Origin of the sequence: Streptomyces sp. NPDC058663, assembly GCF_042716745.1 — a bacterium.
Lineage (GTDB): Bacteria > Actinomycetota > Actinomycetes > Streptomycetales > Streptomycetaceae > Streptomyces.
Genome location: NZ_JBHXRV010000045.1, coordinates 1 through 57,671, shown reverse-complemented (window position 1 = coordinate 57,671; position 57,671 = coordinate 1). Strand labels below are relative to the sequence as shown.

The following is a 57,671-nucleotide window of genomic DNA, read 5'->3' as shown; positions in this document are numbered from 1 at the left end:
GTCCTCGTTCACCTCGTCGATGCCGTTCTGCATCGCGCTCGCGGTGCGCGACATGGGGATGACGCCCGACGAGGCGCTGTGGGCGGCGACGGCGGGCGGGGCCAGGGCGCTGCGCCGCACCGACGTGGGGCGGCTCACCGAGGGGGCGCGCGCCGACCTCGTGCTGCTGGACGCGCCCAGCCACGTACACCTGGCCTACCGGCCCGGGGTGCCGCTCGTTTCGGCGGTCTGGCGAAGCGGCGCGCTTGCCGGGTGAGGTGCGGGGTAGGCGGACCCCGCACCACCGGCACACCGTGCCGCACGAAAGAGCGTTGGACTGCCCCGGATTCGGCCTGGGGCAGCCCAACGCTCCGTGTTCTGCGACGCCGCCCTTCGAGGCGGCGGCGGGAGTCACTCCACGACGGTCAGGCCCTTGCGGAGCTTGCCCAGCGTGCGCGACAGCAGGCGCGAGACGTGCATCTGGGAGATGCCCAGCTCGTCGCCGATCTCCGACTGCGTCATGTTGGCGACGAAGCGCAGCGAGAGGATCTGGCGGTCGCGCGTCGGGAGCGACGCGATCAGGGGCTTGAGGGACTCGACGTACTCGATGCCCTCGATGCCGTGGTCCTCGTAGCCGATCCGGTCGGCCAGCGCACCCTCGGAGTCGTCCTCCTCGGGCTGGGCGTCCAGCGAGCTCGCCGTGTAGGCGTTGCTCGCGGCCATGCCCTCGACGACCTCTTCCTTGCTGAGGTCCAGGCGCTCGGCCAGCTCCGCGACGGTCGGGGAGCGGTCCAGCTGCTGGGCCAGCTCGTCGCCGGCCTTCGCCAGGTCCAGGCGGAGTTCCTGGAGGCGCCGCGGGACGCGCACCGACCACGACGTGTCGCGGAAGAAGCGCTTGATCTCGCCGATGATCGTCGGCATCGCGAAGGTGGGGAACTCCACACCACGGCTGAGCTCGAAGCGGTCGATCGCCTTGATCAGGCCGATCGTGCCGACCTGGATGATGTCCTCCATCGGTTCGCTGCGGGTGCGGAACCGGGAAGCGGCGAACTTGACCAGGGCGAGGTTCAGCTCGACCAGGGTGTTGCGGACGTACGCGTGCTCGTGCGTTCCCTCTTCGAGGGATTCCAGGCGCTTGAAGAGCGTCTTCGACAGGGCCCTGGCGTCCAGCGCCCCCACCTCGGCGTACGGCGGGATCTCGGGGAGGTCGGTGAGGCTCGCGGGCCGCTCGGAGTACTCAGCGGGCGGTGTGGCCTTCCGCTGCCGGGGTACGAGTCCCTCGACGGCGGGTGCGGTTCCGTTCTGCTCGGGCGGAAGTGATGTCGACGCCGCGTCCTGTTTGTCCTGGGTGCGCGTTTCGTCGAGCCGGGGTGACATGGTCTCCTCCATCGTTCTCGGCATATGGCTGCCGATGCCGATACGTGTTCCTGCGGTGAAGCGGCGCCTCCAAAGCCGGTGGTGGGCGGGCGGTGGTCGGATCTGTCCCTACTAGCCCTACCCGCTCGCCACAGGCGGTTGCAAGTGCCTTATGTCCGAATACGCCCAGTTCAGGACGTTGTTCGGCTACCCGTGCGTGTGAAGAAGGCGTAGTCTTCTGCTGCTGTCGGGGGGATACCTCGCAGCCTCGGTGTGCCCAGGGGGTGCGGCGGGGCGGCTGCCGGGCGTCCGGCGACAGTAAATGCGTACGCAGAACCACGACGGCGAAAAGGGACGGGCATGGACCGCGGGACGGTCGGCAGCGCGAACCGGGGCCGACTTCAGGTCGAAGTGCGGACCGAGGGCCCCAGTGAGATCGTGACGCCGGCGGGTGAACTGGATCACCACACGGCCGAGCTGCTCAGGGAACCCCTGGAGCAGGCACTCGACGACGGGCGCACGCGCCTCGTGATCGACTGCTCGCTGCTCGAATTCTGTGACTCCACCGGGCTGAACGTGCTGCTCGGCGCCCGCCTCAAGGCGGAGGCGGCCGGCGGTGCGGTGCATCTGGTGGGCATGCAGCCCGTCGTGGCGAGGGTCTTCGAGATCACCGGGGCGGAGGCGGTCTTCACCGTCCACGACTCGCTCGAAACCGCCCTCCGCGACTGATCCGCCCCTCCTTGTGAGCGCGGCGCACGCATGCGTGTTGCGGTCCGTATCGAATACGTGGGTGTTCTCACGGTTCGGTCGGGCAGGAGGACTCTCAGACCCTGCAAACGACGACTTGGTGAATCGGTGAGGTGAAGCGCTGATGAGCACCACCCGGCAGCATCCGCCGGGCGACCTCGGCCCCGAGCCGGACGGCATCGCGTCCGCCTCCGCCTCCGACGCGTCCGCGTCCGGGTCCGCCGTGCCCCAGACCCCCGTTGCCCGTGCCCCGGGCGGTGCCGCCCCCGGCCCGGGGGAGCCTGCCGCCAAAGCGGCACAGGCAGCCGCCGCCGAAGGTGCGGCGGTGCCGGGCGCGGCCCCCCTCCAGGTGCGCTCGCTGCCGTTGAACGGGGCCAGTGGCATCGTTCCGCTGGCCCGTGACTTCACCCGGCAGGCGCTGTACGACTGGGGCTGGCTCCCGGCGTCCACCGGTGCCCGGCGGGCAGCCGCCGAGGACGTCCTGCTGGTCGTCTCCGAACTGGTCACCAACGCGTGCCTGCACGCCGAGGGACCCGACGGCCTGCGCATCGCCTGCGACGGGAAGGTGCTCCGGCTGGAGGTCACCGACCGCAGCGTCGGCGAACCGACCCCCCGCGACCCGCACCAGGCGGGCCGGCCCGGCGGGCACGGCATGTTTATCGTGCAGCGGCTCTGCCTGGACTGGGGAGTGGCGAAGGTGACGGACGACGACGGGAAAAGCACCGGCAAGACCGTCTGGGCGGAACTGGCCGCCCCCGCCTAGCGGCGGGGCGGGAGCACCGTCCGCGAGAACTGTGGTGGCAGAGCACGCCGATACGGCGTGCTCTTTGTCTTCCCCTCCCAGGGTCCCCGGCGTACCTTGAGCGCCCAATCTGATGCGCCGTCAGTAACTTGGCCGGCTGGACCGGCCCGTTGCCACCGCGGCGCTCCGGCGCACGAGGGGATATCGAGGTGTCGTACCAGAAGCGGACAACTCTCGCACTGACGGCGGCGGTTGCGGGCTCGGTGGTGCTGATCGCCGCCCCCGCCGCACAGGCCGCCGTCGTGGACGTCAACTACCAGTGCAAGACCCCGATCGGGGACAAGGCCGCGGTCTCCCCGATCGACATCAAGGCGGTCAAGGGCGGCAGCGGCTACACCCTCACCATGACCTTCCAGAAGGGCGTCTCCTCCAGCCCCGTCGAACTCGGCAAGGGCGCCATGAAGCCGAGCGCGGTCATCAAGGTCGGCGGCGCGGACGGCGGCACCGTCGCGGTCGCGGGGCCCGCCAACTCCGAGGCGATACCCGCCAACACCCCCATCAGGATCAGCGACCTGTCGGGCACGTACACCCCGAAGAAGAGCGGCCAGGTCACCTTCACCGCGTCCGTGCTCACCATCAAGGCCCTGGGCACGACCACCACCTGCACCCCCTCCAACAGCCCGGGGCCCTCGCTGGAGCTCTCGGTCCAGGGCTCGGGCGGCAGCGGCGGCGACGACAGCTCCGGCGGCTCGCCGGGAGGCACGGGCGGCGGCGAGCTCCCGCGGACCGGACCGCTCGACTCCGCCGCCGCGCTCGGCGCACTCGGCGGCACCGTCCTGCTGTCCGGCGCGGCCGGAGTGCTCTGGCTGACCAGGCGCAACCCGCGCACCGGGCAGACCCAGCGGTCCGCGGGCTGACCCGCCCCGACACCGATGCGCGTCCACCGTGCTCGCCGTCCCCGCAGGCCGGACGGCCGTCCGGGCCGCCGCCTGCGACTCCGTACGGCAGCGTGCCTCGCGGGGTTGCTGCTGCTGTACGGAGCGGGCCCCGCGCCCGCCGCCACGGCCGCCGAGCCCTGGACGGCGGGACCGGTCTCCGGCGGTAGCAGTCGGCCCGCGCGGGGCGAACGGCCCTGCTTCTACCTCCAGGGCCCACCCGGCACGGTCTTCACCGACAAGCTGTCCGTCACCAACCCCGGCCGCGAGCCCCGCACCGTGGACCTGCGCGCCGAGGACGCCGAAGGGGCGTGGATCGCGCTGGCGACGGCACGGGTGAAGGTGCCGCCGCGCACCCGGGCGGACGTCCCGTTCACGGTGACCGTTCCGGCGGGCGCGCGGCCGGGCGACCATCCCGGAGCGATCGTGGCCTCGGCGCCCGACGGACGGCAGCAGCGCACCGCCGTCCGACTGCGGGTCAGCGGGCCGACGCTGGCGGCCCTCTCGGTGGAGGACGTGCGGATCGGCGCCGACGGTGTCCGGTACGCCCTGGTCAACCGGGGCAACACCACGCTCGCCCCGCGCGTCGCCGTACACGCCCAGGGGCTCTTCGGTGAACTGCTCGACCGCAGGCCGCATCCGGCACCGGAGCTGGCCCCCGGCCGCCGCGTCGAGGTCACCGAACCATGGGCGGACGGCGTCGCCCCGGCCCTCGACAGGGCCGAAGCGCGGCTGACCGTCACCGCGGGCGGCGGCATCCGCGAGGAGGCGACGGCCACGGCGCACTTCGTGCCCCGGGGTCCTGTGCTCGGCGGTGGAGCGGTGCTGCTGCTGGCCGGGGCGGGCGGCGCGCTGTGGACCGTACGGCGGAGAAGGGGCGGCGAGGAGGATGCGGCGCATGTGGGCTGACGGCAGGGTCGCGGCAGGGGTGACAGGTGTGCTGCTGGCGCTGCTTCTCGGCGCGGCGCCGTCCGGGCTCGCGGTGCCGTCCGCCGTACCGGGGGCAGCGGCGCCCTGGGCTGCCGTACCGGGAGCGGCGGCGCCCTGGGCTGCCGTACCGGGGGCCGCCGCCGCACCTGCTGCGGCCGCCGAGCCCGTGGTCACGCTCTCCAAGGGCGAGGCGGGCAAGGGCGGCGAGATCACCGTCAAGGGGAGCAGCTGGCGGCCGGGTGCGCTGCTGATGCTGCTGATCTGCGGGGAGTCCTCGCCCGACACCGGCGTCATCGGCGGCACCAACTCCTGTGCCAACGCCGAAGGCCGCGCCGTCACCACCGACGCCAAGGGCGCCTTCAGCCGGAAACTGCCGGTCGCCGAACCGCCCAAGCCGTGCCCCTGCGTCGTGCACGTCGCGACCGTGACCGGCCGACAGGCTTCCCGGGACGCCGCGTTCAAGGTGGCGGGCCACCCCGTGGCCCCGCTCCCCGAGCCGCCGCGCGACACCGGACGGCTCGCGGTCACCGGCCGTACGGTACGGCTCGACGGTTCCAGCACGCTGCTGACCTGGTTCGGCGCCCCCGAGGCCCGCAGGATCGTCCTGCGGCTGGGCAACCTCGGTTCGGCCCCGGTCACCGACCCCGTCTTCCAGGTGGGCACCTCCCACGGCGTGTTCGCCCCGGTCTGGGAGGAACGCCAGTGGCGCGGCACCCTCGCCCCCGGCAAGCAGGCCGAGGTCGCCCTCGACGTCCGGCTCCCGGCGGGTGCGCACGGCGACTACCTGGTCTCGGTGAAGTACGGGACCAAGGTGCTCGCCGCCCAGCCGTGGGGAGTGGACCGGCCGTGGGGCGTGGTCCTCTTCTGGGTGCTGCTGGGGATCGTGGTGCCCGCGGGGCTGTTCCGGATCGGCATGGCGGTGGTGGACCGGGTACGCCCGGGCGCGCTGCGCATACGGGGCCGCTCCGCGCCCGCGGGACCGGCCGGTGCCGCGGGTCCCGACGCGGGTCCCGGTGTCAGTCCCGACGCGGTTCCCGGCGCGGGCACCGGCGCCGGTCCCGACGAGGGCCCCGACGCATGCCCCGGCCCGGGCACCGGCGCCGGTCCCGACGAGGGCCCCGACGCAGGACCCGGCCCGGACACCGACGCCGGTCCCGACGAGGACGCCGCCGGGGCCCCGGCCGCCGCCCTGCCGCTGCCGTGGTTCACCCCGGACAGCACGCCGGCACCGCCGCCCGCCCCCGCGCCCCCGGCCCTCCCGCACAAGAACCCGCGCGCCGCGCACGCCCCGGTCTCCGCACCGGAACCGCACCGCGGCACCCGCCCCCCTGCGCCGGGAAGCACCGCGTGAACCACGTACGGCGCCCCCGAAACGCCGGAGGGCCCGCCGCACCTGTCGGTGCGGCGGGCCCTCACCCGCGTACAGCGGGAAACGGCGGCCGGATCAGTGGATCTCGCCCATCATCGTCTGGACCTTCTTGCGGTACATCCAGACCGCGAAGCCCGCGAGCACCGCGAGCGACGCCTCCGCGGCGATGACGCCGAGACCGTTCAGGCTCACGCCGCCCAGCGAGAGCAGACCGGTGATGCAGTCGCCCGCCGTGACGGCGAGGAACCAGACACCCATCATCTGCGAGGCGTACTTCTGCGGCGCCATCTTGGTGGTGACCGAGAGGCCGACCGGGGAGAGGCACAGCTCACCGATGGTCTGGATCATGTAGATCGAGACGAGCCACATCGGGGAGACCTTGTCGCCGCCGCCCGCCATGTTCATCGGGACGATGAAGACGAAGAACGAGGCGCCGACCAGGACGATGCCCATCGCGAACTTCACGATGGTGTTCGGCTCCTGGTTCTTGCGCGCCAGCCACAGCCACAGCCAGGCGAAGACCGGAGCGAGCGCCATCACGTAGAGCGGGTTCAGCGACTGGTACCAGGTGGCCGGGAAGCCCAGGCCGAAGACCGACGACGCGGTGTTCTTGGACGCGAACAGGGAGAGCGTGGAGCCGCCCTGGTCGTAGATCATCCAGAAGACGGCGGCCGCGACGAAGAACCAGATGTAGGCGCTCATCTTGGACTGCTCGGGGGCCGAGAGCTGCTTGTCGCGCTTGATGCGCGCCAGCACGGCGACCGGGATCAGCAGACCGGCGAGCGTGATCGGGACCAGTGCCCAGTTCAGCGTGAAGACGCCGATGGAGACGACGACCGCGTAGAAGACGGCGACGACGGCGGTGATGCCACCGGCCTTCAGCAGCAGGCCCTTGCGCTCCTCGGGGCTCAGCGGGTTCGGGACCACGCTGGACTTCGGGTTCATGTTCTTGCTGCCGAGCAGGAACTGGAGCAGACCCAGTCCCATGCCGGCCGCGGCGAGGATGAAGCCGAAGTGCCAGTTGACCTTCTCGCCGACCGTACCGACCACGAACGGAGCGACGAACGCACCGAGGTTGATGCCGATGTAGAAGATCGTGAAGCCGCCGTCACGACGCGGGTCGTTGGGCCCGTCGTAGAGGTGGCCGACCATCGTGGAGATGTTGGCCTTGAGGAGACCCGAGCCGACGGCGACCAGGATCAGACCCGCGAAGAACGCGATCTGACCGGGCAGCGCCAGACAGAGGTGACCGGCCATGATCACGCCGGCCGCGACGGTGACGGTCTTGCGAGCGCCCCAGACCCGGTCGCCGAACCAGCCGCCGGGCATGGCCATGAGGTAGACCATCGCGACGTAGACGGAGTAGATGGCGGTGGCCGTGGCCAGCGTCATCCCCAGGCCGCCGCCCTGGCTTCCGGTTGCGGCGTCGGCGCCGCCGGAGACCAGGTAGAGCACCAGAAGTGCGCGCATGCCGTAGTAGGAGAAACGCTCCCACATCTCGGTCATGAAGAGAGTGGCCAGGCCGCGGGGGTGGCCGAAGAAGGCCTTGTCCCCGGCGACTGCCCCGGGGGTTTCCTTCGTCAGGCTGGACGCCATGGTCGATCCTTGCTTGCTCGGGACGCGTCCGTGGAACACGGGGTACGCGCCCGGTGGGGGCGGCCGGCACCGGTGCGGGGTACCGCACCAGGATCCACGCCCCGCGGAACGCGTCGTCGCGCGCGGGGCCCGGCCCATAGGTCATTCACTGCCGTCCGGATCGGTGGACCCGATCAAGCACACAAAAGGACCCTTGGCAGTCATTGCCGCCAAAGGCCCCCGATTAGTGCAACAAACGTCCTCGCCACCTTACGACACGACAGTGCGGCATATGGAAGGACTTGAGACATGGATCACAGGTGCCAATGGAACTAACTCACCACATTCCAAGGTCCTCCCCAGGATCGGGCAGCTGACTCGCAGGGCCCTCCCCTTCCTTGTGGATCATGACCGGCCCGCCCGCCGCGCCGACTAACATTCCCTGCATGACCCGTGTACTGCTCGCCGAGGACGACGCATCCATTTCGGAGCCACTGGCCCGCGCACTGCGTCGGGAGGGTTACGAGGTCGAGGTCCGCGAGGACGGGCCGACCGCCCTGGACGCCGGACTTCAGGGGGGCGTCGACCTGGTCGTGCTCGACCTGGGGCTGCCCGGAATGGACGGCCTGGAGGTCGCCCGCAGGCTGCGCGCCGACGGCCACACCGTGCCGATCCTGGTGCTGACCGCGCGCGCCGACGAGGTGGACACCGTCGTCGGGCTCGACGCCGGCGCCGACGACTACGTCACCAAGCCCTTCCGCCTCGCCGAGCTGCTCGCCCGGGTCCGCGCCCTGCTCCGGCGCGGCTCCACCGAGCCCGTCCCCGCCCCCGCCACCCACGGCGTACGGATCGACGTCGAGTCGCACCGCGCCTGGATGGGCGAGGAGGAGCTCCAGCTCACCGCGAAGGAGTTCGACCTCCTGCGGGTGCTGGTGCGCGACGCGGGCCGGGTCGTCACCCGCGACCAGCTGATGCGCGAGGTCTGGGACACCACCTGGTGGTCCTCCACCAAAACCCTCGACATGCACATCTCCTGGCTGCGCAAGAAGCTCGGCGACGACGCGGCGAACCCCCGGTACATCGCCACCGTGCGCGGCGTCGGCTTCCGGTTCGAGAAGAGCTGAGAGGCCGGGAGCCGCGAGCGGCACCGGAGCCGTGCGGCTTCCCCGGACGGTTTCCGCGGCCGGTTTCCCCGGACGGCGTGCATTCTTGAGCCATGCGCCGCCGTCTGATCAATTCCACGCTCGCCGTGGTACTCGTCGTCATCGCCGTCTTCGGGGTCTCCCTCGTCATCGTCGAGACCCGCACCATCAGCAACAGCGCCCAGGAGTCCGTCGACTCCGAGGCGCTGCGGCTGGTGAGCGTCATCGAGGGCCGCCTCGGCATCGAGGGCACCATCGGCCGCGACGTCCTGGTCAAACAGATCGGCGGCCACCGCTACGCCCGCATCGACATCCCCGGCCGCGCCCCCCTCGAAATCGGCGCCCGCCCCGCAGGCGGTGTCATCGAGGGCACGGCCAGCGGCGAGCGCGGCGAGACCGTCACCGTCCAGGAGTCCCGCTCGACCGTCACCCGCGAGGTCGGCCGCACCCTGCTGATCATCGGCGCGGTGGCCCTCCTCGCCGTCGTCGCCGCCGTCCTGCTCGCGGTACGCCAGGCCAACCGGCTCGCCTCCCCCCTCACCGACCTCGCCGAGACCGCCGAACGCCTCGGCTCCGGCGACCCCCGCCCGCGCCACAAGAGGTACGGCGTCCCCGAACTCGACCGGGTCGCCGACGTCCTGGACTCCTCCGCCGAACGCATCGGCCGCATGCTCACCGCCGAGCGCCGGCTCGCCGCCGACGCCTCCCACCAGCTCCGCACCCCCCTCACCGCACTGTCCATGCGGCTGGAGGAGATCACGCTCACCGACGACCCCGAGACGGTCAAGGAAGAGGCGACCATCGCCCTCACCCAGGTGGAGCGGCTCACCGACGTCGTGGAACGGCTGCTCACCAACTCCCGCGACCCGCGCACCGGCTCGGCCGTCGCCTTCGACCTCGACGAAGTGATCAAGCAGCAGATCGAGGAGTGGCGGCCCGCCTACCGCAGCGGCGGACGGGCGATCGTACGGTCGGGAAAGAAGGACCTGCGGGCCGTCGGCACCCCCGGAGCCGTCGCCCAGGTGCTCGCCGCACTCATCGAGAACTCGCTCATGCACGGCGGCGGCACCGTCGCCCTGCGCTCCCGCGTCACCGGCAATCAGGCCGTCATCGAGGTCACCGACGAGGGCCCGGGCGTCCCCGCCGAACTCGGCGCGCGGATCTTCGAGCGCACCATCAGCGGCCGCAACTCCACCGGCATCGGCCTCGCCGTCGCCCGCGACCTCGCCGAGGCGGACGGCGGCAGGCTGGAACTGCTCCAGCAGAAACCCGCCGTCTTCGCCCTGTTCCTCAGCACCGTCGTACCCGACAGCAGGCGCGACGCGGAGACGGGCGGCAAAACGATCAGGTGAGCCGGCCCGGCGCCGACGAAGCGGCCGGCGCGGCGGCGGACGAGGAGTGCGCCGCAACCGGGACCTGCGTCGCCGCCTGCGTCAGGGACTCCGCCTGCCCGACGGCCCCCTTCGCCGGCGGCGTCCGGAACACCCACGTCCGGTAGGACCAGAAGCGGAACAGGGTCGCCACCCCGATCCCGAACACCTTGAAGAAGTTGCTCTGCAGCGGAGTGTTCCAGCCGAAGCCGTACGTCGCCGCGAACAGCAGCCCGTTCTCGATCACCGCGCCGACCACGCTGAACAGCAGGAAGAGCGACAGCTCCCTGGCCCGGCCGCTCTTGTCGCGGTCGCGGTAGGTGAAGTACCGGAAACCCAGATAGTTGAAGAGCACCGCGATCACGGTGGCCAGCAGGCTCGCCCGCACCACCTGCAGATCGGTGGTGTGCCGCAGCACATTGAAGGCAGCCATGTTGACCAGCAGGCCCAGACCGCCCACCGCACCGAACTTGACGACCTCGCGCGCGAGCTGCTCCAACCGCGTCCGCAGCGCCGTGCCGCCAGGCTCGCTCATGATGTCCGTCGACCCCGTTCGGTTGATGTCGTCAACCCAGCCATGCTAACCGTCACCCCGCATGCGGCGGGGAGACGTGTTCCTTCCGGTGGCCACGAACCTCCGGAACGACGACGGAAGCCCGACGCGACCACTCCCCGCCCTTGTGCGTTCCTACGAAGGACCACCCGTCCCGGGTGGTGGGTGCCTACGGATACCCTGTCCGGGTGACGTTCCCGGTAGTCGGCATGGTCGGTGGCGGTCAGCTCGCCCGTATGACCCACGAGGCGGGCATCCCCCTCGGCATCAAGTTCAAGATCCTCAGCGACACCCCCCAGGATTCGGCGGCCCAAGTGGTCGGCGACGTCGTCATCGGCGACTATCGCGACCTGGACACCCTGCGCGCCTTCGCGCGCGGCTGCGACGTGATCACCTTCGATCACGAGCACGTCCCCACCGAACACCTGCGGGCCCTGGAGGCGGACGGCATCCCCGTCCGCCCGGGACCCGACGCGCTGGTGCACGCCCAGGACAAGGGGGTGATGCGCGCCAAACTCACCGAGATCGGCGCGCCCTGCCCCCGCCACCGCATCGTCGGCGACCCCGCCGACGTGACGGCCTTCGCGGCGGAGGGAGCGGGTTATCCGGTCATCCTCAAGACCGTGCGCGGCGGGTACGACGGCAAGGGCGTGTGGTTCGTACGGTCCGAGGCGGACGCGCACGAGCCGTTCCGCGCCGGGGTCCCGGTCCTCGCCGAGGAGAAGGTCGACTTCGTCCGCGAACTCGCCGCCAACATCGTGCGCTCCCCGCACGGCCAGGCAGTCGCCTACCCGGTCGTCGAGTCCCAGCAGGTCGACGGCGTCTGCGACACCGTCATCGCCCCCGCACCCGGCCTCTCCGAAGCCCTCTCCGGCGAGGCCCAGCAGCTCGCCATCCGCATCGCCGTCGCCCTCGACGTGGTCGGCCACCTCGCGGTCGAACTCTTCGAGACGAAGGACGGCCGCATCCTCGTCAACGAACTCGCGATGCGCCCGCACAACTCCGGCCACTGGACCCAGGACGGCGCGATCACCTCGCAGTTCGCCAACCACATCCGTGCCGTCCTCGACCTCCCCCTCGGCGACCCGCGCCCGAGGTCGAAGTGGACCGTGATGTGCAACGTGCTCGGCGGCGACTACCCCGACATGTACAAGCCGTACCTGCACGTCATGGCCCGCGACCCGCAGGCGAGGATCCACATGTACGGCAAGGACGTGAAACCCGGCCGCAAGGTCGGCCACGTCAACACCTACGGCGACGACCTCGACGACGTGCTGGAACGCGCCCGTCACGCCGCCGGCTACCTCCGAGGAACGATCGTTGAGTAATCCACTGGTCGGCATCGTCATGGGCTCCGACTCGGACTGGCCCGTCATGGAGGCCGCCGCCACCGCGCTCGCCGAGTTCGAGATCCCCTACGAGGTCGACGTCGTCTCCGCCCACCGGATGCCGCACGAGATGATCGCGTACGGCGAGGAAGCGGCCGGCCGCGGCCTCAAGGCGATCATCGCGGGCGCGGGCGGCGCCGCCCACCTCCCCGGCATGCTCGCCTCGGTGACCCCGCTCCCCGTGATCGGCGTCCCCGTCCCCCTCAAGTACCTGGACGGCATGGACTCCCTGCTGTCCATCGTCCAGATGCCGGCCGGCGTGCCCGTCGCCACCGTCTCCGTCGCCGGCGCCCGCAACGCCGGCCTCCTCGCGGCCCGCATGCTCGCCGCCCACGACCCGGCACTGCTCACCCGCATGCAGGAGTTCCAGCAGGAGCTCAACGCCCAGGCCACCGAGAAGGGCAAGCGGCTGCGCACCAAGGCGATGGGCGCGGACTCCTTCGGCTTCGGGAAGTGAGCGCCGTGAGCAGCCTCTCCGAGGCCCGCGCGCTCCTCGCCGACTTCCCCGTCGTCGACGGCCACAACGACCTCCCCTGGGCGCTGCGCGAGCAGGCCGGCTACGACCTGGACCGCCTCGACATCGGCGCCGACCAGTCCGCCCACCTCCACACGGACCTGGCCCGGCTGAAGTCCGGCTGCGTCGGCGCCCAGTTCTGGTCGGTGTACGTCCGCACCGAGCTCACCGGCGACTCGGCGGTCAGCGCCACCCTCGAACAGATCGACGTCGTCGGCCAACTGCTCGCCCGTTACCCGGACCACCTGGTCCGCGCGCTGTCGGCCGACGACATGGAGTCCGCCCGCAGGGACGGCCGCATCGCCTCCCTGATGGGCGCCGAGGGCGGCCACTCGATCAACAACTCCCTCGCCACCCTGCGCGCCCTGCACACCCTCGGCGTCCGCTACATGACGCTCACCCACAACGACAACACGCCGTGGGCCGACAGCGCGACGGACACCCCCGTCGTCGGCGGCCTCTCCGCCTTCGGCCGTGAGGTCGTACGGGAGATGAACCGCGTCGGCATGCTGGTGGACCTGTCCCACGTGGCGGCCACGACCATGCGCGACGCGCTGGACACCTCCGAGGCCCCGGTCCTCTTCTCGCACTCCTCCGCGCGCGCGGTCTGCGACCACCCGCGCAACATCCCGGACGAGATCCTCTCCCGCCTGCCCGCCAACGGGGGCGTGGCGATGGCCACCTTCGTACCGAAGTTCATCCTGCCCGCCGCCGTCGAGTGGACGCTGCGCGCGGACGAGAACATGCGCGCCCACGGCCTGGACGCCCTCGACACCACCACAGAGGGCATGAAGGTCCAGCGCGCCTTCGAGGCCGGGAACCCCCGCCCGATGGCCAACGCGGCCACGGTCGCCGACCACCTCGACCACATGCGCGAGGTCGCCGGCATCGACCACATCGGCATCGGCGGCGACTTCGACGGCACGGCCTTCACCCCGGCGGGCCTGGAGGACGTCTCCGGCTACCCGAACCTGATCGCCGAGCTGCTCACCCGCGGCTGGTCCACCGCCGACCTCGCCCAGCTCACCTGGCAGAACGCGGTCCGCGTCCTGCGCGACGCGGAATCCGTGGCCCGCGACCTCCAGTCCCGCCGCACCCCGTCGAACGCGACGCTCGAACAGCTGGACGGCTGAGCCACCCGCTTCCCCCAGAGCCATACCGGACCGACGCCGCGCAGCCCACCCGCCCCTGCCTCGCACCGGTGCGAGGCAGGGGCGGAGGCGTTCAGACCACCGAACGAAGCCGGACCCTCTCACGGGCAGTGGCCGGTGCACCGAGCCCCAGCACCCCGTCGATCGCGAGCCGCGCCCGGTCCGGGGCATCTGGCATCAGGTCACTGTAATAGCGCTCCGTAAAGCTCACGGAAGAGTGCCCGAGCCAGGCCGAGACCTCTGTCACCGACACCCCCTGAGAAAAGAGGGACGCCGCGTAGAAGTGCCGGAAACTGTGCGGTTTGAAGTAGTCGACACCGGCCGTGATCAGAGCGGGCTTCCAGATTTTCTCGTACCAGTAGTACGGGTACAGCAGCCCGGTCCGGGTGACGTTGGCGAACAGCAGTCCGTCCGGGCTCCAGGTTCCGTGGTCCCTGAGCTGCCGCCGCAATGCCAGAGCCACGATGTCTGGCAGCGGTACCTCCCTGCCCCGGTCACCCTCCTCGCGCCACTTGATGTGGCGTAGCCGCATCCGGCCGTACTTGCCGGTGCCTGTGTCCCCGTCGCAGGCCACCTGCCGGTCGACCGTGATCACCTTGCGGTGCGGATGAATTCGGTCGGCCGCCATACCCATGGCCTCACCGAGCCGGAGCCCGCAACCGGCCATCAGCCAGAACATCCCGCGATAGCGCTCGGGCGCCGCGCTGGTGACGGCGTGTACGACCACCGTGGTAGGGACCTGGGCCTCTGCGCGCTGGTCGCGATAGACCTGAGCCCGGCTGTCGGGCAGCTGGATGCCGCGGCACGGGTTCGCTTCGATGAGCCCGCCTTCCACGGCCCATGCAAACACTGACATCACGATGTTGAAGCGAAACCGTGTAGTGGACGGCTTGTACGCACGGGTGTCGATGAGCCAGAGCACCCACTCCGTAATGTCCGACGGGCTCACCAACCCGACGGGGCGCGAGCCGAAGAAGGGTTCCACGCTCCTCGCCAGAATGGTCCGGTACTGCTTGACGCTGCTGTTCTCCACTCCCCGAGTGGTGGCCCAGCGCTCGAAGACCGAGACGAAGGGCTCAACCCCCGCCGACTCGTTCCCGGGACTGCTCATGTTCTTCGCCCTCCAGACACCGTCTGGCCTTTGCGGTCAGACGGTCCGCGGGTTTGCCTGGTGGCCCGGCGAGGAAGCCCATGGCGCGGGCCCGGCGGATACGTCCACTGATGGTGTTCCTGCTCATCCCCCACGCGGCTGCCAGCCGTGTGACCGGACTCCGGTACCCCTGCTCCACCAAAGAGACGTACTCACGGGCCATCAGGGCGTAGTCGTGGTCGGTCTCAACCCTGACGGGCACAGTCCCCCCGCCCGGGCCATCGGCCGAGCGGCTGAACCGTGCCCTGAGCTCCTTCGTCGTTCTGCGGATCTCCGACAGCGAGATGGACCGCATCAGCTCCGCTGTGATGCCGTCCGACTCCTTCGCGGCATCCAGATCCGCCGGCGGGTCGATACGGAGACTGGACGGACCGTCCCACGGCGCACTCAGCACACTCACCACAGTGAGCCGCCACCCGTACAACTCGGCTTCGTGGATGAGGTTTTCCCCCTCCACCCGCCAGCCCGCGGGAAGTTCGCCGTCCTTGTGCGCATCCGTCATCCGTTCAAACTAGCGCGGCACACAGTGGCCACCACGTGCCGGGAGGCCCCCGGTCACGAGAAGGAATCTAGAACACGCAACACGGTTCCTGCCGTGTTTCGTGTTCCATTGACCCATGCGGGTGGGCGGTCAAACAGGTGAACGAAGGAGAGAGAGCGCCCCGGTGGGGACGCCCTCTCTCCTCGTGTGTCTCTTTGCCGTACCGGTTACTTCGGCAGGTTCCGCGCCATCACGATGCGCTGGATCTGGTTCGTGCCCTCGTACAGCTGCGTGATCTTGGCGTCGCGCATCATCCGCTCCACCGGGTAGTCACGGGTGTAGCCGTAGCCGCCGAGGAGCTGGATGGCGTCCAGGGTGATCTCCATGGCGGCGTCCGAGGCGTAGCACTTGGCGGCGGCGCCGAAGAAGGTCAGGTCCTCCTTGTCGCCGCCGGCGGCGACGCGCTCGGACCTGGCGGCTGCCGCGTAGGTGAGCTGGCGGGCCGCCTCCAGCTTCATGGCCATGTCGGCCAGCATGAACTGGACGCCCTGGAAGTCGCCGATCGGCTTGCCGAACTGCTTGCGCTCCTGGACGTAGCCCTTGGCGTAGTCCAGTGCGCCCTGGGCGATGCCGAGGGCCTGGGCCGCGATGGTGATGCGGGTGTGGTCCAGGGTCTTCATCGCGGTCGCGAAGCCGGTGCCCTCCTCGCCGATCATGCGGTCGGCGGGGATGCGCACGTTGTCGAGGTAGACCTCGCGGGTGGGGGAGCCCTTGATGCCGAGCTTCTTTTCCGGGGCGCCGAAGGAGACGCCCTCGTCGGACTTCTCCACGACGAAGGCGGAGATGCCCTTGGAGCGCTTCTCGGGATCGGTGACGGCCATCACCGTGTAGTACTCGGACTCGCCCGCGTTGGTGATCCAGCGCTTCACGCCGTTGAGCACCCAGAAGTCGCCGTCGCGCACCGCGCGCGTCTTCATGCCGGCCGCGTCCGAACCGGCGTCCGGCTCGGAGAGGCAGTACGAGAACATCGCGTCGCCCTTGGCGAGCGGCGCCAGGTACTTCTTCTTGAGCTCCTCGGAGCCCGAGAGGATGACCGGGAGGGAGCCCAGCTTGTTGACGGCGGGGATGAGGGAGGAGGAGGCGCAGACCCGGGCGACCTCTTCGATCACGATGACCGTGGCGAGCGCGTCCGCACCGGCGCCGCCGTACGCCTCGGGGACGTGCACCGCCTGGAGGTCGGCGGCGACCAGCGCGTCCAGGGCCTCCTTCGGGAAGCGGGCGTTCTCGTCGACCTCGGCGGCGTGCGGAGCGATCTTCGCCTCGGCGAGCGCGCGCACCGTTTCACGGAGCATGTCGTGCTCTTCGGACGTGCGGTACAGGTCGAAATCGGGCGAACCTGCCAAGGTCTCTCACTCCCAAAGGTGCTAACTACCGTTAAGTAACCTGATCGGTAATCCTGATTTTAGGGGCTGCGGGCGATCCAGGGATACGTGAGTTTGCCGACAGCACCGCCGCGGGGCCGAATTTCCCCCTCCGGGCACCCGGATATGCTCGGGCGCGTTGTCCCGTCCGTATCGCTAGGAGCACGACATGGCCCTCAAGATCACCGTGATCGGCACCGGCTACCTCGGCGCCACGCACGCCGCGGCCATGGCGGAGCTCGGGTTCGAGGTGCTCGGGCTGGACATCGTGCCCGAGAAGATCGAGATGCTGTCGGCGGGACGGGTGCCGATCTACGAGCCGGGCCTCGAAGAGCTGCTCCAGCGCCACGTCCAGGGGCTCCCGGGGTCCAGCGGGCGGCTGCGCTTCACGACGGACTGGGCGGAGGTCGGTGCGTTCGGCGACGTGCACTTCGTCTGTACGAACACGCCGCAGAAGCACGGCGAGTACGCCTGCGACATGAGCTACGTGAACAGCGCCTTCGCCTCCCTCGCACCGCACCTGAAGAGCGACGCGCTGGTGGTGGGCAAGTCGACCGTGCCGGTGGGCTCGGCTGCACGGCTCAAGGAGCTGCTGGCCGCGCAGGCGCCCGAGGGCGTCGAGCTGGCCTGGAACCCGGAGTTCCTGCGCGAGGGCTTCGCCGTCGAGGACACCCTGCACCCGGACCGGATCGTGGTCGGCGTGGAGAGCGAGCGCGCCGAGAAGATCCTGCGCGAGGTGTACGCGACACCGCTGGGGGAGGGCTCGCCCTTCGTGGTCACCGACTTCCCGACGGCCGAGCTGGTGAAGACCGCGGCCAACTCCTTCCTGGCCACGAAGATCTCCTTCATCAACGCCATGGCCGAGGTCTGCGAGGCCGCCGATGGCGACGTGGCGAAGCTGGCCGAGGCCATCGGGCACGACGACCGGATCGGGAAGAAGTTCCTGCGGGCCGGGATCGGCTTCGGCGGCGGCTGCCTGCCCAAGGACATCCGGGCGTTCATGGCACGGGCCGGCGAGCTCGGCGCGGACCAGGCGCTGACCTTCCTGCGCGAGGTCGACTCCATCAATATGCGGCGCCGCGGGCACATGGTCGAGCTGGCCAGGGAGGCACTCGGTGACGTCGGCTTCCTGGGCAAGCGGGTCGCGGTGCTGGGCGCCACGTTCAAGCCCGACTCGGACGACGTACGGGACTCGCCCGCACTGAACGTCGCCGGGCAGATCCACCTCCAGGGCGGTCAGGTGACCGTGTACGACCCCAAGGGCATGGCCAACGCCCGCCGCGTCTTCCCGACCCTCGGGTACGCCGACTCCGCGCTCGACGCGGTGCGCGGCGCGGACGTGGTGCTGCACCTCACCGAGTGGAGCGAGTTCCGCGAGCTGGACCCGGAGGAGCTGGGCAGCGCCGTCGCGCACCGCCTCATCCTGGACGGGCGCAACGCCCTGGACGCGGCGAAGTGGCGCGAGGCCGGGTGGACGTACCGGGCGATGGGCCGCCCGAAGGCCTGACGCCGGCGGAGCCGTCGGCCGGCGGCCCGGTGCCTGCCCGGTGCCTGCGCGGCCGCCGCCTGCGCTCAGCCGTCCATCTCCTCGATCCGCGCGGTGGACGGACCGCGGCGCTCCTGCGCCGCCCGGGCGGCGAACTCCATGTCGCGCAGCACCCGCAGGAGATTGCCCCAGGTGAGCCTGGCCAGATCGGCCTCCGGCCAGCCGCGCTCCAGGAGTTCGGCGATCACGAGCGGGTAGCCGGCCGCGTCGGTCAGCCCGGCGGGGTGGCCGGAGCCCGTGTCGTACGTACCGGAGAGGCCGACGCAGTCCGGGCCCGCCAGCGAGCGGACGTGGTCGAGGTGGTCGGCGACGTCGTGCACCGAGGAGCCGGTGGCGTCGGCGGAGAACGGCACCATGCACAGGCCGCCGTTGGCGTGCACGGCGCGCAGCACGTCGTCGGGGACGTTCGCCGGGTGGCTGTTGAGGGCCGCGGCTCCGGAACGGGTGAAGACCACCGGTGCCTTGGTCACGGTGAGGGTCGCGCGGGCGGTCTCGGGCGTGGCACCGCTGAGGTCGACGAGCATGCCGATCCGGTTCATCTCCCGTACGACTTCCTGTCCGAACCTGGTCAGCCCGGTGGGCGGCGCCCAGGCGGTTCCGGTGAGGGTGAGGATGCGTACGCCCAGGGCGTGCAGGGAGCGCAGGGCGCCGAGCGAGTCGCCGATGGCGGTGGCCTGGGCCGGGCCGAGCAGGGAGGCGATCCTGCCGCAGGACCTGGCGGCGCCGATCTCGCCCGCGCTCAGTGCGAGGCGCAGGCCCTCGGGGTGGCTGCGGACGAGTGCCAGGACGCGGTCGATCTGCTCCAGCGTGAGGGCGGCCGTGCAGTCGCGTTCCCGGTCGCCGTGCGGTGCCGGGCCGGGGGAAGCCGGTCCCGCCGTGGAAGCCGGTCCCGCGGTGGGCGTCGGTCCGGCGCCCGGTGCGGCTCGGGCGTCCGGGGCCGGACCTGTGGGCTGCTGCGTCGTCCCTGCGCCCTGCCGGCCGTAGGTGTGCAGCGACCAGAACTGGGCGCCGATCCCGCCGGAGCGGAGCCGGGGAAGGTCGGTGTCGAGGGTGCTCTCGCCCAGTTCTATGTCGGACCAGGGGACGGAGCGCAGCGCCCAGGCGAGCCCGTTGTGGCCGTCGGCCACGGGGTGGGCGGCGAGCAGCGCGCGGGCCGGTTCCAGCGGTGGTTCGGGGGCGGGGGACGCGTCGGCCGGGGACGCGTCGGGCGCCGGGTCCGGGGCGGGGTCCGGGTCCCGGTCGGGCGCCGTGTCGTGGGCCGGAGTGTGCGGCCGCTCCGTCTGCTCCGTACGGGAGGTGGCGGTCGGCTCCCGGGCCGGCTGGCCCGCGGCGGGGGAGGCTTGCGGGTCGTCCTGTAGCAGTGCCATGAGAGGGCTCCGGTGTCGCGACGGCAATAGGGCAACCGTGGCACGGGAGCGCCGGGGGTTCGCGGCGGGTGAGCCGTTCGGGGGACGGAGGGAAGGGGCGGGGAGGCGAGCGGGACGAGGCAGCCCGCCCCTGGAGGGGCGGGCTGTTTCGTCCGGCCGGATCGCCTGGTGTGCGCTCCCGAGGGGACCGCCCTTCCCCGCGGTGGGGCGGGGAGGTGCCTCAGCCGCCCCTCCCCCGCGGGGGAGGGGCCTCAGCCGGCTTTCCCCACGCCGGGGAGGTGGCTCAGCCGCCCCCCCCCGCGCGGGGGGACGTGGCTCAGCGGTCCGCGGTGACGGTGACCGGCTCGTCGTTCTTGATCTGCTTGACCAGCTGCTGCATCTTCGCCTTGTCCCAGACGAGGTTGCTGCCGCGCATGCCGGAGATCGGCATGTTCATCGACTTGCCCTCGCCGCCCTGCACGCCCTTCATGGCGAAGAACATCTCGCCCAGGTCGAACAGCCCAATGTCCTTGTCGACGACGAGCGTGTCCAGGCCCGCGCCCAGCATCGGGTACAGGGAGAACGGGTTGAGGACCGTGCCCGGGGTGGCCGCCTGCGAGGCAAGGGCCGACAGGAACTTCTGCTGGTTCTTGGTGCGCTCCAGGTCGGAGGAGAAGGCGTACCGGGTGCGGACGAAGGCGAGCGCCTGTTCGCCGTTGAGGGTCTGCTTGCCGGCCTGGAAGTCGGCGCCCGACTTCTTGTCCTTGAACGCCTTCGGGATGTCGAGTTCGACGCCGCCCAGCGCGTCCACGATGTTCGCGAAGCCGGCGAAGCCGATCTCCGCGTAGTGGTCGATGCGCAGACCGGTGTTGTGCTCGACGGTACGGACCAGGAGCTGGGGGCCGTCCTCGGCGTACGCGGCGTTCAGCTTCACCCGGCGGCCCGTGCCCTCGCGGCGCTTGCCGGACTGGGAACCGACGAAGGACGGGATCTCCACGTCCGAGTCGCGGGGCAGCGAGACCATGGTGTTCCCGCTGGAACAGGACGCCAGGATCATCATCGAGTCGGTGCGCTTGCCGTCGGCGGAGCCGGTGTGCAGCCTCTTCTTGTCCTCGGCGGTCATGCCCTCGCGGCTGTCGGAGCCGACGATGAGGTACGTGGTGCAGTCGCCCTCCTCCGGCCGGTCGATCACCTTGGAGAGGTCGACCTCGCGGCGGACCTTGGAGTCGGCCCAGAAGTAGGTGCCGATCGAGGTGATCGCGAGGACCGCGGCGACGGTGATCGCGCCGACCTTGATCCGGCGGCCCCAGTTCGGGGCGGGGCGCGGGCCGCGGCCGCCGCCGGAGCGGTTGCCTCCGCCGCCGTAGACCTGGCCCGTGTTGTAGCCGTCGTCGCGGCTGCCGCGCTGGGCGCCGCCGTCCCACACGGGGTAGTCGTCGTCGTACCCCTGCGACTGCTGCGCCGGGACACCGGGCGGCGGAGCCGTGGGGCGCTGGGGAGCGGGCCGCGGGGCCTGGCCGCGCTGCACATGCCGCATCACCTGGGGGCCCTCGGGCTGCGCGCCTGCGCTGCCGCGGCCGTACCGGTCGTTGCGGTCGTCGTTTCGTGCACTGGGCCAGTCGCTCATGTGCTCAGTGTGCGGGCTATGTGGCGGTGGCCAGAAGTCCGGGTGGGAAATCGGGGCCTGGCTGTTGCAGAGCTGATGCAATGTGCACGCGCATAAAGTAGAGGGCATGACAGTTCAGGTCCAGACCCCGGAAGACCCCCTTCCGGGCAAGCCCACCTCCGCGTCCCGCACCACGCTGAGCCACATCATGACCGCTGCGGAAACGAATCTTCTCGGCACTGTGCACGGTGGCGTGATCATGAAGCTCGTGGACGACGCGGCGGGTGCGGTGGCCGGGCGGCACTCCGGCGGCCCGGCCGTCACGGCCTCGATGGACGAGATGGTGTTCCTGGAGCCGGTGCAGGTCGGCGATCTCGTCCACGTGAAGGCCCAGTGCAACTGGACCGGCCGCTCCTCGATGGAGATCGGCGTGCGGGTGCTGGCCGAGCGGTGGAACGAGTCGACGCCCGCCCAGCAGGTCGGCTCCGCCTACCTGGTCTTTGCCGCCGTCGACGCGGACGGCAAGACGCGCCCCGTACCGCCGGTGATCCCGGAGACGGAGCGCGACCAGCGGCGTTACCAGGAGGCCCAGATCCGCCGCACCCACAGGCTGGCGCGCCGCCGCGCCATCAAGGAACTGCGCGACCGCCGCGCCGCCGACGGCCTCAACGACTAGCCGTCGCCCTCAACGGCTAGCCGTCGCCCTCAACGACCAGCCGTCGCCCTCGACGACTAGCCGTCGCCCTCAACGACCAGCCGTCGGCCTCGGCACACAGCCGTCGCACAGTCGACACACAGCCGGCCGACGGCCGCGACGACCACCCGCACCGCACGTTCCCGCACGCTAGGGGCAGACCACCTGGTCGCCCGTCGTCACGCCGAACTCGCCCCGGTAGGGGTCCTCCGCCCGGACCCGTGTCACGGCCCGGAAGTCCGCGCCCGCCGTGACCCGCATGAGGCTGCCCTGGCCCTTGACCGCCTTCAGTTCGCAGCCCGGCAGTGCCGTCGCCAGGGACTTGGCGGACCGGTCCCAGCGGGGGTCGTAGCTGAGGAGGGTGCGAGTGAGGTCCCGGCGGGCCCCGTTGCCCGGGACGCCGGTGGTGCGGAAGCCGGTGCCGCGCAGCGCGGCGTCGACCCGCTTGCCCAGGCCCGGCGTACGCGTCCCGTTGTCGACCTGCACGCGGACCTGCTGGGGGGAGACGTCGACGGTCGTCGCCGGGGGCTGCTTGGGCCGGGGTGCGGCCAGCGGCCGGTCGTCGCGCAGGGCCTGGAAGAGCTTCTTCGACTTGGCGGCGTCCCACTTCAGGGTGGAGCCGATGCCCTTGACGTGGTGGCCCATCTCGCCGATCGGCACCGAGGCGAACTCCGAGGACGCCGGGGAGAAGCCCCGCATCGCCCGGGCGAGGGCGAACATCTCCGCCGTACCGAACCCGCTGTCGGCCCGTACCGAGCCGAGCAGGGTCTGGGCCACCTCACGGAACTTCACCGGGTTGACGAGGGCGCCGCCGTCCGTGGCCCTGGCGATGAAGGCCGCGAGGAAGCGCTGCTGGCGCTGCATCCGGCCCAGGTCGGACGCCCCGTCGATGTGCCGGGAACGTACGTACTGGAGGGCTTCGCCGCCGCCGAGCCGGTGCGTGCCGGGGGCCAGGTCCAGGCCGGTGTTGGCGTCCTTCAGCGGGGTCGAGGTGCAGATCTCCACGCCGCCGAGCACGTCCACCGTCTTCATGAAGCTGGTGAAGTCGACCTCCAGATAGTGGTCGATCTTGACGCCCGTCATCTGTTCGACGGTGCGGGTGGTGAGGGCCGGGCCGCCCTCCGCGTACGCCGCGTTCAGTTTGACCGGGTGGGCCTTGTGATGGTCGCCGGTCGTCTCGTCGGTGTGCTCGGGCAGCTCGGCGTAACTGTCGCGGGGGAGGCTGACGACGCTGGCGCGCTCCCGGTCCTGCGAGACGTGCACGACCATGACCGTGTCGGTGCAGTGGCAGGGGGCGCCGCCCAGCCGGTACTTCTGCCGCTCCTCGGGGGTGATCCGGTCGCGGCCGTCGGTGCCGACCAGCAGGAAGTTCATGCCGTACCCGGACTCGGGTCTGTTCTTCATGTCCTTGAACGGGTCGACCCGGCTGATCTGCGTGTTCATGCTGGTCATCAGCGCGTGCCCGATGCCGCCCGCGCCCAGGACCAGCACCGACAGGGTGGTCGCCGCCCGCATGCCCCAGCGCGGCCTCTCGTCCTGCCGACGGCGGCGCTCCCTGGCCGGCCGCTCCTGGGACAGGGGCGTGCGCCGGCGGCGCTCTCGCGGACGCGGAGCTGGCGGACGGGGCGGAACGGGCACGGGGGACACCTCCGCGGGGCACAGGACGGGGATCGCGTGCACCGTATGCCGATACGATCTCCAGCCCGGTGCACCGGCACGGCCGCCGCGCGAGGCTGTCCCCCGTTCGCGGTAACGTGAGCCGATGTGAACGCCATCCCCGCCGCCGCCCCCGCGGTCTCCGTGATCATGCCGGTCCTCAACGAGGAGCGGCACCTGCGCAACTCGGTCCGCCACATCCTGGAGCAGGAGTACGACGGCGAGATGGAGGTGGTGATCGCGCTCGGCCCCTCCACGGACCGCACCGACGAGATCGCCGCCGAGCTGGTACGGGGAGACCCGCGCGTGCACACCGTGCCGAATCCCACGGGCCGCACCCCCGCCGCCCTCAACGCCGCCATCAAGGCCTCCCGGCACCCCGTCGTCGTCCGCGTCGACGGCCACGGCATGCTCTCCGCCGACTACATCGCCACCGCCGTCCGCCTCCTGGAGGAGACCGGCGCGCAGAACGTCGGCGGCATCATGCACGCCGAGGGCGAGAACGCCTGGGAAGAGGCCGTCGCCGCGGCCATGACCTCGAAGATCGGCGTCGGCAACGCCGCCTTCCACACCGGCGGCGCCGCCCAGCAGGCCGAGACCGTCTACCTGGGCGTCTTCCGCCGCGAGGCCCTGGAGCAGCAGGGCGGCTACAACGAGGAGTTCATCCGCGCCCAGGACTGGGAGCTGAACTTCCGTATCCGTGAGGCCGGCGGGCTGATCTGGTTCTCGCCCGAGCTGAAGGTGCAGTACCGCCCGCGCCCGAGCATCAAGGCGCTCGCCAAGCAGTACAAGGACTACGGCCGCTGGCGGCACGTCGTCGCCCGCTACCACTCCGGCTCCATCAACCTGCGCTACCTCGCCCCGCCGACCGCCGTGTGCGCGATCGCGGCGGGCGCCGTGGTGGGTGCGCTCGTCACCCCGTGGGGCTTCGTGGTTCCGGCCGGCTACCTGGCCGCGATCACCGCGGGCTCCCTGCCGGCCGGCAAGGGCCTGTCGCTGAAGGCCCGCGCGCAGATCCCCGTCGCACTCGCCACCATGCACATGTCGTGGGGGTACGGCTTCCTGACCTCGCCGAAGTCCCTCGCCAAGCGCGTCATCGCGAGCCGCCGCCCGGCCGTCCAGGGGCAGGGCGCCGGCGTCTGACCGTACGTATGCGAAGGGGGCCAGGTCCGCACGGACCCGGCCCCCTTCGCATCCCCGCGGACCCTAGTCCTTGCCGTTCCAGCGGTACGGGGCGTAGACGTCCATGCACGCCTTGGTGTCGTCGCCGGTGACGGCTTCCGCGCTCTCGGGGACGTCGCCCGCGGTGGGTGCCGCGGCCTTCGGGAAGACGTCGCCGGTGCGCCAGTCCGAGCCGACGACCAGGGTGACGCCGGAGGACGCCGAGGACTTCTTCACGGCGGTGGCCGGGATGCCCAGCGACTTGGCGACGGCCTGGGCGTCGCCCTCCAGCTCGGCGCTGGGGTAGGTGACCGTGGTGTGCTCGGAGGCCGGGCGCTCCCGGCTGGCCGTCGCACGGGAGTAACCCTTGCCGGTGAGGAGGCCGGCGACGGTGGAGGCGCGGCCCCGGGCGGCCGCGCGGGTGTCGGTGCCGGTGCCGTTCTGCACGGAGACCGCGAGCTCGCCGGGGGCGGTCATCGGCGTCTTGGGCGCCGGGCCCGCAGGCTTGTTGCCCGGCTGCTTGCCGTCGGCCGTGCCGCCGTTCCGGTCACCGTTCCTGTCGAAGGGGATGTCGTCGCGGAGCATCGTCAGGACCTTCGAGGCGTCCTTCTCGGAGACGATGTAGTGGTTCCTGTCCTGCGGGTCGATGATCGTCGGCAGCGACGTCATGGTGATGCTGTCGGACGGTACGTCCTTGAGCTGCATCGCCAGGTCGAAGAGCTTGCCTACCGACTTGATCTCGTCGGACACCACGAGGGCCTTGGTGGCCGCTTCCGCGAGCCCGGTCAGCCGGCCCGCGTCGGTGAACGCGTTCTGCGACTTGAGCTCCCGCAGCATCGAGTTCATGTACATGTGCTGCGCCTTGGCGCGGCCCTTGTCGCTCTCGAACGCATGCCGGGTGCGCAGCCACTTCAGCGCGTCCTCGCCCTGGATCCGGTGGGTGCCCGCCGGGAGCTTCAGGTGCGAGCCGCCCTTGACGCCCGGCTTGGAGCGGTCCCAGACGCCCTGCTTGAGGCAGACCTCGACACCGCCGACCGCGTCCGACATCTTCACCACACCGGAGAAGTCGATCATCATCCAGTGGTCGATGTAGACGTTCGTGAGCTGCTGCCAGGTGTCCAGGACGCAGCTCGGACCGCCGCGGGCCAGGGCCTGGTTGATGATCTTGTTGGTCTTGGGGAACGTCTCGCCGGTCTTCTCGTCCTTGCACTCGGGGATGTTCACCCGGGTGTCGCGGGGGATGCTCACCACGGAGGCGTGCTTGCGGTCGGCGGAGACGTGCAGCAGCTTCTGCACGTCGGCCAGGGGCTTGTTGCCCACCGACTCCTTGCTGCCGCCGAGTTCCAGGTTCCCCTTGGTGTTACGGCTGTCGGAGCCGATGAGGAGGATGTTGAGCGGGGTCTGCCCGGCGGCATTCGCCTCGGGCTTGGGCGGGCCGTCGTTGTTGCTGCGGTTGCCGCCGCGCAGGTTGGAGTCGAGGTGGCGGACGTAGAGGTAGCCGGCGGCGGCCGTGCCGAGGATCAGCACGGCCACGGTTATCGCGGTCCAGCGCAGGATGCGCTTCTTCCTGCTCCTGCCCTCGCCGCCGTTGCCGCCGCCGGGGCGCCTGCGCCTGCCGGCACCGCCCCCGCGGCGGCCGCCGTCGTCGGGGCCCGCCGGGTCCCGGCCCGCCGCTGCGTCCGGCGGACCGCTCTCCCCGTGCGCCGCGCCCTCGTAGAGACTCTCGTCCCAGCCGAGGCTGCGCGCGCGGGTCCCCTCCCCGTGCACCCTGCTGCTGCCCACCGGGCCCCCACCCACTCCCATTCGGATTCTTCTCAAGCCCGGTGACCGGCGGTCACTTGGCGCACAGCGGCTTGTCCGCACTCACTTGGCGCACACCGACGTGCCGGTACTCACTTGGCGCACACCGACTTGTCAGCGCTGGCCCGCTGGATTCCCGCCGGTGCCTTGGCCGGGGCGCCGACCGGCTGCCCGGCCTTCGTGAAGTCGCCGCCCAGCGTGAGCGTCATCGGCTCGCGCGCGCCCGCCTGCTGCCCGGTCGGCTTCATCGCCGAGGAGGGCAGTCCCATCATCGCCGCGAGCGCACGGGCCTGGTCGGCCTGGTCGGTGCCGTACTCCAGCGTGGTCTTCGGGACGTCGGGCTTCGACGAGTTGCCGCCGTTGGTCGCGAGCTTGGCGCCCTTGTTCAACTGGAGCCAGGACAGCGTCTCCTGGGCGGCGCCGCTGGGGCCGCCGCCGTTGAAAATGGTGACCCGTACCTCGTCGGCGGCGGCCTTGGTGCCCTTCAGCAGGGCGTCCTGCTTGGCACTGGCCTGTGCCTTCTGTTCCTTCTCCTGTTTCTTCACCTCGGTCAGCGAAGTGTCCGACTGCATCATCGCGAAGAGTGGATCGGCCTTCTCGTGGTTGACGACCACGGTGGCCTTCTTCTTCGGCGGCTCGTCCGGGTTGTCGAGGACCGGCAGGGTGGTGAAGGTGATGTTCTTGGGATCGACCTTGGCGACTTCCTCGGCCAGCGACTTGAGCCTGGAGATGCTGCCGATGCCGGAGTCGACGGTCATCGCCTTGGTCGCCGCGTCCGCCAGGCCGTAGAGCTTGGACGGGTTGGTCAGTGTCTCGCTGGACTTCATCTTGCGGATCATCGAGCTGAGGAACTGCTGCTGGGTCTCGATCCGGCTGAGGTCGGAGCCGCTGCCGAAACTGTGCCTGGTACGGACGAAGGCCAGCGCCTGTTCGCCCTGAAGGGTGTGGTTTCCCTTGGTGAGCTTGAGCTTGGAGTCCACGTCGTTGACGTCCCTGGCGACACAGACGTCCACGCCGCCGACCGCGGTGCTCAGCGTCTTCACCGCGTTGAAGTCGACCATCATGAAGTGGTCGACGGTCAGCCCGGTGATCTCCTTGACCGTGCGCATGGTGCAGCCGGGGTCGCGCCCCGACTGGCCGAGGCTGGTGTTGAAGCGGTCCTTCGGGCTGCCGGGGATGACCTTCTCCGAGCCGTCCGGCTGCTTGGTGGGGCAGTCGGGGATCGGGATCTTCAGGTCACGCGGGATCGACAGCGCCGTGGCGTTGGTGCGGTCCTTGGAGACGTGGAAGAGGATCGTGGTGTCGGCGTGGCCGGGGCTGTCCTTGTCGCCGTAGCCCTCGTTGCCGTCGCCGATCCGCTTGTCGGTGCCGATGACCAGGATGTTGACGGCCTGGTCCTTCTTGAAGCCGCCCGAGCCGCCGGAGACGTCCACCGACTTCAGATTGCCGTTGAAGTGCTCGTACAGCGCCCATGCGCCGACCGACCCGGCCACCAGGGTGACGCCCAGCACGATGCCGGTCGTCTTCAGGGCCCGCTTGGGCTTGACCTGCTTGCGCTTGCGGCGCCCCGCCTGCTGCGTGCCGCCGCTGCTGGTGCCTCCCGGAGTGCCGCCCGGAGGAGAGGGGCGGCGGCTGCGCTGCGGCGGCACCTCGCGGCGCGGCGCAGCAGTTTCGCGGGCCCGCTGCTCGCGGGCCCCACGGCTCCGTCCACGCGCGGCGCCCTGGGACTGCCCCGCTCCTGCGGACCCTGCGGATTGATCCAGTCGCAGTTCGTAGTTGCCGGTGTGCGGGTTGAGAACCCACTGGTCAGCGGGGTCGATCTCGTCCGCCCCACGGCTTTGCGCGTCCACGGTTGCCTGAGTCCTCCGTCGGTCCCACGCGAGGCGCCTCCCCCCAGGCGCTCGGTCATTCGGTCCATTCGTGCGCGACCCATGAGGGCTCGTCGCACTGGATCGCGTCACACTATCTGCCCAGATCAGGCCCTAGCGACGGCAGTGACAAATTCCACGCCCCTTACAACCGGGCAATCCGTCCAAAACGCAACGGGGATCGCCCCGGGTTTGGGAATTGCTTTACCCGCACATGCCGGTCGCGGCGTTTGTACCTGCGAAAGTCGGGGTCGGGGTCGGGGTGGCGGGGCCCTGGTCGTCGGGCTTCGGGTCCTCACGCACGGTGTCGGTCCCGGGCTTCGCCGGCTTGACGGGCGTCACCGTTACGGGGGTGTCGTCCCGCAGCTGCCGGAAGAGATCAGCCGCCTGCGGCTGGACGAGCTCGTCCCGGTTGCGGTCGTAGGTGTAGGGCCGCCGGGGCACCGTCATGAACTGGATCTTCTCCGACGGCACGTCCCGCGCACTGCTCACCAGGTCGTACAGATCGCGCAGCGAGTCCAGCCCGGGGTCCGTGGTCAGCGACTTGGTCGCGGCGTCCAGCACCGGGTAGAGCTTCGTCGGGTTCAGCAGGACGCCGTTGCTCTGCATCTTGTTGACGAGCGAGGCGAGGAACTGCTGCTGGCGGTCCATCCGTTCGGTGTCGCTGCCGCCCCCGATGCTCTTGCGGGCGCGTACGTAGCCCAGCGCCTGCTCGCCGTTGAGGGTCTGCGGTCCTGCCGGGAGCTTCAGGTGCGCGTCCCGGTCGTTGATCGGCTCCTTGAGGCAGATGGCGACGCCGTCGACCGCGTCCACCATGTCCTTGAAGCCCTGGAAGTCGACCACCATGTGGTGGTCGAGCCGGATCCCGGTCATCTTCTCGACGGTCCGGATCGTGCAGGCCGTACCGCCCATCTGGAACGCCCAGTTGAACTGCGCGAACATCGCCCGGGTGCGGGTGCCGTCCGGCTTCGTGCAGCTGGGGATGTCCGTCATCAGATCGCGCGGGATGGACACGGCGGTGGTGCTGGAGCGGTCGGCGGCCAGATGCAGCAGGATCGTGGTGTCCGAGCGCTGGGTGCCCTCGTCGCGGCCGTACTTGGCGTTGCCGCCCGCGCGGGTGTCGGAGCCGATCAGCAGGATGTTCTGCGCGTTCAGCGCCGCCTTGGCCTGCTGGGGGCGGTCCTTCTCCCAGGCGCGGAGCTCGGCGGCGGCACCGGTGTCGGTGGTGATGTTGCCGTCCAGCTTCTGGTAGAACCACCAGCCCGCCCCGGCGGCCCCCAGCACCACCACCGCCGCCCCCGCGGCGGCCCGGCGGACCCAGCGGCGACGGCGGGCCGGGGCGTCGGGGGAGGGATCCGGGGAGGGGCCGGGTGACTGGCCGGGCGTGGCGGGGGAGTCCTCGGCCCTGCCGCTCGGCTTGTCCTCGCCGTCCGGCTCGGCCGCACCCCCCGGCTTGTCCTCGCCGTCCGGCTCGGCCGCACCCCCCGGCTTGTCTGCCCCGCCCGGCTTCTCCTTGCTGTCCGGGCCGGCCCCACCGCCCGGCTTGTCCTTGCCGTCCGGCGTGTTCCCGTCGTCCGCGCCCGCAGCTGCCCCGGCCGCCCCGCCGGGTTCCGTGGGGCCCTCGGGTGGGCCGTCCGCCGTTGCCGACTCGTCCGGTTCGTGGGGCGTGCCAGCACTGTCGGTCACGTCTGCGTCCATCCTCGTACGGAGTCGGCGGCACGCTGGGCCGTCGATCGCAGGAGTAGACGGCTGAAACCAGCGCTTGGTTGTGCGTGCAACCGATCATGTACCGAGGTCGCTCCCCGGTCCGCGAGGCCGGGCCCCGGTTCACCGGATGAGCGGTCCCCGGCGGCGTACCCGCGCTACGACCCGGCGGGAGTCCTCACCGTGTGCGTGACGCGCTCGCTCGCGACGCGCCCCGCGAGGTCCTCGGCGGACAGCCGGCCGAGGTTCCGGCACAGCACGATCGAGCCACCGGCGGCCAGCGGCGCGTACAGACCGGAGGAGAGCCCCTCCCACGTGTCGTACGAGAGTCCCGACAGCACCCGGGACCCCGGAGCGAGCCCGAGCGCCGCCGCGTCCGCCCGCGCCCGCTCCACCAGGGCGGCCGCCGTCAGCTCCGTACCGCCGACGCTCAGGGCGGTGTCCTCGGGGTCGACCGGGGCGAAGGGGGCGAATTGGTCGCCCTGGGAGGGGACTTCGACCGCGTAGTCCGCGAAGCCCTCCGGCGGCTGCGGGAACCGGCCACCCAGCGGACGCAGTGCCAGCGCGATCCGCTCGCCCCGGCCGGCCCGCGCCGCCTCCAGCGAGTCGGGCCCGCTGACCACCACGTCCGCCGCCTCCGGCTTCCCCCGTACGTCGGCCTCGACGCCCACCGAGGAGCAGGCGAGCAGCCAGACGGCGGTCTGCCAGTGCGCGGGCAGATGCAGCGCGAGCCGGTCGCCGGGGCCCGCGGACAGGTCGCCCTGCAGCAGATTGGCGGTCTTGGCCACCCAATTGGCGAAGGTGGCCACGGACAGTTCGACGCGCTCGCCCGTCGCGTCGTCGTAGAAGGTGACGAGGGGGCGGCCCGGGTCCGTGGCGAGTGCGGAACGCAGCAGGTCGGCAGGGGTGCGGTCGGTGGTGTTCATCCGAGGAGCGTACGCCCGGGGCCCCTCGCCCGCGGGCCGTCGTCGGGGCGCGGAAGACACCCGTCCGGCAGACAGGGCGTCAATTCACCGATGGACAGATTTATATGACTATGTCCAAGATTTGGTGCATGCGTGCACTCGTTGGTTCTTCGATCGCACTCGCCTGTGCGTCCGTACTCGCGCTCACCCTCGCCCTGCCCGACGGCGTGCCGGCCCCGGCGGGTTCCGACAACGCGGGCCCGGGCGGGACGCGGGCCGCGGACCTGCCCGGCACCACCCGCTCGCTCCCGCTCCTGCCGCTGGGCGGACGGAGCACGGACCGGTCGCTGCGGTCGGTGCCCGCCATTGCGGCGATGGGGGCCGACTCCCGTGACGTACCGCCGTTCTCGCTTCTCGGAGTGGTCTGGGACGACCCGGGTGCCGTACTGGAAGGGCGGGTCCAGGTCCGTACGAGACCGGTCGGCAGCCGGGTCTGGTCCGGCTGGCAGGACCTGATCGCCGGTCACGCGGACCACGGAGCCGACCCCGCGTCGGCGGAGGCCCGCACCGGGCGCACCCGCGGCTCGACGGCCCCGCTCTGGGTCGGCCCCTCCGACGGCGTCGAGGCACGCGTCCAGCCCCGCACCGAAGCGGGCGCACGGACGGCGGCGGGCTCCGGCGCGACCCCGCCGCTGCCCGAGGGGCTGCGCCTCGACCTCGTCGACCCGGGCGCCGACCCGGTCGGCGGCAGAATGCGCGCGCCCGCCGCCGGCCTGGTGCTCCCGGCGCTCACCGACCGCCAGACCAGGGCCGAAGCGGAAGCGGAATGGGGTACTTCGCGGCGGCACATCGGGCCCCGGCCGCGGATCGTCACGCGCAAGGGCTGGGGCGCGGACGAGCGGCTGAAGGAGAAGGGATACGTGTACACGAAGACGATCAAGGCGGCCTTCGTGCACCACAGCGCGTCCGGCAATGGGTACAGCTGTTCGCAGTCCGGCTCCGTACTTCGCAGTATCTACCGCTACCACGTCAAGAGCAGTGGATGGCGTGACTTCGGCTACAACTTCGCCGTCGACAAGTGCGGCAACGTCTACGAAGGACGTGCCGGAGGTGTGGCCAAGCCGGTGCTCGGGGCGCACACTCTCGGTTTCAACACCAACAGCATGGGCATCGCCGTCCTCGGGACGTACACCTCGTCCGCTCCGTCCAAGGCTGCGGTGAACGCCGTGGCGAAACTCGCCGCCTGGAAGCTCGGACTGCACGGCGCCAACCCGAAGGGCACCACCCACCTCACCTCAGGGGGCAGCAACCTCTACAAGAAGGGCAGGAACGTCCGGCTCAACGTCATCTCGGGACACCGGGACGGCTTTGCCACCGAGTGCCCCGGCGGACGCCTGTACCGGAAGCTCGGGACCGCCAGGTCGTCGGCCGCCCGGCTCCAGGGCCGCTGACCGGAGCGCGACGTACACGGCGTGCCCCGTCGTCGCCGCGAGGGGCACCGATCGGGACGCATCGGTCGGGACGCACCGATCAGGACGCACCGATCGGGACGCACCGATCGGGACGTACCGATCGGGACGTACCGATGAGGACGCATCGACAGGACGCATCGACAGGACGTATCGAACAGTCTGCATACACTGGCCGCCCACTGTCCGGCCGGCCCCAGCAGGAAGCAGAGACGACAAGGTGACTGAAGCGATCCTCCTGGTCGGAGGCAAGGGAACCCGGCTGCGGCCCCTCACGGTCAACACCCCCAAGCCCATGGTTCCCGCCGCCGGGGTGCCCTTCCTGACCCACCAGCTGGCCCGCGCGAGGGCGGCCGGAGTCGAACACATCGTGCTCGCCACCTCCTACCTCGCCGAGGTCTTCGAGCCCCACTTCGGCGACGGCTCCGCCCTCGGCCTGCACCTGGAGTACGTCACCGAGGACGAGCCGCTGGGTACCGGCGGCGCCATCCGCAACGTCGCCTCCCGCCTGCGGTCGGGCCCCGACGAGCCGGTCCTCATCTTCAACGGCGACATCCTCACCGGCCTCGACATCGCGGCCCTGGTCACCACCCACGAGACCTCCGGCGCCGATGTCTCGCTGCACCTCACCCGGGTCGAGGACCCGCGCGCCTTCGGCCTGGTCCCCACGGACGCCACCGGCCGGGTCACCGCCTTCCTGGAGAAGCCGCAGACCCCCGAGGAAATCGTCACCGACCAGATCAACGCGGGCGCCTACGTCTTCCGCCGCTCGGTCATCGACACCATCCCGGCCGGCCGCCCGGTCTCCGTCGAGCGCGAGACCTTCCCCGGTCTCCTCGCCTCCGGCGCCCACCTCCAGGGCATGGTCGACTCCACGTACTGGCTGGACCTGGGCACCCCGCAGGCCTTCGTCCGCGGCTCCGCGGACCTGGTGCAGGGCCGCGCACCCTCCCCGGCGGTCCCCGGCCGCTGCGGCGACCGGCTGATCATGCCGGGCGCGGACGTCGCCCAGGACGCGAAGCTCACCGGCGGCACGGCGGTGGGCGCCGACGCCGTGATCGGCGCGGGAGCACGCATCGAGGGCAGCACGATCCTCGCGGGAGCGGTGGTCGAAGCAGGCGCGGTGATCACCGACTCCCTGGTCGGCGCGGGAGCCAGGATCGGCGCCCGTACGACACTCCACGGCGCGGTCATCGGCGACGGCGCGGTGATCGGAGCCGACAACGAACTCCGCGAAGGCATCCGCGTGTGGTGCGACGCGCACCTCCCGGCGGCCTCGGTCCGCTTCTCCTCCGACCAGTAGCCCGCTTCTCCTCCGGCCGGTAGCCGGCTTCTCCTCCGGCCGGTAGCCGGCGCGGGTCTCCCCCGGCCGGGTAGGGCGACCGCCGCCTCAGAGGTGGGAGATCCGCCCCGGGGCGAGACGCGGGGCACGCCGGGGCGGGGTCAGTCCGGTGAGCAGGATCAGCCGGACGGCCCGGTGCCGCTGCCCCGCGTAGGGGGCCAGCAGCTCCAGCATGTCGGCGTCGGTGGCTCCGCGCCGCCCGGTCAGGGCGTACCCGACGATCCCCGGCAGGTGCAGGTCGCCCACGGTCAGCGCGTCGGGTGCGCCGTTGCTGCGCTGGAGGGTCTCGGCGGAGGTCCAGGGGCCGATGCCGGGAACGGCCTCCAGCCGCGCCTTCGCCTGCTCGTACGGCATGCCCGCCGCCTCCTCCAGCCGGGCGGCCACGCGGGCCGCGCGCACGACGGTGGCGGAGCGTTTGCCGTCCACGTTCGCCAGGTGCCACTCCCAGGAGGGGATGAGCGCCCAGGTCCGGGCGTCCGGCATGACGTAGAGGCCGTCCGGCACCCCGGGACCGCACGGTACCGGGGCGGGCTCCCCGAACTTCCGCACCAGATGCCGCCACGAGGCGTACGCCTCGGTGGTGGTGACCTTCTGTTCGAGCACCGACGGAATCAGCGACTCCAGTACGAGGCCGGTACGGCACAGCCGCAGCCACGGGTGCTGGCGTTCGGCACGCGCGACCACCTGGTGGCGCGCCACGAAGGGGGCCGGGTCGTCCAGCTCCCCGAGCAGCGCGGGAAGCCGTGCCATCAGCCACTCGGCGCCGGGGCCCCAGGCCTCCGCCTTCGCCGACGCCGCGAGCGGCTCGGCTGCGGGGCCCGCCGGTCCGGCCGCCACCCGCAGGGTCGCCGGCCCCTCGGGGGTACGGCTCACCCGCCATACGGCACCGTCGTCCGCCACCCGGTAGGCGGGGTCCGCACCCCCGCGCCGCAGCGGCCCCAGCACCCCCCGCACCTTAAATCTCCCAGCCACCCCTAAACCCTACGCGCCCCCTGCACACCCCAGCGGCCCCCTTGGCCGACGGGACCGCCCCCTCAGCCCTCCCGCCCCCTTGGGCGGCAGGGCCGCCCTGACCCCTACCCCTTACCCCCAGCCCCCTTGGGCGGCGGGGCCGCCCCCCAGCCCCTCGCCCCCCAGCCCCCTTGGGCGTCGGGGCCGCCCACACCCTTGCACCCCAGCCCCCTTGGGCGACGGGGCCGCCCCCGGGGGCGGAACGGGCGGGCAAGGGGGGCGGCCCCCGGCGGAGCCGAACCTCTCGCCCCCGCCCCACCCCGACGGAGCCGCCCACCCGGCCCGGCAACCCCACCCACCCCCGCCCCACCTCACCGCACCACAACAAACCCCTCCACACCCCGCGCCCCCCGCACCCCCGGCTCCCCCGCCGGATGCCCCACCGCCACCGCCCCCATCGGATCCCACCCCTCGGGCAACCCCAGCACCTCCCGCACCACAGGACGGCAGAACATCGTCGACGACACCCACGCCGAGCCCAGCCGCTCCCCGGCCAGCGCCACGAGGAAGTTCTGCACCCCGGCGCCCATCGCCACCACGAACATCTCCCGCTCTGCGGCATCCCGCCGCGCGTGCCCGTAGTCGTGCGCCCCGTCCATCACCAGACACGGCACCACCAGATACGGCGCCCGCCGCAGCACGTCCCCGCGCTTCACCCGCTTGGCGATCGACTCCTCCGACTTCCCGTCGCTGCGCAGATCGGCCACCCAGGCGTCCCGCATGGCGTCCAGCAGCCGGACCCGCGACTCCTCGCTCTCCAGCAGCACGAACCGCCACGGTGTCGTGTGGTGCGGCGCCGGTGCCGTCACCGCCGCCGCGACCGCCCGCCGCACCGCGCCGGGATCGACGGGCGCGTCGGTGAAGTCCCGTACCGTGCGGCGCTGCGTGACGGCTTCCCGTACCGCCTCCGACGTTCCCAGCCGGAACATGTCGTCGGCCGCACCACGCACCAGCGCCCGCGCGCCCGTGTCCTCCGCGTCCGCATGCACCACGTGCGGCAGCCCGCGCACCACCGCCACCGGCAGCCCCGCCGCCTTGCCCTTCACCAGGTCACCGGCGGCCGCCAGCTCGTCGGCGGTGGCCACGATCGTGGCGCTCAGCGGATTGCCGTACGCGTCGGTGCCGCCCCGCAGGTCGTCCAGCACCCGCACCCCGGCGGCCCCGATCGCCACATCGGTCAGCCCGCTGCGCCAGGGCCGCCCGAAGGTGTCGGTGACGACGACCCCGACCTCGACGCCCAGCGCGTCCCGTACGCCGTCCCGGATCGCCCGCGCCGAGGCGTCCGCGTCCTCGGGCAGCAGCAGTACGGTGCCGGCCGGGGTGTTGGAGGCGTCGACACCGGCGGCGGCCATGACCAGGCCCTGCCGGTTCTCGACGATCCGCAGCGTGCCGCGCCGGGCGACGACCCGTACCGTCTCCGCGTCGATCGCCTCCTCGCGGGAGTCGGCGGCGACGATCCGGCCCTCCGCCTTGCTCACGATCTTCGACGTGACGAGGAGTACGTCCCCGTCGGCCAGTGCGGGCTCCGCACCCGCGATCAGCTTGGCGAGGTCGTCCCCCTCGCGGACCTCGGGCAGCCCGGGCACCGCCCACACCCGGTATCCGTCGCGCCCGTCCCGTGCGCCGCTCACGCCCGTACCTCCGAGGCCAGCTCCAGCGCGGCCCGCGCCATGCCGGCGGTCGCCGCCAGGCCCGTCATCATCAGCGGTACGGCACGGCAGCGGATCCCGGCCTCCTCGACCGCCCGTACGGTGCCCGCGTCGACGGTGTCGACCAGCCAGCCGTCCAGCAGCCCCGAGCCGTAGTGCTGGGCCACGGCGGCCGCGGTCGACTCCACGCCGATGGCGGCGAGCACCTTGTCGGCCATGCCCCGCACGGGGGCGTCGCCCACGATGGGGGAGAGACCGACGACCGGTACCCCGGCGTTCGCGATCGCCTCGCGGATGCCGGGCACGGCGAGGATGGTGCCGACGCTCACCACCGGGTTCGACGGCGGGAAGAGGATGACGTCGGCCTCCGCGATCGCCTCAAGAACGCCAGGGGCGGGCTTGGCCTGGTCGGCACCGACCGGCACGATCGCCTGTGCTTCCACCGAGGCGCGCAGCTTCACCCAGTACTCCTGGAAGTGCACGGCCTTCCGCTCGCCGTCCACGTCGACCGCCACGTGCGTCTCCACGCGGTCGTCGGACATCGGGATGAGCCGCACGCCAGGCTCCCACCGCTTGCACAGCGCTTCGGTGACCGCGCTCAGCGGATATCCCGCGCCGAGCATCTGGGTCCGCACGATGTGCGTCGCGAAGTCGCGGTCGCCGAGCCCGAACCATTCGGGCCCGACGCCGTACGCCGCGAGCTCGGACTTGACCTGGAAGGTCTCCTCCGCCCGGCCCCAGCCCTGTTCCTCGTTGATGCCCCCGCCGAGGGTGTACATCACCGTGTCGAGGTCGGGACAGACCTTCAGCCCGAACAGATGAATGTCGTCACCGGTATTGCCGATGACCGTGATGTCCGCCTCCGGTGCGGCCTCCTTCAGCCCACGAAGAAAACGAGCACCACCGATACCGCCTGCCAAGACCACAATGCGCATGCCGAAGAGTCTGTCAGGCGCAGCCTGAATCCTTGAGGGGGATGGGGTATCCCCTGCTCCTCAAGAGCTTGGGGAAGGTCGGGTGACGGGTAGGACTGTCAGGCGGAGCCTGAATCCTTGAGGGGTGGTGGCCGGGTGACGGGTGGGACTGTCAGGCGCAGCCTGAATCCTTGAGGGGTGGTGGTCCCCGGCCGTCAGGCGGCGCCGACATCCTGCCGGGCGGCGGTGGAAGCACGGACGCTTCCGTACATCGGCATCTCGGTCAGCCCGGGGAAGTAGACGTGCAGACTCACGGCGGGCTCCAGGGAGTCGTTGACCACCTCGTGGACGTGGCCGGATACGGACACGTACTGCGCGCCCGTGCCGAGCGTGCGCGCTCCCTTGTCGTTACGCTCCGTGAGCTCGCCCTGGAGGACGGTGAGGACGCCGGTGGACGTGCCGTGGTCGTGCGCCCCGCTGCCCTGGCCCGGCACCCAGCTCAGCAGCCAGACCTCGTAACCGGGCCCGGTGCGCAGCCGGTGGTACCAGCGCGTGGTGGCGTCGTACTCGACGAGGTGGGCCCACTGGGTGCGGTCGGCCGCGATGGAGCGGGCGAGGCCGGCGAATTCGGCCACGGTGGTGGGGTGTTCACGGGCGGGGGCCAGAAGGTGCAGGACCTCAAGGATGTCGCCGGCGATCTGCAGGTCGCTGTCGCTGTTCATGATGCGGGGGTTCCTCGGCAGGAGAGTGCTGGGGTGTCGCAGAACGGTTCGCGGAGTGAGCCGCGGAGGTCGCGGGGTGAGCCGCGGAAAACAGCACGCGGGGTGCGGCGTGCGGAGGGTCAGAGCTGGAGCGCGGGTGGCTTCAACAGCTGTGACAGCGGCAGCTGGGACAACAGCCGGCAGACATGCAGCGGATCGGGGCAGCGCTGCGGACCACACGAGTGTGGGTCCGGGTGCGCACTGCGGTCGCTGGCATAAGGACAAAGGTGACGGGCATCGTCACCCGCTGTCAACTCGATGACCGATTTGGCCCCCATGTTTCACCTCTTCCGGTTGCGTCGGCCGGAGAAAGGTTTGTGCAGCCGCTGACGAGGAGAGACCGCGCTTCATCAGTGCTGCGGCGGCGCGCATGCGCGCCGCCGCCGTCTCGTGATCCGACTGTGATCCGAGTCGCTTCGCCGCCCCCGGGCGCAACAAGATCAATCCAAACCGCGTCTTCCTCCGCGTGCGGGGTACCCGCACAGACAGCGGAGTCATGTGTCATGGTTTTTGGCGATTTGAACACTTTCTGCATAGCCTTGGTTCCGCAGAGTGAATAACGGGCCCAATAGCAGATCTCGGCTTGACTGCCACGGAGCTACACACTTGTAATTTCACTCGTGTCGTTCGGCCGGATTCGGTAACGGCAACATCACGGGGAAAGCAAAAGACAGACGAGGGGCGCACATGACCGAGCTGTTCCAGCAACTGCTGGTCGAGGACGCGGACGAGGAACTCGGCTGGCAGGAGCGCGCCTTGTGCGCCCAGACCGATCCCGAGTCCTTCTTTCCCGAGAAGGGCGGTTCCACCCGCGAGGCGAAGAAGGTCTGCCTCGCGTGCGAAGTCCGCTCCGAATGCCTTGAATACGCGCTGTCGAAGGACGAACGCTTCGGAATCTGGGGCGGACTGTCGGAACGTGAACGCCGGAGACTGAAGAAGGCCGCCGTCTGAGCGACACCGGGACCGCCCGGCGAGCGCCCTCCCCCGAGGGGAGCTCGGGCCACCACCCCAGCAAAACAGCACAAGGTTGTACACAAGTGACGGTCCGCCGCCTGCCCCTTCCCCGCAGGCGGCGGACCGTCCGCAGGTGCAGCCGTTAGTGTGGGCCGCTGTCCAGCGATCGCATCCGACGCCCCCAAGGGCACGCGCGTGCGCCGCAGTCAGCAACACCAGCCTTCCGGGGGGCGACCCCCGGACCCAGGCCGGAGGGCCCGTACGTCGATGTCCGTCAGCCAATCAACGGCCCCGTACGCGGCCGCCGCCACCCCGCCCGAGTTCCCCCGGCACGTCGTCACCGCCGTACTCGTCTCCCACGACGGTGCGCGCTGGCTGCCCGACGTACTGCAGGGGCTGCTCGGCCAGGAACGCCCCGTGCAGAACGCCGTCGCCGCCGACACCGGCAGCGCCGACGACTCCGCCCGCCTCGTCACCGAGGCCCTGGGCGACGAACGGGTCCTGCACCTCGCCCGCCGTACCGGCTTCGGCACCGCCGTCGAGGAAGCCGTCCGTACGGCAGGGGTCCTCACCCCCGAAGAGCTCCCGTACCTGAAGAAGCCCAGCGGCTGGGACCCCGTCAGCAGGCAGTGGCGCGACGACGCCTACGACCTGCCCGACCTGCCGCACGGCGAGCCCGTCCAGTGGCTGTGGCTGCTGCACGACGACAGCGCGCCCGCCCCCGACGCCCTCGCCGAACTGCTCCGCGTCGCCGACTCCGACCAGTACGCCGCGATCGTCGGCCCCAAACTCCGCGGCTGGTACGACAGGAAGCAGCTCCTCGAAGTCGGCGTCTCCATCGCCAACAGCGGACGCCGCTGGACCGGCCTCGACCGCCGCGAACAGGACCAGGGCCAGCACGACCAGGTCCGCTCCGTACTCTCCGTCTCCAGCGCCGGCATGCTGATCCGCCGCGACGTCTGGGAACAGCTCGGCGGCTTCGACCGGCGGCTGCCGCTGATGCGCGACGACGTCGACCTCTGCTGGCGCGCGCACGCGGCAGGACATCACGTCCTGGTGGCCCCCGACGCCGTCCTGCGGCACGCGGAGGCCGCCGCCCGCGAGCGCCGCACCGTCGACTGCGCCGGGCGCAGCGTCGCCAACCCGCACCGCGTCGACAAGGCGGGCGCCGTCTACACGATGCTCGCCAACGCGCGGGGCGCGGTACTGCCCTACGTGCTGCTGCGGCTCGTCGTCGGCACCGTCCTGCGCACCCTCGCCTACCTCGTCGGCAAGGTGCCCGGGCAGGCGGTCGACGAGGTCACCGGACTGATGGGCGTACTGCTGCGGCCCGGACGGGTCCTGGCCGCCCGCAAGGCACGCGGCAGGGGCACCGTCGAGGCGAGCGAACTGCGCCCGCTGTTCCCGCCGCCCGGCGCCACCCTGCGCGCCACCGTCGAACAGGTCGCCGGCTCCTTCGGCGGCAGCACCGACGCCGACTCCGGCGGCTCCCGCCACGGCGCCGTCGAGAGCGGCCCCGGCGGCGACGACGCGGACTTCCTGGAGGTCGAGCAGTTCGCCCGGGTCAAGAAGGTCGCCCGCAAGCCGGGCCCGGTCCTCTTCGCGCTGCTGCTCGTCGCCTCCCTGATCGCCTGCCGCGGCCTCCTCGGCAGCGGCTCCCTCGCGGGCGGCGCACTCCTGCCGGCCCCCGAAGCGGCATCCGAGCTGTGGGCACGCTTCGCCCACGCCTGGCACCCCACCGGCATCGGCGGCACCCAGACCGCCCCGCCCTACCTCGCCCTGCTCGCCGGCCTCGCCACCCTGCTCCTCGGCTCCACCAACGCCGCCCTCACCGTGCTGCTGGTCTGCTCCGTACCGCTGGCCGGGCTGAGCGCGTACTTCGCCTCCCGCCCGCTGGTCGAGTCCCGGCTGCTGCGCGCCTGGGCGTCCGTCGCCTACGCCTTCCTGCCCGCCGTCACCGGCGCGCTGGCGGGCGGGCGCATCGGCACCGCCGTGCTCGCCGTGCTGCTGCCCCTGATCGCGCGCTGCGCGGTCTCCGCGAGCGGTGCGCGCGGCACGGGCGGCGCCCGCTCCAGCTGGCGCTCGGTGTGGTCGTACGCCCTGCTGCTGAGCGTCGCGACGGCCTTCACCCCCGTCGTGTGGCCGCTCGCCGTACTGCTCGGCCTCGGCGTCCTGGTGCTGCGGCGCGGCGACCTGGTGCCGTACGCCCTGCGCTTCGCCGCGGCCGTCGGCACCCCGCTGCTGGTGCTCGCGCCCTGGTCGCTGTCCCTGCTGACCGACCCGGCGGCGCTGCTGCGCGAGGCGGGGCTGCCCTTCGGGGCGGGCTCGGCCACCGCGCTCGACCTGCTGGGCATCAGCCCCGGCGGCCCCAGGACGGCCGGCGGCCTGCTGCTCATCGGCATCGTCCTGGCCGCCCTGGCCGCCCTGCTGCGCGGTGAGCGGCAGTTCGCCATCCGTGCCGCCTGGGTCGTCGCCCTGCTCGCCCTCGTCCTCGCCGTGGTGACCAACCGGGACGGCTGGGCCGGGCCCGCGACGCTCGTCTACGGCCTCGCGCTGATCGCCGCCACCGTGCTGGGCGCGGACGGCGCGCGCGAGCGGGTCGCCGCGCAGAGCTTCGGCTGGCGCCAGCCGGTCGCCGTACTCATCGCCTTCGCGGCGGCCGTCGGTCCGGCACTGGCCGCCGTCGGCTGGGTGATCACCGGCGCCAGCGGGCCGCTGGACCGGCGCGACCCGGTCCAGGTACCCGCCTTCGTCGCCGAGGAGAGCGCCACCCGCGACCAGCCCCGCACCCTGGTCCTCGGCGGCAGCGCGGCCGACCGCGTCTCGTACTCGCTGGTACGGGGCTCCGGCGGACGGCTCGGCGACGCCGAACTGACCGCGGCGGCCGGGGACACCCCCCAGCTCGACCGCATCGTCTCCAACCTGGTGGCGGGCTCCGGCGCCGACCAGGCAGGCCAGCTCGGCGGATTCGCCGTCCGCTACGTCCTCGCGCGCAGCGACGCACCGCGCGAGATGAGCCGGGTCCTCGACTCCACGCCCGGCCTCAGCAGGCTCAGCCAGCTCGACGGCAGCTCCCTGTGGCGGGTCGACCGCCAGGTCGCCCGGCTGATGGTCGTGCCGCGGGGGGAGGGCGCCGAAGCGGTGCCCGTCGCCTCCCAGGCAATCGAGGCGCACACCACCGTTCCCGAGGGCGGGGAGGGCCGCGTACTGCGCCTCGCGGACGCCGCCGCACCGGGCTGGAAGGCCGTGCTCGACGGCCGCGAACTCACGAAGAAGACCGTCGACGGCTGGGCGCAGGGCTTCGACCTGCCCGCGGGCGGCGGCAAGCTGGACCTGACCTACGAGGCCCCGGTCGCCCGCACCGCCTGGCTCTGGGTCCAGGGCGCGCTCGCCGTCCTCCTGGTGATCCTCGCGCTGCCCGGCCGTCGCCGGCAGATCGACGACGACCTGCCCGAGCAGGCCGCGCCGGACTTCCCCGCCGAGGCGATGGAGGGCGAGGGCCGCAGGGCGCGCAGGCTGCGCGCGGCCGCCGAGGCGCAGGCCGAGCAGCAGGAGCCCGCGGCCCCGGTCGCCGACCCCTACGCCGCCCCGTACCCGTCTCCCGGCTTCGAGGCCGAGTACCCCCGGGAGACGGACGACCGCCAGAACACGTACGCGGCGGTGCCCCCGCAGGCGTCGTACGGAGAATGGGACGGCACCGCCAACGCCAACGCCACCGCCTACGCGGGAGCTGACGCGGAAGCGGAGTACGGACAGCGGGAGCAGGGGCGGCAGGAGTACGACCGGCAGGAGTACGGGCAACCGGAGTACGACCGGCAGGACTACGGCCGGCAGGAGCACGACAGTCAGGACTACGGTCGGCCGTACGGCGAGCAGCCGGCGGGCCACGGCACCGGACAGTCCTACGGCGAGCAGCAGGGCTACGGCGAAGGCCAGTACGACCCCTACGGCTACACCGCCCAGCCGCAGGGCCCCGCGCAGGGCCGGCAGGCCTACGTCCCCTACCCGACGGGCGGCTACGACGGACAGCCCGCACAGCCGGGTGACGACTCCGCACCGCAAGGACAGCCGGGTCACGCCTCCGAGTGGCCGCAGCAGCCGGGCCACGCCCCCGCGCGCCCCGCCCACGACCCCGCGCGGCAGCCCGAGTACGACCAGGAAACCGGCAGGCCGCGCCCCGACGGGAGCAACAACCGATGAACCGCCCCGCCCTCTCCCTGCTCGCGGCCGCCACCGCACTCGCCGCCGTCACCGGTTTCGCCGTCCTCACGACGCCGGATGCCGGGACCGGCGCGGCCGGCACCGCGACGGCCGGCGCCCGGGCCGCCCGGCAGCCCGTGGAACGTTCCAGCCTGCTGTGCCCCGCGCCCAGCACCTCGGACCTCGCGGAGACGACGTACACCTCGTTCACGCCGAAGACCGAGGGCGGCGGGACCGGTGGCCAGGACGGTGCGAAGCCCGGCCGGGCCCAGCTGCTGCCCGCCGGCATCGCAGCCGGGAAGCCGGTCGTCTCCCTCACGGAGCCGGGGAAGCCCGTCACGGCCACCGCGGACGGCGCCGAGTCCCCGGCCCTCGTCGGCACCGCCGACGGTGCGCTCGCGCCCGGCTGGGCCGCACAGCAGACCACCAAGGTCTCCGCCGGAGGAGCCCGCGGAGTGCTCGGGCTGAGCTGCTCCGCGCCGGACACCGACTTCTGGTTCCCCGGGGCGAGCACCGCCACGGCGCGCCAGGACTACGTCCACCTCACCAACCCCGACGACTCCGCCGCCGTCGCCGACGTCCGGCTGTACGGCCCGCAGGGACTCCTGAAGTCCGACGCGGGGGAGAACATCACCATTCCGCCGCACGCCAGCGTTCCGGTGCTGCTGTCCACCCTCTCGGCCACCCGCGTGGCCGACGCGACCGTGCACGTCACCACGCGCTCGGGCCGGGTCGCCGCCGCCGTGCAGGCCATGGAGGACAAGTCGGGCAGCGACTGGCTGGCCGCCTCTGCGGACCCCTCGGGCAGCGTGGTGATCCCGGGCATCCCGGCCGACGCGACGAACGTGCGGCTGGTGCTGTTCGCCACCGGCGACGACGACGCGGACCTGAAGGTGAAGCTGGCCGGCGCCAACGGTTCGCTCACCCCCTCCGGAGCGGAGTCGGTGCACGTCAAGTCCGGCATGACCACCTCCGTCGACCTGCGGGACGTCAGCCAGGGCGAGGCCGGCGCCCTGGTGCTCAGCCCGTCCCAGGGCGGCAAGGGCGCCCCCGTGGTCGCCGCGGTGCGCATCGCGCGCGGCAAGAACGCCGACCAGGAGATCGCCTTCGTCCCGGCGGCCGCCCCGGTGGGCGCGCGCTCCACCGCGGCGGACAACCGCGCCCAGGGCGCGGTCCTCTCACTGACCGCGCCGGGCGCGGCGGGCGAGGTGAAGGTGACCGCGTCGCCGGGCAGCGGTGGCGGTGCGAGCGTCGTCAAGACGTACCAGGTCAAGGCGGGCACGACACAGTCGGTGACGGCTCCCGTGCCCACCGGCCTCAAGGGGAGTTACGCCCTGACCGTCGAGACGGTGTCGGGAGGGCCCGTGCACGCGTCACGGATGCTCCAGTTCCAGCAGGGCCGCATCCCGATGTTCACCATCCAGACGCTGCCCGACGACAAGGGAACGGTCGTCGTGCCCCGCGCCCAGAGCGACCTGTCGGTCCTGGACGACTGAGGCACACAGTGCGGAAGTGCCCTCACGCGTGCGTGGGGGCGCTTCCCGCGGCGCTCGCCGGGATGCAGCGCTCGCCGACATGCGGCACTCGTCCTGTCGTGAGGGACCCGGTCCGGTGGTGACAGGGCCCTCGTCCTGCCGTGACGGGGCCTTGGCCCGGCCGTGACGGTGCGCCCGGCGTTACGGCGTGCTAGTCCTGCCCGTACCGCGGATCGACCGACTCGGGGGCCAGCCCGAGCAGCTCCGCGACCTGCTCCACCACGATCTCGTGCACCAGCAGCGCCCGCTCGTCGCGGCTCTTGGTACGGATCTCCACGGGACGCCGGTAGACCACCACGCGCGCGGGGTGGCCCTCGTCGGACGCGATCACCCCACCGAGCGGCACCGGCTCGTCCGACCACTCGTCGGCCTCGTCGGGCCCCTTCGTTCGGGGCACGTCGAGCACCACGAAATCGACCTCCGCCAACTGCGGCCAGCGCCGCTCCAGCCGTTCGACGGAGTCCTGTACGAGATCGCCGAACATCTCCGCCCTGCTGGCCGAGAGCGGCACCTGGGGCGGAGCCACCGGGCCGCGCATGCCGCGGCCGTGGCGGTCACGCCTGCGCGGCCGGGGGCCCGCCTGGGGCTGGTCGGCGGGCTGGGGGCCCGCGGGGGGCGGGCCGGGGGATCGGTGCGGTCCGGAACTGTCCATCACTGACGCAGCGTAGCCCTCCCGGGAGCGCGACGAACCCGCTCCCGCCAGGGCCCTCCGCCCTTCGGCCACCTGTCGCCGAATGATCTTTTCAGCCAAGTCGGGGCTCAATATCGCATCGTTAACGACCCTCGCGCCTGCGCAAGTTGCTCGTTTTGTCGCCCTTCGTGACCAGGGTGCCCAGGGCGTGGCCGCGCCCGCCCGCGCCTCCCCGCAGGTCGGACCGGTCCCTCCGGGGGCGGCCGCGTAACCGGTCGAGGGGCGACACGGAGGGGTGACGTCGGGGGCGAGTCGTCGCGGCCCGTTCAAGAGTGCGGTACCGTCCAACGTCGTGAGCCCTGTACGTCGCTGTTCGCGCACCGCGTGCGGCCGCCCTGCTGTCGCGACACTGACGTACGTCTACGCGGACTCGACCGCAGTCCTCGGTCCGCTCGCCACCTACGCCGAGCCCCACTGCTACGACCTGTGCGCCGAGCACTCGGATCGGCTGACCGCCCCCCGTGGCTGGGACGTGGTCCGCCTCACCGACGGCTCCGCCCCGGCCCGCCCCAGCGGCGACGACCTCGAAGCCCTCGCCAACGCCGTGCGCGAGGCCGCCAGGCCGCACGACGCAACGGCCGGCCCCGACACCCCCGGCCCCACCGGCGGGCGCACGGGCAATCCCGCCTCCACCGCCCGCCGCGGACACCTGCGGGTGCTCCGCTCGCCCGAGTAACGACGCCGCCCCGGCCCCCCGCGGCGGGCGCCCCGCGCACCGGCAGCGCACCTCCCGCAGTCCGGCAGCGACAGGCTCCACCCACCTGCGTACGGTCCGCAGGGTCCGAAGAACCCCCGTACGGGTAGTTTGAAGGGCCCAACAGGACTTTCAGGAGGGGTGGCCGTGGCTGCTGATCTGTCGCAGATCGTCAAGGCGTACGACGTCCGTGGAGTGGTACCCGACCAGTGGGACGAGTCCCTCGCGGAGCTGTTCGGAGCCGCCTTCGTACGGGTCACGGGCGCCGACGCGATCGCCGTCGGTCACGACATGCGCCCCTCTTCGCCGGGGCTCAGCCGCGCCTTCGCCCGTGGTGCCGCGGCCCTCGGCGCGGACGTCACCGAGATCGGCCTCTGCTCGACGGACCAGCTCTACTACGCGTCGGGCGCGCTGGACCTCCCCGGCGCCATGTTCACCGCCTCGCACAACCCGGCCCAGTACAACGGCATCAAGATGTGCCGTGCGGGCGCGGCCCCGATCGGCCAGGACACCGGCCTCGTCGAGATCCGCACCCTGGTCGAGAAGTGGTCGGAGACCGGCGCCCCCGCCCCGGCCGCCACGCCGGGAACCGTCACGCGGCGCGACACGTTGACCGACTACGCGGCCCACCTGCTCTCCCTCGTCGACCTCTCCTCGATCCGCCCCCTGAAGGTCGTCGTCGACGCGGGCAACGGCATGGGCGGCCACACGGTCCCCACCGTCTTCGAGTCGCTGCCGCTCACCCTGGTGCCGATGTACTTCGAGCTGGACGGCACCTTCCCGAACCACGAGGCCAACCCGCTCGACCCGAAGAACATCGTCGACCTCCAGGCCCGCGTACTGGCCGAGGGCGCGGACCTCGGGCTCGCCTTCGACGGCGACGCCGACCGCTGCTTCGTCGTGGACGAACGCGGACAGGGCGTCTCGCCGTCCGCCATCACGGCCCTGGTCGCCGCCCGCGAACTGGCCCGCAACGGCGGCAGCGGCACGGTCATCCACAACCTGATCACCTCCTGGTCGGTCCCCGAGGTCGTCCGCGAACACGGCGGCACCCCCGTCCGCACCCGGGTCGGCCACTCCTTCATCAAGCAGGAGATGGCGAACTCGGGCGCGATCTTCGGCGGCGAGCACTCCGCGCACTACTACTTCAAGGACTTCTGGAACGCGGACACCGGCATGCTCGCCGCTCTCCACGTCCTGGCGGCCCTGGGCGGCCAGCAGGGCACCCTCTCCACGCTGGTCTCCTCGTACGACCGCTACGCAGGCTCCGGCGAGATCAACTCGACCGTCGCCGACCAGGCGGCCAGCACGGCCAGGGTCTCCGCCGCGTACGCGTCCCTGGACGGCGTCACCGTCGACCACCTCGACGGGCTGACCATCACGTCCGCCGACTGGTGGTTCAACCTCCGCCCGTCGAACACGGAGCCCCTCCTGCGGCTCAACGTGGAAGCCCGCGACGAACCCACCATGCAAAAAATCCGCACCGAAGTCCTCACCCTCCTCCACCCCTGACCCTCACCACCCCCCGGGCGCCGGAACCGCCCGCCCCCCTTTGCCCCCAGCCCCCTTGGGCGGCGGGGCCGCCCGCACCCTTACCTCCGAGCCCCTTTGGGTGCCGGGGCCGCCCGCACCCTTACCCCCCAGCCCCCTTGGGCGGCGGGGCCGCCCCCCGGGGGCGGAACGGGCGGGCAAGGGGGCGGCCCCCGGCGGAGCCGAACACCCCGGTCCCGCCCACCCCGGCGGACCCGCAACGCTCCGACCCCGCCCCACCTACACCCCATACCCCCGCACCGCACCGCCGCCCCGACCCCCCAACCCACACCCCCACCACCCCACCCCAGCGGTACCCTGACCTGGTCCAACCCCCAGCCCAAGCCACCACACCCCACCCCGACCCGCGAAGGACCCCTCATGCCCCTCGAAGCCGGCCTCCTGGAGATCCTCGCCTGCCCGGCCTGCCACGCCCCCCTCGCGGACGAAACGGCAGCCCCCACGCCGGAACTGGCCTGCACCAGCAAGGACTGCGGCCTGGCATACCCCGTACGCGACGGCATCCCGGTCCTCCTCGTCGACGAAGCCCGCCGCCCCGCCTGACCCCGGCCAACCCACCTCCGGCCAACCCACCTCCGGCCAACCCACCTCCGGGTACCCCCCAGGGCAGCCCCACCTCAGGGCACCCCACCCAGGGCACCCACCCAAGGCAGCCCCACCCAGGGCCCCCCGCCAGCCGGCCTCCGGCGACCCCACCCCGCAAGTCCCATCCGCGCACCGCACCCCACCCGCGCAACGCGATCGGAGGCTTCACCCCATGCTCGACGAGTCGCTCCTCGATGCTCCGGAAGCACTGGCCCGTGCCGACCACCGCGGACTCCTGCGCGGCGCAGCCGACGCAGGGGCCCGGGTACGAACCGCCGTCCGGCACGCCACCGAGGCCGGCCTCTCCGCGCTCAAGCCGGAGGGCCGCCCCCGTGCCGTACTGATCGCGGGCCCGGGCGCCGCCGCCACAGGAGTCGCCGACCTGCTGGGCACCCTCGCCGGTGCCGCCTGCCCGGTGACCCGCCTGCGCCCGACCGGCGTGGCCTCCGCCGCGGGCGCCCTGCGCTGGACACTGCCCGGCTGGGCCGGCTCGGTCGACCTGCTCCTGATCGTGACGACGGACGGGGCCGAGCCCGGCCTCGCCGTCCTCGCAGAACAGGCCTACCGCCGCGGCTGCACCGTCGTCGCGGTCGCCCCGCAGCGCTCCCCGCTCAGCGAGTCCGTCAACGGCGGGCACGGCATGGTCGTGCCCATGGCCACCGCCCCGTACGAGGAGTACGACCAGGGCACCACCGCAGGGCCCGGCGCCCTCTGGGCACTGCTCACCCCGCTCCTGGTCCTCCTCGACCGCGTGGGCCTCGTCACCGCGCCGCCGGACAGCCTCCAGCTCGTGGCCGACCGCCTCGACCAGACCGCCGAACGCTGCGGCCCCGCCGTGGTGACGTACAGCAACCCGGCCAAGACCCTCGCCGCCGAACTGGCCGGCTCACTCCCGCTGGTCTGGACGGAAGGCACCGTCGCGGGCCCGGCGGGCCGCCGGTTCGCCGCCGTGCTGGCAGAGCTCGCCGGCTGCCCGGCCCTCGCCGCCGAACTGCCCGAGGCCCTGCCCGCCCACGGCATGCTCCTGGTCGGCTCCCACGCCGCCGGAGCCGATTCGGACGACTTCTTCCGCGACCGGGTGGACGACCCGCAGGCCCTGCGCGCCCGGGTGGTCCTGCTGCGCGACCGCCCCACCGGCGGACTCTCCGCGGCCCCCGCGGCCCGCGAACTGGCCCTGGGCAACGACACGGCCCTCAGTGAACTCGAACCCGCGGAGGGCAGCGAGCTGGAAAGCCTCGCCGAACTCCTCGCCCTCACCGACTTCACGGCCGCCTATCTGTCCCTCGCCTCCTCCGCACTTCCTTCCGACTGACACCTCCTGCGACTGACACCTCCTGCGCCTCACACCTCCTGCGACTGACACCTCCTGCGCCTCACACCTCCTGCGACTGACTCGTACTGCCCCGGCCGTCCCGCGCCGCCTCCCCGGCACCCCACGGCCCCGGATCGGAAAGAGCCACCATGGACCGCCTCTCCAACACCGTGCGCCCCTACGCCTGGGGTTCCGTGACCGCCATCCCGGAACTCCTCGGCACCGAGCCCACGGGTGAACCGCAGGCCGAACTCTGGATGGGCGCCCACCCCGGCGCACCCTCCCGCCTCACCCGCGCACAGCCCGGCCGGCCCCCGGAGCCCCAGGCGCTCTCCGACGTCATCGCCGCCGACCCCGCAGCGGAGCTCGGCCCGGCAGCGGTACAGAAGTTCGGCCCGCGGCTGCCGTTCCTCCTGAAGGTGCTCGCCGCCGGAGCACCGCTCTCGCTCCAGGTCCACCCGAACCTCGCCCAGGCGCAGGAGGGGTACGCCGACGAGGAACGACGCCAGGTCCCGGCGGACGCCCCGTACCGCAACTACAAGGACGCCAACCACAAGCCCGAACTGATCTGCGCGCTCACCGAGTTCAACGGACTGTGCGGCTTCCGGGTTCCCGCCGAAGCGGCCGAAGTCCTCGAATCCCTCGGCGTCGACTCCCTCAAGCCGTACGCCGATCTGCTGCGCGCCCACCCCGAGGAAGCGGCACTCCGCGAGGTACTCACCGCCGTACTGAGTGCCGGCCCCGAAGAGATGGCCGCCACCGTCACCGCGACCGCCGCCGCGGCGGACCGCCTTGCCGCCGCTCCCGGCACCCCGCCCGCCGCGGCGGCCGCGTACGCGATGTACGCCTCCCTCGCCCACCACTACCCGGGCGACCCCGGTGTCCTCGCCGCGATCCTCCTCAACCACGTCCGGCTCCAGCCCGGCGAAGCGCTGTTCCTCGGCGCCGGCGTCCCGCACGCCTACCTCGACGGCCTTGGCGTGGAGATCATGGCGAACTCCGACAACGTGCTCCGCTGCGGACTCACCCCCAAGCACGTCGACGTCCCCGAACTCCTGCGCGTCGTCCGCTTCGAGGCGCGGGACCCCGGCATCCTCCGCCCCGAGGCGTCCGCGCGGGGCGAGGAGCGCTACGAGACGCCCACCGACGAGTTCCGCCTCTCCCGGTACGTCCTGCCGGAGGGCGCCGCTCCGGTGGACCTCCCGGCCGGAGCCCCGCAGATCCTGCTGTGTACGGACGGCACTCCCGGGGCAGGTGAACTCTCTCTCGCACCCGGGCAGTCCGTCTTCGTACCGGCGGGAGAAAACACCGAACTGTCCGGTCCGGGCACCGTTTTCCGCGCCACCGTGGTGGTCTGACGCACCACGGGTCTCCGCCGCCGCGCCAAGCTGCAACAATGTGCGGCCGTACCCCGCGGCGCTCGGGCCGCAGCACCCAGGACACCTCAGGAAGGAACCCTGCACCCATGAGCGCGTCAGGCGGAACAAAGGCGATCGTGGCGGCACTCGCCGCCAACCTCGCGATTGCCGTGGCCAAGTTCGTCGCCTACCTCTTCAGTGGCTCGTCCTCGATGCTCGCCGAGAGCGTCCACTCGCTCGCAGACTCGGGCAACCAGGGCCTGCTGCTGCTCGGCGGCAAGAAGGCGAAGCGCGAAGCCACTCCGCAGCACCCCTTCGGCTACGGCCGCGAGCGTTACATCTACGCCTTCCTCGTCTCCATCGTGCTCTTCACCGTCGGTGGCATGTTCGCCATCTACGAGGGCTACGAGAAGATCCACGACCCGCACGAGATCGAGGCCTGGTACTGGCCGGTCGGCGTCCTGGTCTTCGCGATCATCGCCGAGAGTTTCTCCTTCCGTACGGCGATCAAAGAGTCCAACCTCACGCGCGGCAACCAGTCCTGGAAGGACTTCATCCGCCGCTCGAAGGCCCCGGAGCTGCCCGTCGTCCTTCTTGAGGACCTCGGCGCGCTGGTCGGCCTGATCCTCGCCCTCGTCGGCGTCAGCCTGGCCCTGGTCACCGGCAACGGCGTCTGGGACGGCATCGGCACCCTCTGCATCGGCATCCTGCTGATCATCATCGCGATCGTCCTCGCGGCAGAGACGAAGTCCCTCCTGCTCGGCGAGGCCGCCGGCACGGACGAAGTCGAGAAGATCCGGGCCGCGGTCGTCGACGGCGACACCGTCACCCGCGTCATCCACATGCGCACGCTCCACCTCGGCCCCGAGGAACTCCTCGTCGCTGCCAAGATCGCCGTCTCGCACGACGACACGGCCACCGAGATCGCCGCCGCGATCAACGCGGCCGAGGACCGCATCCGCGCCGCGGTCCCGATCGCCCGCGTCATCTACCTGGAGCCGGACATCTTCAGTGAGGCGGCAGCGGCCTCGGGCGGGAACCCGGGACGCACCCCCGGCGGCCCGCCCACCGAGCCCGCCCACTGACCCACGGCCCCAGCACCCCGCGCGCCCTCCCGCGACCGAAGGCCCCCGCCCACCCGGCGGGGGCCTTCCGCGCGCTCTTCTCCCCGCGCCGAAACGCGCGAAGCGCGCGACTAAGCGGGAGTGGCCCCGGCACGCCCGGCCCGGCGCCCGCCGGGGCAGAAGATTTCCAGCCCCGGCTGCCACCGCCGGGGCGGGCGCACGCCCCGCACCCGACCAGCGGCATCTCGCCGCCACGGGCACGAGCGGCAGCTTCTGTTGCGCCGCCCAATGTCGTGAAGCAGGCGAATTGCCCCTACCCGCCACGTCAATTCCGGCCAGGATCACACCCGGGGTGGGCTGGGGGCCGCTGGGCCGATCGGTGTAGGTTCGTAACCTAGCCAGACGTCGCTGCTGATGGCGGTCGGGCGGTCCGCGGACCGGCCGAGGGAGAGAGGGCCTCCGACGGACTGCGCTGCGAGTGCCCGGGCATTCGTATGCCCGCCGCCGCAGATCAGCCGTAACCACCTCGAACCACCTCACGAGGAGCAGCTCTACATGACGACTGTCGCCACCGGCCAAGACTTCAAGGTCGCCGACCTCTCCCTGGCCGCTTTCGGCCGCAAGGAGATCACCCTGGCCGAGCACGAGATGCCCGGTCTGATGTCGATCCGCCGCGAGTACGCCGCCACGAAGCCGCTGGCCGGCGCCCGCGTCACCGGGTCGCTGCACATGACGATCCAGACGGCCGTACTCATCGAGACGCTGGTCGCCCTCGGCGCCGACGTCCGCTGGGCCTCCTGCAACATCTACTCCACCCAGGACCACGCCGCCGCCGCGATCGCGGTCGGCCCGGACGGCACCCCCGAGAACCCGCAGGGCGTCCCGGTCTTCGCCTGGAAGGGCGAGACGCTGGAGGAGTACTGGTGGTGCACGGAGCAGGCGCTGACCTGGCCGAACACCCCCACCGGCGGCCCGAACATGATCCTGGACGACGGTGGCGACGCCACCCTCCTCGTCCACAAGGGCGTCGAGTTCGAGAAGGCGGGCGCCGCTCCGGACCCGTCGACCGCGGACTCCGAGGAGTACGCGCACATCCTCACGCTCCTCAACCGCACCCTCGGTGAGAACCCGCAGAAGTGGACCCAGCTCGCCTCCGAGATCCGCGGCGTGACCGAGGAGACCACCACCGGCGTCCACCGCCTGTACGAGATGATGCGTGACGGCCAGCTGCTCTTCCCGGCCATCAATGTGAACGACGCCGTCACCAAGTCGAAGTTCGACAACAAGTACGGCTGCCGGCACTCCCTGATCGACGGCATCAACCGCGCCACCGACGTCCTCATCGGCGGCAAGGTCGCGGTCGTCTTCGGTTACGGCGACGTCGGCAAGGGCTGCGCGGAGTCGCTGCGCGGCCAGGGCGCCCGGGTGATCATCACCGAGATCGACCCGATCTGCGCGCTCCAGGCGGCGATGGACGGATACCAGGTCGCGACGCTGGACGACGTCGTCTCCATCGCCGACATCTTCGTCACCACGACGGGCAACAAGGACATCATCATGGCCGCCGACATGGCCAAGATGAAGCACCAGGCCATCGTCGGCAACATCGGCCACTTCGACAACGAGATCGACATGGCCGGACTGGCGAAGGTCGAGGGCATCGTCAAGGACGAGGTCAAGCCGCAGGTCCACACCTGGACGTTCCCCGACGGCAAGGTCCTGATCGTGCTGTCCGAGGGCCGTCTCCTGAACCTGGGCAACGCGACCGGGCACCCGTCCTTCGTGATGTCCAACTCGTTCGCGGACCAGACGCTGGCCCAGATCGAGCTGTTCACCAAGCAGGAGGAGTACCCGACCGACGTCTACGTGCTGCCCAAGCACCTCGACGAGAAGGTCGCCCGCCTCCACCTCGACGCCCTCGGCGTCAAGCTCACCACCCTCCGCCAGGAGCAGGCCGACTACATCGGCGTCAAGGTCGAGGGCCCGTACAAGCCGGACCACTACCGCTACTGAGCAACCGGCGTCACGCCGCCCCACAGCGGTGGACAGGACCACGGACAGCTCCGCCCGCGCCAGGTGACCGCAACAGCCCGCTGAGGCCGTCACCCTGCCCGGGCACCCGCTGTCGGACAGGCCCTCGGAGTACGCTCCGGGGGCCTGCCCCGTGCCCGGCCCAGAAAGACCCGAGGACCCCATGCCCCGCGGCCGCTATTCGCTCCACGACACCCACGACCACACCCCTCTCGGCGAAGAACACTTCCACTGCGCACCAGGCCCCTCCGGCTGGCGCTACGTATCCCAGACCACCACCCCCTCCGGCGACCACGCCGGCTCCGTCGACCTGGCCCTCGACGAACTCGGCCGGCCCATCCGGCTCGAACTCCACGCCTCCAGCTGGCAGGTACGGGGCGCCGCCATCGACGGCGTCACCTGGGTCCGTACCGACCCGGCCGGCGAGCACGCCGCCGAAGGCAATGTCCGCGCCCACGCCTTCACCGGCACCTCCCCGGCATTCCTCATCGCCACCGCCCGCCTCCTGCGCCTCACCCCCGCTTCCCCCGCCACCCGCGTCCGCCTGGTCGCCTTCACCGACCCGGTCCTGGCACCACGTACGCTCGACCAGTCCTGGGCCTTGCTGAAAAGCGAAGCACACGCCACTGACAACGGCCCCCTGATGGTGGACGAGTACCAGGTCAACGCCCTGGACACCGGGGAGCAGCACCGGATCCACATCGCCAGCGACGTCGTGCTCTCCGCCCCGGGCATCGAACTCGAACACCTGGAAACCCCACCGTCGGTCTTCCCCACCGACCCCACCGACCCCACGGCCCTCGACCCGACGGCCCCCGGCGACACCGGCCCCTAGCCGGCCAACCTAACCAGGCGGCGCGAAACCCGTGGCCGGAGCCCCGTCCGACTCTCCACCACCGGACCGCCCCGCCCCGGGCACAGGCTCGCCCACCCCGGCACCCGGCCCGCCCTGCGAAGCTCCCGCTCCCGCACTTCCAGCTACGTCAGGCACGCCCGCCCCACTGGCTCCGTCACGCGAGCCCGCCTCACCGGATGCTTCACGCGGGGCTGGGCCACCCTGGCCCACCCCACCAGCTCCTTCACGCGGGACCGGAGCACCCAGGACCGCCACCCCCGGACCCGACCCCGCATCCCCAGTCGGCCACGGCGCCGGCGTCGGCCCGGGTCCTGAAACCGACCTGTGCCCAGGTCCCGCATCCGGTCCCAGCACAGGCCCCGGCGCCAGGCCCGGTCCCGAAGCCGACGCCCCGGCCCCGAACGCCCGCCTGGCATCCCTCGCCCGGCGCTCCTGCACCACGGCCGCCAGGTAGGCAGCCGCCGGCACCCCGGGAGGCACCGGAACCCCGGTGAAGCCGGCCAGATCCCCGGCCAGCCGTCCCGCCACGGCCCCACCGACCTGCGGATCCAGCTGCCGCATCCGCGTCAGGTACTGCCGTACGGCAAGCCACAGCGCATCCGGCACCCGCGACAGATCCAGTCCGCCGAACCGGCCCACCAGCCACGGCGGGGGAGGCGGTACGGCGTCAGTCCGACCGGTCGACACCCGCTCCCGCACCACCAGCGTCCCGGCGAAGACGTCCCCGATCCGCCGGCCACGTTCGGAAACCAGCGAAGCCATGCAGGCCACCACCCCGAACGTCATCAGGATCTCGACGACCCCGACCGCGCCCCGCACCAGTGCGTGCCGAAACCGGATCGGCCCGCCGTCGTCCCGCACCACCCGCAACCCGCAGGCCAGTTTGCCGAGCGACCGCCCGCGCGTGAGCGTCTCCACCGCGATGGGCACCCCCACCAGCACCAGCAGAAACGAGGCCACCATCACTGCCGCGATCGCGGCGGGGTCCAGCGAAGCGGTGGCCAGCGCCAGCCCCAACGTGACTCCCATGTACGTGGTCCCGACCACGGCCAGATCGATCAGAATCGCCAGGGCCCTGCTCGGCAGCCGAGCAGGGCGTACTCCCAGCACGACCGCATCGCCCGTCACGAACTCACTCACCGGTGCCCACCTCTCGCAGCCCTTCCCCGCCCCTGAAATCCTCAGTCTGCCAAGCTGATCCCCAGCGCGCGCAGTGCTGTGCCTTCCCGACGGACCCGGACCCAGTTCCTGGAGCAGCAGCCGACCATGGACCTCGACGTCTTCGTGACCGCCCACCACGCCGAGTGGGACCGCCTCGACCAGCTCCTGGGCCGGGGCCGCCGCCTCACCGGCGCCGAGATCGACGAACTGGTCACCCTCTACCAGCGCACGTCCACCCACCTCTCGCTCCTCAGGTCCACCACCCCGGACCCCACGCTCATGGCCCGGCTCACCCAGCTCGTGGCCCGGGCCCGCTCGTTCGTCACCGGTACCCGCCGTGCCTCCTGGCGCGACGCGGCCCGCTTCCTGACGTCGGGATTCCCGGCCGCCGTCTACCTCTCACGCCGCTGGTGGATTCCCACCGCGCTGCTCTCCACCGCGCTGGCCGCGGTGATCGGCTGGTGGATAGCCACCCACCCCGAGGTCCAGGCCTCGATCGGAGCCCCGTCCGCCCTCCGCGAGATGACCCGCCCCGGCGGCCAGTACGAGGCGTACTACTCCAGCCACCCCGCCGCATCCTTCGCCGCCCAGGTCTGGACGAACAACGCGCAGGCGGCGGCCATGTGCCTGGTCCTCGGCGCGTTCCTCTGCGTCCCGGTCCTCTGGATCCTCTTCCTCAACATGCTCAACCTCGGCGTAGGCGTCGGTCTGATGTCATCCGCCGGCCGCCTCGACACCTTCCTCGGCCTGGTCCTTCCGCACGGCCTGCTGGAGCTCACCGCGGTCTTCGTCGCCGCCGGTACGGGTCTCCGCCTCGGCTGGACCCTCATCGATCCTGGCCCGCGCACGCGCAGATCCGCCATGGCACAAGAAGGCAGAGCGGCCCTGGGCATGGCGATCGGCCTGGCGCTGGTCCTGTTCGTCTCGGGCGTCATCGAAGGCTTCGTCACGCCCTCCGGCCTCCCGACCTGGGCCCGCATCTCCATCGGCGTCGCTGCCGAAGCCGCCTTCCTGCTGTACGTCTACGTATGCGGCGGTCGAGCGGCCCGAGCAGGCGAGCGAGGCGACGTGGAACTCGCGGACCGCAACACCGAGCTCCCCACCGCCGCCTGAGGTGCGAGAACCCCTCCTGACCTGCTAATCTCCTCCTCGCCCCGAAAAACCATTGACATGGTTCCAAGGGAGAGGTAGATTCGAACGGTTGCCTTGAGTTGGACAAGCTCGACGGCCATAAGCTAGAGTCTCCCTCGCTCTCACGGAATATCAATTCCATTGAGAGCCCCCCGATTCCCTTTCAGAGTCACTGAAGCCGATTAGCTCGGCCAAAATGCTTCTGATAGAGTCGGAATCGCCGGAAAGGGAAAACGCGAAAGCGAAAAACCTGGAAAGCACCGAGGAAATCGGCACTGGAAACAGTCTGATAGAGTCGGAAACGCAACAACAC

At 71.7% G+C, this 57,671-nt stretch carries 47 protein-coding genes (1 of these 47 running past the window's edge); 28 read left to right on the top strand and 19 right to left on the bottom strand.

Annotation, left to right across the window (positions count from 1 at the left end; all coding sequences use genetic code 11):
* Window positions 1-256, top strand: the 3' end of a protein-coding gene (gene hutI / locus ACFWVV_RS28685; protein ID WP_384355184.1) for an imidazolonepropionase. 914 nt of this gene lie to the left of the window's left edge; the window shows 256 of its 1,170 coding nt (coding positions 915-1,170); its start codon lies beyond the left edge, outside the window; the stop codon is at window positions 254-256.
* 134 nt (window positions 257-390) lie between these two features.
* Here hutI and ACFWVV_RS28680 read toward each other — a convergent pair whose 3' ends face one another.
* Window positions 391-1,356, bottom strand: a complete 966-nt coding sequence (locus ACFWVV_RS28680; protein WP_384355186.1) for an RNA polymerase sigma factor SigF — start codon at window positions 1,354-1,356, stop codon at window positions 391-393.
* Window positions 1,357-1,695: 339 nt separating this feature from the next.
* On the opposite strand from ACFWVV_RS28680, the gene ACFWVV_RS28675 reads away from it, so the two are divergent.
* From ACFWVV_RS28675 to ACFWVV_RS28655, 5 genes are all read left to right on the top strand, one after another.
* Window positions 1,696-2,064 carry an STAS domain-containing protein gene (locus ACFWVV_RS28675; protein ID WP_384355188.1) on the top strand — a complete coding sequence of 123 codons (369 nt, stop codon included), beginning with the start codon at window positions 1,696-1,698 and terminating at the stop codon, window positions 2,062-2,064.
* A gap of 142 nt (window positions 2,065-2,206) precedes the next feature.
* Window positions 2,207-2,845: an ATP-binding protein gene (locus tag ACFWVV_RS28670; protein WP_384355190.1), complete on the top strand. Its 639-nt coding sequence runs from the start codon at window positions 2,207-2,209 to the stop codon at window positions 2,843-2,845.
* A gap of 188 nt (window positions 2,846-3,033) precedes the next feature.
* A complete protein-coding gene (locus tag ACFWVV_RS28665) occupies window positions 3,034-3,741 on the top strand; it encodes a peptidase (protein WP_384355192.1) in 708 nt (235 codons plus the stop codon).
* A gap of 105 nt (window positions 3,742-3,846) precedes the next feature.
* Window positions 3,847-4,668, top strand: coding sequence for a hypothetical protein (locus ACFWVV_RS28660; protein ID WP_384355194.1), 822 nt, complete (start codon window positions 3,847-3,849; stop codon window positions 4,666-4,668).
* A complete protein-coding gene (locus ACFWVV_RS28655) occupies window positions 4,649-6,040 on the top strand; it encodes a hypothetical protein (RefSeq protein WP_384355196.1) in 1,392 nt (463 codons plus the stop codon). The genes ACFWVV_RS28660 and ACFWVV_RS28655 overlap by 20 nt, the downstream gene beginning before the upstream one ends.
* Window positions 6,041-6,133: 93 nt before the next feature.
* On the opposite strand, the gene ACFWVV_RS28650 is transcribed toward ACFWVV_RS28655, so the two are convergent.
* On the bottom strand, window positions 6,134-7,654 hold the full coding sequence (locus ACFWVV_RS28650; RefSeq protein WP_384355198.1) for a peptide MFS transporter: 1,521 nt from the start codon (window positions 7,652-7,654) through the stop codon (window positions 6,134-6,136).
* 425 nt (window positions 7,655-8,079) lie between these two features.
* On the opposite strand from ACFWVV_RS28650, the gene ACFWVV_RS28645 reads away from it, so the two are divergent.
* Window positions 8,080-8,757, top strand: coding sequence for a response regulator transcription factor (locus ACFWVV_RS28645; RefSeq protein WP_384355200.1), 678 nt, complete (start codon window positions 8,080-8,082; stop codon window positions 8,755-8,757).
* A 92-nt stretch (window positions 8,758-8,849) separates the two neighbouring features.
* Window positions 8,850-10,127, top strand: a complete 1,278-nt coding sequence (locus tag ACFWVV_RS28640; protein WP_384355202.1) for an ATP-binding protein — start codon at window positions 8,850-8,852, stop codon at window positions 10,125-10,127.
* On the opposite strand, the gene ACFWVV_RS28635 is transcribed toward ACFWVV_RS28640, so the two are convergent.
* Window positions 10,120-10,680 (bottom strand): GtrA family protein, encoded by a 561-nt coding sequence (locus ACFWVV_RS28635; protein ID WP_384355204.1) that lies wholly within the window; start codon window positions 10,678-10,680, stop codon window positions 10,120-10,122. The two genes, ACFWVV_RS28640 and ACFWVV_RS28635, sit on opposite strands and share 8 nt — an antisense overlap.
* 206 nt (window positions 10,681-10,886) lie before the next feature.
* Between ACFWVV_RS28635 and ACFWVV_RS28630 the strand changes: the two genes are divergently transcribed.
* Genes ACFWVV_RS28630 through ACFWVV_RS28620 form a run of 3 tightly spaced genes read left to right on the top strand, consistent with a single transcriptional unit; the run spans window position 10,887 to window position 13,733 of the window.
* Window positions 10,887-12,026 (top strand): 5-(carboxyamino)imidazole ribonucleotide synthase, encoded by a 1,140-nt coding sequence (locus tag ACFWVV_RS28630; RefSeq protein WP_384355206.1) that lies wholly within the window; start codon window positions 10,887-10,889, stop codon window positions 12,024-12,026.
* A gap of 19 nt (window positions 12,027-12,045) precedes the next feature.
* Window positions 12,046-12,543, top strand: coding sequence for a 5-(carboxyamino)imidazole ribonucleotide mutase (gene purE, locus ACFWVV_RS28625; protein ID WP_384355273.1), 498 nt, complete (start codon window positions 12,046-12,048; stop codon window positions 12,541-12,543).
* A gap of 5 nt (window positions 12,544-12,548) precedes the next feature.
* Entirely contained in the window at window positions 12,549-13,733 is a 1,185-nt protein-coding gene (locus ACFWVV_RS28620) for a dipeptidase (protein WP_384355208.1), read from the top strand.
* A 91-nt stretch (window positions 13,734-13,824) separates the two neighbouring features.
* Here ACFWVV_RS28620 and ACFWVV_RS28615 read toward each other — a convergent pair whose 3' ends face one another.
* The 3 genes from ACFWVV_RS28615 to ACFWVV_RS28605 form a co-directional block, all read right to left on the bottom strand.
* Window positions 13,825-14,862, bottom strand: coding sequence for a tyrosine-type recombinase/integrase (locus ACFWVV_RS28615; RefSeq protein ID WP_384355210.1), 1,038 nt, complete (start codon window positions 14,860-14,862; stop codon window positions 13,825-13,827).
* Window positions 14,828-15,403, bottom strand: coding sequence for a hypothetical protein (locus ACFWVV_RS28610; RefSeq protein ID WP_384355212.1), 576 nt, complete (start codon window positions 15,401-15,403; stop codon window positions 14,828-14,830). Before ACFWVV_RS28610 ends, ACFWVV_RS28615 begins: the two co-directional genes overlap by 35 nt.
* A 206-nt stretch (window positions 15,404-15,609) precedes the next feature.
* Window positions 15,610-16,785 (bottom strand): acyl-CoA dehydrogenase family protein, encoded by a 1,176-nt coding sequence (locus ACFWVV_RS28605; protein WP_384355214.1) that lies wholly within the window; start codon window positions 16,783-16,785, stop codon window positions 15,610-15,612.
* Between the two features lie 187 nt (window positions 16,786-16,972).
* Between ACFWVV_RS28605 and ACFWVV_RS28600 the strand changes: the two genes are divergently transcribed.
* Window positions 16,973-18,310 (top strand): UDP-glucose dehydrogenase family protein, encoded by a 1,338-nt coding sequence (locus ACFWVV_RS28600; protein ID WP_384355216.1) that lies wholly within the window; start codon window positions 16,973-16,975, stop codon window positions 18,308-18,310.
* Between the two features lie 65 nt (window positions 18,311-18,375).
* On the opposite strand, the gene ACFWVV_RS28595 is transcribed toward ACFWVV_RS28600, so the two are convergent.
* A complete protein-coding gene (locus ACFWVV_RS28595) occupies window positions 18,376-19,716 on the bottom strand; it encodes a membrane dipeptidase (RefSeq protein WP_384355218.1) in 1,341 nt (446 codons plus the stop codon).
* A gap of 316 nt (window positions 19,717-20,032) precedes the next feature.
* Window positions 20,033-21,322: an LCP family protein gene (locus ACFWVV_RS28590; protein WP_384355220.1), complete on the bottom strand. Its 1,290-nt coding sequence runs from the start codon at window positions 21,320-21,322 to the stop codon at window positions 20,033-20,035.
* A 106-nt stretch (window positions 21,323-21,428) separates the two neighbouring features.
* Here ACFWVV_RS28590 and ACFWVV_RS28585 point away from each other — a divergent pair, with 106 nt between their 5' ends.
* A complete protein-coding gene (locus tag ACFWVV_RS28585) occupies window positions 21,429-21,977 on the top strand; it encodes an acyl-CoA thioesterase (RefSeq protein WP_384355222.1) in 549 nt (182 codons plus the stop codon).
* Between the two features lie 168 nt (window positions 21,978-22,145).
* Here ACFWVV_RS28585 and ACFWVV_RS28580 read toward each other — a convergent pair whose 3' ends face one another.
* A complete protein-coding gene (locus ACFWVV_RS28580; protein WP_384355275.1) occupies window positions 22,146-23,510 on the bottom strand; it encodes an LCP family protein in 1,365 nt (454 codons plus the stop codon).
* Window positions 23,511-23,768: 258 nt separating this feature from the next.
* Here ACFWVV_RS28580 and ACFWVV_RS28575 point away from each other — a divergent pair, with 258 nt between their 5' ends.
* A complete protein-coding gene (locus tag ACFWVV_RS28575; RefSeq protein WP_384355277.1) occupies window positions 23,769-24,794 on the top strand; it encodes a glycosyltransferase family 2 protein in 1,026 nt (341 codons plus the stop codon).
* A 63-nt stretch (window positions 24,795-24,857) separates the two neighbouring features.
* Here the strand turns inward: ACFWVV_RS28575 and ACFWVV_RS28570 are convergent, their stop codons facing one another.
* The 4 genes from ACFWVV_RS28570 to ACFWVV_RS28555 all read right to left on the bottom strand — a co-directional run bounded on the left by ACFWVV_RS28570 (window position 24,858) and on the right by ACFWVV_RS28555 (window position 31,110).
* The gene (locus ACFWVV_RS28570) at window positions 24,858-26,594 is read right to left on the bottom strand and encodes an LCP family protein (protein ID WP_384355224.1); all 1,737 of its coding nucleotides are present in this window, start codon (window positions 26,592-26,594) and stop codon (window positions 24,858-24,860) included.
* Window positions 26,595-26,704: 110 nt separating this feature from the next.
* Entirely contained in the window at window positions 26,705-28,462 is a 1,758-nt protein-coding gene (locus ACFWVV_RS28565) for an LCP family protein (RefSeq protein WP_384355225.1), read from the bottom strand.
* A gap of 222 nt (window positions 28,463-28,684) precedes the next feature.
* A complete protein-coding gene (locus tag ACFWVV_RS28560; protein WP_384355227.1) occupies window positions 28,685-30,166 on the bottom strand; it encodes an LCP family protein in 1,482 nt (493 codons plus the stop codon).
* A gap of 176 nt (window positions 30,167-30,342) precedes the next feature.
* Entirely contained in the window at window positions 30,343-31,110 is a 768-nt protein-coding gene (locus ACFWVV_RS28555; RefSeq protein WP_384355229.1) for a TIGR03089 family protein, read from the bottom strand.
* A gap of 128 nt (window positions 31,111-31,238) precedes the next feature.
* Here ACFWVV_RS28555 and ACFWVV_RS28550 point away from each other — a divergent pair, with 128 nt between their 5' ends.
* Entirely contained in the window at window positions 31,239-32,540 is a 1,302-nt protein-coding gene (locus ACFWVV_RS28550) for a peptidoglycan recognition protein (RefSeq protein ID WP_384355231.1), read from the top strand.
* Window positions 32,541-32,778: 238 nt separating this feature from the next.
* Window positions 32,779-33,861, top strand: a complete 1,083-nt coding sequence (locus ACFWVV_RS28545) for a sugar phosphate nucleotidyltransferase (protein ID WP_384355233.1) — start codon at window positions 32,779-32,781, stop codon at window positions 33,859-33,861.
* A gap of 87 nt (window positions 33,862-33,948) precedes the next feature.
* On the opposite strand, the gene ACFWVV_RS28540 is transcribed toward ACFWVV_RS28545, so the two are convergent.
* From ACFWVV_RS28540 to ACFWVV_RS28525, 4 genes are all read right to left on the bottom strand, one after another.
* Window positions 33,949-34,872 (bottom strand): DNA-3-methyladenine glycosylase family protein, encoded by a 924-nt coding sequence (locus tag ACFWVV_RS28540; RefSeq protein WP_384355235.1) that lies wholly within the window; start codon window positions 34,870-34,872, stop codon window positions 33,949-33,951.
* Window positions 34,873-35,222: 350 nt separating this feature from the next.
* Window positions 35,223-36,542 carry a coenzyme F420-0:L-glutamate ligase gene (locus ACFWVV_RS28535; RefSeq protein ID WP_384355237.1) on the bottom strand — a complete coding sequence of 440 codons (1,320 nt, stop codon included), beginning with the start codon at window positions 36,540-36,542 and terminating at the stop codon, window positions 35,223-35,225.
* A complete protein-coding gene (gene cofD / locus ACFWVV_RS28530; protein WP_384355239.1) occupies window positions 36,539-37,495 on the bottom strand; it encodes a 2-phospho-L-lactate transferase in 957 nt (318 codons plus the stop codon). The genes ACFWVV_RS28535 and cofD overlap by 4 nt, the downstream gene beginning before the upstream one ends.
* 194 nt (window positions 37,496-37,689) lie before the next feature.
* A complete protein-coding gene (locus ACFWVV_RS28525; RefSeq protein ID WP_384355241.1) occupies window positions 37,690-38,196 on the bottom strand; it encodes a cysteine dioxygenase in 507 nt (168 codons plus the stop codon).
* A gap of 726 nt (window positions 38,197-38,922) precedes the next feature.
* On the opposite strand from ACFWVV_RS28525, the gene ACFWVV_RS28520 reads away from it, so the two are divergent.
* The 3 genes from ACFWVV_RS28520 (at window position 38,923) to ACFWVV_RS28510 (ending at window position 44,885) form a co-directional block, all read left to right on the top strand.
* Entirely contained in the window at window positions 38,923-39,186 is a 264-nt protein-coding gene (locus ACFWVV_RS28520; RefSeq protein WP_018103995.1) for a WhiB family transcriptional regulator, read from the top strand.
* A 270-nt stretch (window positions 39,187-39,456) separates the two neighbouring features.
* Window positions 39,457-43,389 carry a glycosyltransferase gene (locus ACFWVV_RS28515; RefSeq protein ID WP_384355243.1) on the top strand — a complete coding sequence of 1,311 codons (3,933 nt, stop codon included), beginning with the start codon at window positions 39,457-39,459 and terminating at the stop codon, window positions 43,387-43,389.
* Window positions 43,386-44,885, top strand: a complete 1,500-nt coding sequence (locus ACFWVV_RS28510) for a DUF5719 family protein (RefSeq protein ID WP_384355245.1) — start codon at window positions 43,386-43,388, stop codon at window positions 44,883-44,885. The genes ACFWVV_RS28515 and ACFWVV_RS28510 overlap by 4 nt, the downstream gene beginning before the upstream one ends.
* A 190-nt stretch (window positions 44,886-45,075) precedes the next feature.
* Here the strand turns inward: ACFWVV_RS28510 and ACFWVV_RS28505 are convergent, their stop codons facing one another.
* Window positions 45,076-45,576, bottom strand: coding sequence for a metallopeptidase family protein (locus tag ACFWVV_RS28505; protein WP_384355247.1), 501 nt, complete (start codon window positions 45,574-45,576; stop codon window positions 45,076-45,078).
* 274 nt (window positions 45,577-45,850) lie between these two features.
* Between ACFWVV_RS28505 and ACFWVV_RS28500 the strand changes: the two genes are divergently transcribed.
* The 8 genes from ACFWVV_RS28500 to ACFWVV_RS28465 all read left to right on the top strand — a co-directional run bounded on the left by ACFWVV_RS28500 (window position 45,851) and on the right by ACFWVV_RS28465 (window position 55,045).
* Window positions 45,851-46,291 (top strand): DUF3499 domain-containing protein, encoded by a 441-nt coding sequence (locus ACFWVV_RS28500; protein WP_384355249.1) that lies wholly within the window; start codon window positions 45,851-45,853, stop codon window positions 46,289-46,291.
* Window positions 46,292-46,456: 165 nt separating this feature from the next.
* The gene (locus ACFWVV_RS28495) at window positions 46,457-47,821 is read left to right on the top strand and encodes a phosphomannomutase/phosphoglucomutase (RefSeq protein WP_384355251.1); all 1,365 of its coding nucleotides are present in this window, start codon (window positions 46,457-46,459) and stop codon (window positions 47,819-47,821) included.
* Between the two features lie 399 nt (window positions 47,822-48,220).
* Complete coding sequence (locus tag ACFWVV_RS28490) at window positions 48,221-48,403, top strand: Trm112 family protein (protein WP_384355253.1); 183 nt, start codon at window positions 48,221-48,223, stop codon at window positions 48,401-48,403.
* A 214-nt stretch (window positions 48,404-48,617) separates the two neighbouring features.
* Window positions 48,618-49,757, top strand: coding sequence for an SIS domain-containing protein (locus ACFWVV_RS28485; RefSeq protein WP_384355255.1), 1,140 nt, complete (start codon window positions 48,618-48,620; stop codon window positions 49,755-49,757).
* Between the two features lie 149 nt (window positions 49,758-49,906).
* Window positions 49,907-51,115, top strand: a complete 1,209-nt coding sequence (gene manA / locus ACFWVV_RS28480) for a mannose-6-phosphate isomerase, class I (protein ID WP_384355257.1) — start codon at window positions 49,907-49,909, stop codon at window positions 51,113-51,115.
* A gap of 107 nt (window positions 51,116-51,222) precedes the next feature.
* Window positions 51,223-52,200 carry a cation diffusion facilitator family transporter gene (locus tag ACFWVV_RS28475; protein ID WP_384355259.1) on the top strand — a complete coding sequence of 326 codons (978 nt, stop codon included), beginning with the start codon at window positions 51,223-51,225 and terminating at the stop codon, window positions 52,198-52,200.
* Between the two features lie 534 nt (window positions 52,201-52,734).
* Window positions 52,735-54,192, top strand: a complete 1,458-nt coding sequence (ahcY, locus tag ACFWVV_RS28470) for an adenosylhomocysteinase (protein ID WP_384355261.1) — start codon at window positions 52,735-52,737, stop codon at window positions 54,190-54,192.
* 181 nt (window positions 54,193-54,373) lie between these two features.
* Window positions 54,374-55,045 (top strand): hypothetical protein, encoded by a 672-nt coding sequence (locus ACFWVV_RS28465; protein WP_384355263.1) that lies wholly within the window; start codon window positions 54,374-54,376, stop codon window positions 55,043-55,045.
* Window positions 55,046-55,054: 9 nt separating this feature from the next.
* Here ACFWVV_RS28465 and ACFWVV_RS28460 read toward each other — a convergent pair whose 3' ends face one another.
* A complete protein-coding gene (locus tag ACFWVV_RS28460; RefSeq protein WP_384355265.1) occupies window positions 55,055-56,206 on the bottom strand; it encodes an RDD family protein in 1,152 nt (383 codons plus the stop codon).
* Window positions 56,207-56,332: 126 nt separating this feature from the next.
* Here ACFWVV_RS28460 and ACFWVV_RS28455 point away from each other — a divergent pair, with 126 nt between their 5' ends.
* The gene (locus ACFWVV_RS28455; protein WP_384355279.1) at window positions 56,333-57,340 is read left to right on the top strand and encodes a stage II sporulation protein M; all 1,008 of its coding nucleotides are present in this window, start codon (window positions 56,333-56,335) and stop codon (window positions 57,338-57,340) included.
* Window positions 57,341-57,671: the final 331 nt, after the last annotated feature.

Excerpts from the sequence above, each read along its gene's own strand:
- ACFWVV_RS28615 (WP_384355210.1), bottom strand. The coding sequence starts at position 14,862 with ATGAGCAGTCCCGGGAACGAGTCGGCGGGGGTTGAGCCCTTCGTCTCG.
- ACFWVV_RS28635 (WP_384355204.1), bottom strand. The coding sequence starts at position 10,680 with ATGAGCGAGCCTGGCGGCACGGCGCTGCGGACGCGGTTGGAGCAGCTC.
- cofD (WP_384355239.1), bottom strand. The coding sequence starts at position 37,495 with ATGCGCATTGTGGTCTTGGCAGGCGGTATCGGTGGTGCTCGTTTTCTT.
- ACFWVV_RS28515 (WP_384355243.1), top strand. The coding sequence starts at position 39,457 with ATGTCCGTCAGCCAATCAACGGCCCCGTACGCGGCCGCCGCCACCCCG.
- purE (WP_384355273.1), top strand. The coding sequence starts at position 12,046 with ATGGGCTCCGACTCGGACTGGCCCGTCATGGAGGCCGCCGCCACCGCG.
- ACFWVV_RS28645 (WP_384355200.1), top strand. The coding sequence starts at position 8,080 with ATGACCCGTGTACTGCTCGCCGAGGACGACGCATCCATTTCGGAGCCA.
- ACFWVV_RS28505 (WP_384355247.1), bottom strand. The coding sequence starts at position 45,576 with ATGGACAGTTCCGGACCGCACCGATCCCCCGGCCCGCCCCCCGCGGGC.
- ACFWVV_RS28465 (WP_384355263.1), top strand. The coding sequence starts at position 54,374 with ATGCCCCGCGGCCGCTATTCGCTCCACGACACCCACGACCACACCCCT.
- ACFWVV_RS28590 (WP_384355220.1), bottom strand. The coding sequence starts at position 21,322 with ATGAGCGACTGGCCCAGTGCACGAAACGACGACCGCAACGACCGGTAC.
- ACFWVV_RS28490 (WP_384355253.1), top strand. The coding sequence starts at position 48,221 with ATGCCCCTCGAAGCCGGCCTCCTGGAGATCCTCGCCTGCCCGGCCTGC.
- ACFWVV_RS28475 (WP_384355259.1), top strand. The coding sequence starts at position 51,223 with ATGAGCGCGTCAGGCGGAACAAAGGCGATCGTGGCGGCACTCGCCGCC.
- ACFWVV_RS28525 (WP_384355241.1), bottom strand. The coding sequence starts at position 38,196 with ATGAACAGCGACAGCGACCTGCAGATCGCCGGCGACATCCTTGAGGTC.
- ACFWVV_RS28675 (WP_384355188.1), top strand. The coding sequence starts at position 1,696 with ATGGACCGCGGGACGGTCGGCAGCGCGAACCGGGGCCGACTTCAGGTC.
- ACFWVV_RS28650 (WP_384355198.1), bottom strand. The coding sequence starts at position 7,654 with ATGGCGTCCAGCCTGACGAAGGAAACCCCCGGGGCAGTCGCCGGGGAC.
- ACFWVV_RS28655 (WP_384355196.1), top strand. The coding sequence starts at position 4,649 with ATGCGGCGCATGTGGGCTGACGGCAGGGTCGCGGCAGGGGTGACAGGT.
- ACFWVV_RS28485 (WP_384355255.1), top strand. The coding sequence starts at position 48,618 with ATGCTCGACGAGTCGCTCCTCGATGCTCCGGAAGCACTGGCCCGTGCC.
- manA (WP_384355257.1), top strand. The coding sequence starts at position 49,907 with ATGGACCGCCTCTCCAACACCGTGCGCCCCTACGCCTGGGGTTCCGTG.
- ACFWVV_RS28555 (WP_384355229.1), bottom strand. The coding sequence starts at position 31,110 with ATGAACACCACCGACCGCACCCCTGCCGACCTGCTGCGTTCCGCACTC.
- ACFWVV_RS28595 (WP_384355218.1), bottom strand. The coding sequence starts at position 19,716 with ATGGCACTGCTACAGGACGACCCGCAAGCCTCCCCCGCCGCGGGCCAG.
- ACFWVV_RS28610 (WP_384355212.1), bottom strand. The coding sequence starts at position 15,403 with ATGACGGATGCGCACAAGGACGGCGAACTTCCCGCGGGCTGGCGGGTG.
- ahcY (WP_384355261.1), top strand. The coding sequence starts at position 52,735 with ATGACGACTGTCGCCACCGGCCAAGACTTCAAGGTCGCCGACCTCTCC.
- ACFWVV_RS28640 (WP_384355202.1), top strand. The coding sequence starts at position 8,850 with ATGCGCCGCCGTCTGATCAATTCCACGCTCGCCGTGGTACTCGTCGTC.
- ACFWVV_RS28520 (WP_018103995.1), top strand. The coding sequence starts at position 38,923 with ATGACCGAGCTGTTCCAGCAACTGCTGGTCGAGGACGCGGACGAGGAA.
- ACFWVV_RS28600 (WP_384355216.1), top strand. The coding sequence starts at position 16,973 with ATGGCCCTCAAGATCACCGTGATCGGCACCGGCTACCTCGGCGCCACG.
- ACFWVV_RS28510 (WP_384355245.1), top strand. The coding sequence starts at position 43,386 with ATGAACCGCCCCGCCCTCTCCCTGCTCGCGGCCGCCACCGCACTCGCC.
- ACFWVV_RS28580 (WP_384355275.1), bottom strand. The coding sequence starts at position 23,510 with ATGCGGGCGGCGACCACCCTGTCGGTGCTGGTCCTGGGCGCGGGCGGC.
- ACFWVV_RS28585 (WP_384355222.1), top strand. The coding sequence starts at position 21,429 with ATGACAGTTCAGGTCCAGACCCCGGAAGACCCCCTTCCGGGCAAGCCC.
- ACFWVV_RS28680 (WP_384355186.1), bottom strand. The coding sequence starts at position 1,356 with ATGTCACCCCGGCTCGACGAAACGCGCACCCAGGACAAACAGGACGCG.
- ACFWVV_RS28670 (WP_384355190.1), top strand. The coding sequence starts at position 2,207 with ATGAGCACCACCCGGCAGCATCCGCCGGGCGACCTCGGCCCCGAGCCG.
- ACFWVV_RS28455 (WP_384355279.1), top strand. The coding sequence starts at position 56,333 with ATGGACCTCGACGTCTTCGTGACCGCCCACCACGCCGAGTGGGACCGC.
- ACFWVV_RS28550 (WP_384355231.1), top strand. The coding sequence starts at position 31,239 with ATGCGTGCACTCGTTGGTTCTTCGATCGCACTCGCCTGTGCGTCCGTA.